Annotated in this window: 48 protein-coding genes (1 of these 48 running past the window's edge); 28 read left to right on the top strand and 20 right to left on the bottom strand. The window is 41.5% G+C overall.

The genetic code is table 11. The features are described from left to right. The 4 genes from AB0756_RS36105 to AB0756_RS36090 form a co-directional block, all read left to right on the top strand. A protein-coding gene (locus tag AB0756_RS36105; protein WP_038089371.1) for a methyl-accepting chemotaxis protein crosses the window boundary here: on the top strand, positions 1 to 2,557 show its 3' portion. Its footprint begins 275 nt before the window's first position; the window shows 2,557 of its 2,832 coding nt (coding positions 276–2,832); its start codon lies off the left edge, out of view; it ends in the stop codon at positions 2,555 to 2,557. A gap of 171 nt (positions 2,558 to 2,728) precedes the next feature. Beyond that, complete coding sequence (locus AB0756_RS36100) at positions 2,729 to 5,797, top strand: hybrid sensor histidine kinase/response regulator (RefSeq protein WP_038089374.1); 3,069 nt, start codon at positions 2,729 to 2,731, stop codon at positions 5,795 to 5,797. 1,225 nt (positions 5,798 to 7,022) lie between these two features. Further along, positions 7,023 to 9,923, top strand: coding sequence for a methyl-accepting chemotaxis protein (locus AB0756_RS36095; RefSeq protein WP_237265924.1), 2,901 nt, complete (start codon positions 7,023 to 7,025; stop codon positions 9,921 to 9,923). A gap of 133 nt (positions 9,924 to 10,056) precedes the next feature. Further along, complete coding sequence (locus AB0756_RS36090; RefSeq protein WP_050045291.1) at positions 10,057 to 11,775, top strand: ATP-binding response regulator; 1,719 nt, start codon at positions 10,057 to 10,059, stop codon at positions 11,773 to 11,775. Positions 11,776 to 11,787: 12 nt separating this feature from the next. Here the strand turns inward: AB0756_RS36090 and AB0756_RS36085 are convergent, their stop codons facing one another. Beyond that, positions 11,788 to 12,579 carry a M15 family metallopeptidase gene (locus tag AB0756_RS36085; protein ID WP_063779458.1) on the bottom strand — a complete coding sequence of 264 codons (792 nt, stop codon included), beginning with the start codon at positions 12,577 to 12,579 and terminating at the stop codon, positions 11,788 to 11,790. Between the two features lie 298 nt (positions 12,580 to 12,877). Beyond that, complete coding sequence (locus AB0756_RS36080) at positions 12,878 to 14,542, bottom strand: protein kinase domain-containing protein (RefSeq protein ID WP_038089381.1); 1,665 nt, start codon at positions 14,540 to 14,542, stop codon at positions 12,878 to 12,880. A gap of 456 nt (positions 14,543 to 14,998) precedes the next feature. Here AB0756_RS36080 and AB0756_RS36075 point away from each other — a divergent pair, with 456 nt between their 5' ends. After that, positions 14,999 to 15,460 carry a globin domain-containing protein gene (locus AB0756_RS36075; RefSeq protein WP_038089386.1) on the top strand — a complete coding sequence of 154 codons (462 nt, stop codon included), beginning with the start codon at positions 14,999 to 15,001 and terminating at the stop codon, positions 15,458 to 15,460. Between the two features lie 301 nt (positions 15,461 to 15,761). On the opposite strand, the gene AB0756_RS36070 is transcribed toward AB0756_RS36075, so the two are convergent. The 5 genes from AB0756_RS36070 to cysS form a co-directional block, all read right to left on the bottom strand. Next, entirely contained in the window at positions 15,762 to 16,187 is a 426-nt protein-coding gene (locus tag AB0756_RS36070) for a universal stress protein (RefSeq protein WP_038089387.1), read from the bottom strand. Between the two features lie 158 nt (positions 16,188 to 16,345). Beyond that, complete coding sequence (hisD, locus tag AB0756_RS36065; RefSeq protein WP_038089399.1) at positions 16,346 to 17,662, bottom strand: histidinol dehydrogenase; 1,317 nt, start codon at positions 17,660 to 17,662, stop codon at positions 16,346 to 16,348. Positions 17,663 to 18,450: 788 nt separating this feature from the next. Further along, positions 18,451 to 19,797 carry a TldD/PmbA family protein gene (locus AB0756_RS36060; protein WP_038089389.1) on the bottom strand — a complete coding sequence of 449 codons (1,347 nt, stop codon included), beginning with the start codon at positions 19,795 to 19,797 and terminating at the stop codon, positions 18,451 to 18,453. Between the two features lie 132 nt (positions 19,798 to 19,929). Further along, entirely contained in the window at positions 19,930 to 21,372 is a 1,443-nt protein-coding gene (locus AB0756_RS36055) for a TldD/PmbA family protein (RefSeq protein ID WP_038089391.1), read from the bottom strand. A 163-nt stretch (positions 21,373 to 21,535) separates the two neighbouring features. Continuing rightward, complete coding sequence (gene cysS / locus AB0756_RS36050; protein WP_050045365.1) at positions 21,536 to 23,029, bottom strand: cysteine--tRNA ligase; 1,494 nt, start codon at positions 23,027 to 23,029, stop codon at positions 21,536 to 21,538. Between the two features lie 127 nt (positions 23,030 to 23,156). On the opposite strand from cysS, the gene AB0756_RS36045 reads away from it, so the two are divergent. Beyond that, on the top strand, positions 23,157 to 24,296 hold the full coding sequence (locus AB0756_RS36045; protein ID WP_038088257.1) for a CobW family GTP-binding protein: 1,140 nt from the start codon (positions 23,157 to 23,159) through the stop codon (positions 24,294 to 24,296). A 133-nt stretch (positions 24,297 to 24,429) separates the two neighbouring features. On the opposite strand, the gene AB0756_RS36040 is transcribed toward AB0756_RS36045, so the two are convergent. Then, positions 24,430 to 25,224, bottom strand: coding sequence for an Rpn family recombination-promoting nuclease/putative transposase (locus tag AB0756_RS36040; RefSeq protein ID WP_038088259.1), 795 nt, complete (start codon positions 25,222 to 25,224; stop codon positions 24,430 to 24,432). A gap of 87 nt (positions 25,225 to 25,311) precedes the next feature. On the opposite strand from AB0756_RS36040, the gene dtd reads away from it, so the two are divergent. The 3 genes from dtd (at position 25,312) to AB0756_RS36025 (ending at position 26,810) form a co-directional block, all read left to right on the top strand. Continuing rightward, positions 25,312 to 25,767 carry a D-aminoacyl-tRNA deacylase gene (dtd, locus tag AB0756_RS36035; RefSeq protein WP_038088261.1) on the top strand — a complete coding sequence of 152 codons (456 nt, stop codon included), beginning with the start codon at positions 25,312 to 25,314 and terminating at the stop codon, positions 25,765 to 25,767. A gap of 105 nt (positions 25,768 to 25,872) precedes the next feature. Further along, positions 25,873 to 26,208 (top strand): photosystem II reaction center protein Psb28, encoded by a 336-nt coding sequence (gene psb28 / locus AB0756_RS36030; RefSeq protein WP_038088264.1) that lies wholly within the window; start codon positions 25,873 to 25,875, stop codon positions 26,206 to 26,208. A gap of 95 nt (positions 26,209 to 26,303) precedes the next feature. Next, on the top strand, positions 26,304 to 26,810 hold the full coding sequence (locus tag AB0756_RS36025; RefSeq protein WP_038088266.1) for a MogA/MoaB family molybdenum cofactor biosynthesis protein: 507 nt from the start codon (positions 26,304 to 26,306) through the stop codon (positions 26,808 to 26,810). A gap of 526 nt (positions 26,811 to 27,336) precedes the next feature. Here AB0756_RS36025 and mraY read toward each other — a convergent pair. After that, positions 27,337 to 28,443, bottom strand: coding sequence for a phospho-N-acetylmuramoyl-pentapeptide-transferase (mraY, locus tag AB0756_RS36020; protein ID WP_038078407.1), 1,107 nt, complete (start codon positions 28,441 to 28,443; stop codon positions 27,337 to 27,339). A gap of 78 nt (positions 28,444 to 28,521) precedes the next feature. Next, on the bottom strand, positions 28,522 to 28,761 hold the full coding sequence (locus AB0756_RS36015) for a DUF3134 domain-containing protein (RefSeq protein ID WP_038078409.1): 240 nt from the start codon (positions 28,759 to 28,761) through the stop codon (positions 28,522 to 28,524). Between the two features lie 216 nt (positions 28,762 to 28,977). Here AB0756_RS36015 and AB0756_RS36010 point away from each other — a divergent pair, with 216 nt between their 5' ends. Continuing rightward, complete coding sequence (locus tag AB0756_RS36010; RefSeq protein ID WP_038078447.1) at positions 28,978 to 29,562, top strand: PAP/fibrillin family protein; 585 nt, start codon at positions 28,978 to 28,980, stop codon at positions 29,560 to 29,562. A gap of 112 nt (positions 29,563 to 29,674) precedes the next feature. Here the strand turns inward: AB0756_RS36010 and AB0756_RS36005 are convergent, their stop codons facing one another. Then, positions 29,675 to 29,827 carry a hypothetical protein gene (locus AB0756_RS36005; RefSeq protein ID WP_162002286.1) on the bottom strand — a complete coding sequence of 51 codons (153 nt, stop codon included), beginning with the start codon at positions 29,825 to 29,827 and terminating at the stop codon, positions 29,675 to 29,677. A 133-nt stretch (positions 29,828 to 29,960) separates the two neighbouring features. Then, positions 29,961 to 30,152: a hypothetical protein gene (locus AB0756_RS36000; protein ID WP_050045290.1), complete on the bottom strand. Its 192-nt coding sequence runs from the start codon at positions 30,150 to 30,152 to the stop codon at positions 29,961 to 29,963. Positions 30,153 to 30,271: 119 nt separating this feature from the next. On the opposite strand from AB0756_RS36000, the gene AB0756_RS35995 reads away from it, so the two are divergent. The 4 genes from AB0756_RS35995 (at position 30,272) to mdh (ending at position 33,201) form a co-directional block, all read left to right on the top strand. Continuing rightward, positions 30,272 to 30,484: a photosystem I reaction center subunit IV gene (locus tag AB0756_RS35995; protein WP_038078410.1), complete on the top strand. Its 213-nt coding sequence runs from the start codon at positions 30,272 to 30,274 to the stop codon at positions 30,482 to 30,484. Between the two features lie 157 nt (positions 30,485 to 30,641). Beyond that, a complete protein-coding gene (locus tag AB0756_RS35990) occupies positions 30,642 to 31,514 on the top strand; it encodes a DNA-formamidopyrimidine glycosylase (RefSeq protein WP_038078412.1) in 873 nt (290 codons plus the stop codon). A 403-nt stretch (positions 31,515 to 31,917) separates the two neighbouring features. After that, complete coding sequence (gene ndhO, locus AB0756_RS35985; protein ID WP_038078414.1) at positions 31,918 to 32,133, top strand: NAD(P)H-quinone oxidoreductase subunit O; 216 nt, start codon at positions 31,918 to 31,920, stop codon at positions 32,131 to 32,133. Between the two features lie 87 nt (positions 32,134 to 32,220). Further along, complete coding sequence (gene mdh / locus AB0756_RS35980; protein ID WP_038078449.1) at positions 32,221 to 33,201, top strand: malate dehydrogenase; 981 nt, start codon at positions 32,221 to 32,223, stop codon at positions 33,199 to 33,201. A gap of 3 nt (positions 33,202 to 33,204) precedes the next feature. Here mdh and AB0756_RS35975 read toward each other — a convergent pair whose 3' ends face one another. Next, the gene (locus AB0756_RS35975) at positions 33,205 to 34,842 is read right to left on the bottom strand and encodes a cyclic peptide export ABC transporter (RefSeq protein ID WP_038078416.1); all 1,638 of its coding nucleotides are present in this window, start codon (positions 34,840 to 34,842) and stop codon (positions 33,205 to 33,207) included. 157 nt (positions 34,843 to 34,999) lie between these two features. On the opposite strand from AB0756_RS35975, the gene AB0756_RS35970 reads away from it, so the two are divergent. Together AB0756_RS35970 and AB0756_RS35965 are read left to right on the top strand one after the other, a co-directional pair. Continuing rightward, complete coding sequence (locus AB0756_RS35970) at positions 35,000 to 36,499, top strand: ABC transporter permease subunit (protein ID WP_038078417.1); 1,500 nt, start codon at positions 35,000 to 35,002, stop codon at positions 36,497 to 36,499. Further along, a complete protein-coding gene (locus AB0756_RS35965; RefSeq protein WP_038078419.1) occupies positions 36,492 to 37,226 on the top strand; it encodes an amino acid ABC transporter ATP-binding protein in 735 nt (244 codons plus the stop codon). Before AB0756_RS35970 ends, AB0756_RS35965 begins: the two co-directional genes overlap by 8 nt. Positions 37,227 to 37,899: 673 nt before the next feature. On the opposite strand, the gene AB0756_RS35960 is transcribed toward AB0756_RS35965, so the two are convergent. Further along, positions 37,900 to 38,808, bottom strand: coding sequence for a LysR substrate-binding domain-containing protein (locus tag AB0756_RS35960; protein ID WP_038078421.1), 909 nt, complete (start codon positions 38,806 to 38,808; stop codon positions 37,900 to 37,902). A gap of 186 nt (positions 38,809 to 38,994) precedes the next feature. Here AB0756_RS35960 and trpB point away from each other — a divergent pair, with 186 nt between their 5' ends. The 9 genes from trpB (at position 38,995) to AB0756_RS35915 (ending at position 46,758) form a co-directional block, all read left to right on the top strand. Then, positions 38,995 to 40,335 carry a tryptophan synthase subunit beta gene (gene trpB, locus AB0756_RS35955; RefSeq protein WP_038078423.1) on the top strand — a complete coding sequence of 447 codons (1,341 nt, stop codon included), beginning with the start codon at positions 38,995 to 38,997 and terminating at the stop codon, positions 40,333 to 40,335. Between the two features lie 37 nt (positions 40,336 to 40,372). Continuing rightward, positions 40,373 to 41,200 (top strand): tryptophan synthase subunit alpha, encoded by an 828-nt coding sequence (gene trpA, locus AB0756_RS35950; protein WP_050045287.1) that lies wholly within the window; start codon positions 40,373 to 40,375, stop codon positions 41,198 to 41,200. 229 nt (positions 41,201 to 41,429) lie between these two features. Continuing rightward, positions 41,430 to 42,596, top strand: a complete 1,167-nt coding sequence (locus AB0756_RS35945; RefSeq protein WP_038078426.1) for a cysteine desulfurase family protein — start codon at positions 41,430 to 41,432, stop codon at positions 42,594 to 42,596. Between the two features lie 117 nt (positions 42,597 to 42,713). Further along, complete coding sequence (locus AB0756_RS35940) at positions 42,714 to 43,070, top strand: nucleotidyltransferase family protein (RefSeq protein ID WP_237265926.1); 357 nt, start codon at positions 42,714 to 42,716, stop codon at positions 43,068 to 43,070. Beyond that, entirely contained in the window at positions 43,057 to 43,329 is a 273-nt protein-coding gene (locus AB0756_RS35935; RefSeq protein WP_050045286.1) for a HepT-like ribonuclease domain-containing protein, read from the top strand. Before AB0756_RS35940 ends, AB0756_RS35935 begins: the two co-directional genes overlap by 14 nt. 126 nt (positions 43,330 to 43,455) lie before the next feature. Beyond that, the gene (locus tag AB0756_RS35930; RefSeq protein ID WP_038080764.1) at positions 43,456 to 44,667 is read left to right on the top strand and encodes an RNA-guided endonuclease InsQ/TnpB family protein; all 1,212 of its coding nucleotides are present in this window, start codon (positions 43,456 to 43,458) and stop codon (positions 44,665 to 44,667) included. A 62-nt stretch (positions 44,668 to 44,729) separates the two neighbouring features. After that, positions 44,730 to 45,554 (top strand): VanW family protein, encoded by an 825-nt coding sequence (locus AB0756_RS35925; RefSeq protein ID WP_038078430.1) that lies wholly within the window; start codon positions 44,730 to 44,732, stop codon positions 45,552 to 45,554. Further along, complete coding sequence (locus AB0756_RS35920; RefSeq protein WP_038078433.1) at positions 45,514 to 46,557, top strand: Ldh family oxidoreductase; 1,044 nt, start codon at positions 45,514 to 45,516, stop codon at positions 46,555 to 46,557. The genes AB0756_RS35925 and AB0756_RS35920 overlap by 41 nt, the downstream gene beginning before the upstream one ends. A 33-nt stretch (positions 46,558 to 46,590) precedes the next feature. Continuing rightward, entirely contained in the window at positions 46,591 to 46,758 is a 168-nt protein-coding gene (locus AB0756_RS35915; RefSeq protein WP_153021556.1) for a hypothetical protein, read from the top strand. Positions 46,759 to 46,810: 52 nt separating this feature from the next. Here the strand turns inward: AB0756_RS35915 and AB0756_RS35910 are convergent, their stop codons facing one another. From AB0756_RS35910 to murJ, 6 genes are all read right to left on the bottom strand, one after another. Then, positions 46,811 to 47,215, bottom strand: coding sequence for a type II toxin-antitoxin system VapC family toxin (locus AB0756_RS35910; protein ID WP_038078437.1), 405 nt, complete (start codon positions 47,213 to 47,215; stop codon positions 46,811 to 46,813). Then, entirely contained in the window at positions 47,212 to 47,466 is a 255-nt protein-coding gene (locus AB0756_RS35905; protein ID WP_038078439.1) for a hypothetical protein, read from the bottom strand. The genes AB0756_RS35910 and AB0756_RS35905 overlap by 4 nt, the downstream gene beginning before the upstream one ends. 224 nt (positions 47,467 to 47,690) lie before the next feature. Further along, complete coding sequence (locus AB0756_RS35900; RefSeq protein WP_202048639.1) at positions 47,691 to 47,894, bottom strand: hypothetical protein; 204 nt, start codon at positions 47,892 to 47,894, stop codon at positions 47,691 to 47,693. A gap of 132 nt (positions 47,895 to 48,026) precedes the next feature. Continuing rightward, positions 48,027 to 48,359 carry a hypothetical protein gene (locus AB0756_RS35895; protein ID WP_038078440.1) on the bottom strand — a complete coding sequence of 111 codons (333 nt, stop codon included), beginning with the start codon at positions 48,357 to 48,359 and terminating at the stop codon, positions 48,027 to 48,029. 136 nt (positions 48,360 to 48,495) lie between these two features. Further along, entirely contained in the window at positions 48,496 to 49,734 is a 1,239-nt protein-coding gene (locus tag AB0756_RS35890; RefSeq protein WP_202048640.1) for a S41 family peptidase, read from the bottom strand. Between the two features lie 146 nt (positions 49,735 to 49,880). Next, positions 49,881 to 51,452, bottom strand: a complete 1,572-nt coding sequence (murJ, locus tag AB0756_RS35885; protein WP_038078442.1) for a murein biosynthesis integral membrane protein MurJ — start codon at positions 51,450 to 51,452, stop codon at positions 49,881 to 49,883. A gap of 567 nt (positions 51,453 to 52,019) precedes the next feature. Between murJ and AB0756_RS35880 the strand changes: the two genes are divergently transcribed. The 3 genes from AB0756_RS35880 (at position 52,020) to AB0756_RS35870 (ending at position 57,624) form a co-directional block, all read left to right on the top strand. Beyond that, entirely contained in the window at positions 52,020 to 53,288 is a 1,269-nt protein-coding gene (locus tag AB0756_RS35880) for a hybrid sensor histidine kinase/response regulator (protein WP_167844733.1), read from the top strand. Positions 53,289 to 53,490: 202 nt separating this feature from the next. Then, a complete protein-coding gene (locus AB0756_RS35875; RefSeq protein ID WP_038078444.1) occupies positions 53,491 to 54,006 on the top strand; it encodes a chemotaxis protein CheW in 516 nt (171 codons plus the stop codon). 69 nt (positions 54,007 to 54,075) lie between these two features. After that, positions 54,076 to 57,624, top strand: coding sequence for a GAF domain-containing protein (locus AB0756_RS35870; RefSeq protein WP_050045284.1), 3,549 nt, complete (start codon positions 54,076 to 54,078; stop codon positions 57,622 to 57,624). The last annotated feature ends 47 nt before the right edge of the window (positions 57,625 to 57,671 follow it).

Raw genomic sequence — 57,671 nt, 5'->3', positions numbered from 1 at the left:
CAGTAAAAGTTCCCAAATTCAACAAGCAGAAGTGAATGGTATAGCAGATAAAGTAAACCGCTTTATGTTAGAGCGCTATACCGATATGCAAGTCTTATCAACTTTGCCAGTTTTAACAAATACTAAATTTAGGGATTCTCTAACTCCTAAAGAAAAACAAGTTTTATTAGACAAATATATAGAGAGTTATAAAGTCTATGACAGCATTGCAATCCTTAACCTAAGTGGGGATGCGATCGCACAATCTCGAGGAGCTTCTATAACCCATCAAGGGAAAAATAAATATTTTGAGGCAGCAAAGCAAAAAGGAAGCACTTACATCAGCCAGCCACAAGTTTCGCAAGAGACGGGAAATGGCAACATTATTATTGCTGCTCCAATTAAAGATTCAGTTACAGGACAAGTTTCATCTATCGTCAGAGCCAGTATGCCTCTAAAATCTCTAGATGAGATCTTGAAAAACTATACAGAAACAGGGCATAAATACTATTTAGCTGACGATTTAGGAAAATTATTTTTGCCTGTTGACAAAACTTATATAGGAAGAGAAATTCAAGCAGATTTTCCCGGTTTAGCTCAACGTCAAGGACAAAGAAAAGAAGATACTTTTACGACAGTTAATCAACTTGAAGGAAAAGAACAACTTGTCAGCTATACATCTAGAATTCAAGAAGGATTGCCAGATCTAAAATGGCAAGCCATTCTGACAACAGATGCAGGAATTGCATTTGCACCTCAAAGACAATTGGGACTGACAATTATTTTAGGAACGGGATTGGCAGCAATCGTTGTAGCTGCGATCGCAGTCTTATTGGCGAAGAAAATTACAGAACCAATTGTGAAAGCGACAGATGCAGTGGCAAAACTCGGACAAGGGGATTTAGGAACCCGTTTGGAAGTAGAGTCAGAAGACGAATTGGGTATTTTAAACGCCAATATTAACCAGATGGCAGCCCAGTTACAGACATTGGTTAAACAACAAGAACTGGATACAGAAAGAGCAAAATTACTAGCAGAAATTACTCTCCGAACCCGCAGAAGCCTCAACATGGAGGATATTTACAAAACAGCGGTCAGAGAAGTTCGTCAGGCAATCAAAACGGATAGAGTTTTGATTTATCATTTCAATCAAGAAACCTTTGATGGAGATGTTGTTGCTGAATCTGTAACTGCTGGCTTGCCAAGAATGCTAGGCGTACCAATTGACGATCCCTGTTTTAGAGAACGCCATGTAGAAACATACAAAGATGGTAGGGTTCGGGCAATATCTAACATATATCAAGACCCAAATCTAAGCAACGCTCAATGCTACATCAAGATGTTAGAAAAATTTGCTGTCAAAGCAAATTTAGTCGCACCAATTATTAGTGACGGACAACTTATTGCCTTAATGATTGCCCATCATTGTGATAGTCCCCGTATTTGGCTGCAATCAGAAATAGAGTTGTTTAAACAAATTGCCACCCAAGTAGGGTACGCCCTAGAACAAGCACTGCTTCTACAAGAAGTCGAAAAAGCAAGATCCATTGCCGAAAGATCGTCAGAAGATGAGCGTCGGCAAAAAGAAGCATTGCAAATGCAACTCCTAGAACTCTTAAGTGAAGTGGAAGGAGCAGCAAGTGGGGATTTAACAGTACGTGCGGAAGTCACAGCTGGAGAAATTGGCACAGTTGCCGACTTCTTTAACTCCATTGTGGAAAGCTTGCGGGACATTGTTACCCAAGTTAAACAAGCAGCCATCCAAGTTAACCAAGCGATCGGTCAAAACGAAGGCTCGATTCGCCGCCTTGCAGAGGAAGCACTCGCCCAAGCTTCAGAAATCAATCGCTCCCTTGATGCTGTTGATAACATGACCCACTCAATTCAAGCAGTCGCAGCAAGCGCCCAGCAAGCAGCCTTTGTTGCCAATACAGCTGCCAACACGGCTAAAAAGAGTGGGATAGCAATGGATATGACAGTGCAGAATATTTTGCACCTACGCGAAACAGTAGGCGAAACTGCCAAGAAAGTAAAGAGATTGGGAGAATCAACCCAACAGATATCCCGTGTGGTAGCTTTGATCAATCAGATTTCCATGCAAACCAACTTACTTGCCATCAACGCCGGTATTGAAGCGGCGCGGGCGGGAGAAGAAGGACAGGGTTTTGCGGTTGTAGCTGAGGAGGTAGGAGAATTAGCAGCCCGAAGTGCGGCGGCGACAAAAGAAATAGAACAAATTGTTGAAAACATTCAACGCGAAACAACGGAAGTGGTGCAGGCGATGGAACTGGGAACAACCCAGGTTGTAGAAGGTACGCGCATTGTCGAAGACGCCAAGCAAAGTCTAACTCAAATCTTAGATATTTCGCGGCAAATCGATTTGTTGGTGCAGTCAATTTCTCAAGCAACAGCCTCTCAAGTGGAAACATCACAAACAGTCAGTCAGTTGATGAGAGAAATTGCCTCCTCCTCGCAACGCACCAGTGATTCTTCACGTCAAGTTTCGGAGTCTCTGCAACAAACTGTAGAGATTTCGCAACAGTTGCAAGCAACTGTTGGTACCTTCAAAGTAGATTAATGTTAATAGCTAATAGCTAATAGCTAATTGCCAGACAATTAATTAAACATTAGTTATCAGCCATTAGCCATCAGCCATTAGCCATTAGCCCTCCCTTGTTCGCCAGTCGCCAGGGCGTGGGAAACCCTCCTACAGGACTGGACTCACCATTAGCCACTAGCTATTAGCCCTATGTCACAAGACAAAGAATTAGAAATCCAGATGCAATTTCTGGAGGAAGCGAATGATTATCTTAATACCTTGGAAGGGGTATTGCTGGAAATTAACCCCAGCAATCGCATTTCTCCAGAAAAAATTAATGCCGCACTAAGAGCCGCCCATTCTATAAAAGGTGGTGCTGGCATGATGGGATTTCGGTCTCTGAGCGATCTGGCTCACCGTTTAGAAGATTCATTTAAAGTTTTAAAAACTAGGAAAAATTCTTTAGAAATAGATACTGAGTTACAGAGTTTACTGCTTGCTGCGGTGGATTGGTTGCGTCAGATAGTGGAATTGCTATCGGAAGGTGGGGAGGTAGAGGAGCAGTGGTTGAGTACTTTTTGTTACCCAGTTTTTGATGAACTGCATCAACGTTTGGGCGATCCTACTCCTGAAGATGCAGCAACTATGCTGTCTCCAGAAGACGGACAAGATATCGTACCTTTGCTGTTTGAAACAGAGGTGGAAGGATGTTTGCAGCGTCTTGAAGCAGTACTGGCTGATGGCGAACAGCCTTGTCTGAAAGAAGAAGTGGCTATTATGGCAGCTGAGTTGGGTGGATTGGGTGAAATGCTCCAACTGTCAGCTTTTTCTCAGTTATGTATGTCAATTGCAGCTTATATAGAAGCTGCGGAACCTTCTCAGGTGGAAACAGTTGCTCGGTCGGCGTTGGAAGCATGGCGGCGATCGCAAGCTTTAGTACTGACAAATCAACTGGAAAGCTTGCCAATAGAGTTACAAATTGACGATGTAGCGGCTGCAATAATAGAGAGCACCCCAACAGAACTACTAGAAGTAGAACCAGCCCCAGTTCCTGAAGTAGAACCAGAATTTATAGAAGCAGGAGTTCTGCAACCAGAAGAGACGGAAGAATCCTGGCTGGATCGAGAAATCATTGCAGCCGACTTTGAAGCTTTGGAAGCAGCTTTTGCTGAAGAAAGCAACGCTCAAGTTGAAGAACCAGAACCAGAGCCAGCTACAGTATCTTCTAGAGAAATTCCTACATCAAGTTACAATCGCAAAGCCGAGCAAACTGTAGGTGGTCATAAGAGCGAAACTCCAGAAAATACAGTCCGAGTTCCAAGCAGACAACTTGAGCAAATTAACGATCTCTTTGGAGAACTGATAATTCAACGCAATGGGATGAATTTGCAACTTGAAAGGTTACGCAAACTCATTCGTAATTTGAACCAACGAGTCCAAGTTTTGGAACGAGAAAACCAACAACTGAGGACAGCTTATGATAAAATAGCCACTCAAAGTGTAGTGCCATCTGGAGAAGCATTAAGAGCACTAGCACCAGCCGAGCAACCAGAAGAACTTCCAGCGCCAGTTTCAGAGAAGAATGATGGAGCAAATGGAGTGGAAGGTGAGTTTGATTCCTTGGAAATGGATAGCTACAACGAACTCAACTTGCTTTCTCAGGAAGTTATGGAAACGATCGTTCAAGTGCAAGAAGTCACAACTGACATTCAACTTAGCATTGACGATACAGACCAATTTGCCCGCAAGCTTACCAAAACATCCAAGCAACTGCAAAGAAAGCTCACACAAATCAGAATGCGCCCGCTATCTGATGTTGTGGATCGCTTTCCTAGAGCCTTGCGCGACTTGTGCGTAGAATACGGCAAAAACGTACAGTTAAAAATTGAAGGGGCTAACACTTTAATCGAAAGAAGCATCCTAGAGTCTTTGAATGAGCCTTTGATGCACTTAGTCCGAAATGCTTTTGACCACGGAATTGAAGATCCGGTCACACGTCGTGCTTCTGGTAAGAACGAACAAGGGTTGATAGAAATTAAAGCAACCCATCAGGGAAATCGTACCATTATTTCGCTCCGAGATGATGGACGCGGGATTTCGCTAGAGAAAATCCGGACTCGCGCAATCGAGATGGGATTGGAACCTGCTTTATTGGCACAAGCAACAGAAGAAGAACTCCTGTCGTTAATTTTTGAGCCCGGTTTTAGCACTTCTGAACAGGTGACAACTCTATCTGGTCGTGGTGTTGGTATGGATGTCGTGCGTAACAACCTCAAGCAAATCCGGGGCGATGTCAAAGTTGATACAAAAGTAGGGAATGGAACTACATTCACCCTCTCCGTACCATTTACACTCTCAGTTGCACGAGTGCTGCTTGTCGAAAGCAATCGCATGCTCCTGGCATTCCCCACAGATGTTGTCTCCGAGATATTCCTACTTAACGAAGAGCACGTCTTACCAATGGCGACAGGCGAAGTCCTCAACTGGCAGGGTACCATGCTTCCGTTAGTTCGTTTGAGTCGTCACTTAGACTTTAATTGTCCCCGCTATGACAATCCAACCCTAGAGACGCCCCCAGCAATTAATGCTTCCAGCGTTATTATTGTTAGCCAAGGAAATCAGCCAGTTGCAGTGCAAGTGGATCGTTGTTGGGGCGAACAAGAAGTTGCTATCCGTCGGGTAGAAGGCAATATTGCTTTACCAAGTGGTTTTAGTAACTGTACGATTTTGGGTGATGGTCGCGTTGTACCGTTGGTTAATGCCAATGAGATGCTTTATTGGATTGCGACTAATGAGCGCGTACCCAGAACCAGTCAGCTTCCATCTTCTAAATTAAAGACAGTTTTCTTAACACCATCTGATGACAAACAAGCAGCGCTTTCAGGAAATCGTAAAGGCACTATTTTAATAGTAGATGACTCGATTAACGTGCGGCGCTTTTTAGCTTTAACTCTAGAGAAAGGAGGATATCAAGTCGAACAAGCTAAAGATGGTCAAGACGCTTTGGAAAAACTCCAGAGTGGTTTGAAAGTTCAGGCTGTGATTTGCGATATTGAAATGCCTCGCATTGATGGTTATGGATTTTTAGGCCGCGTGAAATCAAATACTGATTTTAAGGATATACCGATTGCGATGCTGACTTCTCGGAGTAGTGATAAACATCGCCAGTTAGCTATGCAGTTGGGTGCGCGGGCTTATTTTTCCAAACCTTACAATGAACAAGAGTTGTTGAGGACTTTGGATGATATTATTTTTCCTTTCGCAGGGGCTGCTAAATGAGAATTACAAATTTATTTATAAACCGCTAATAAACCTGACGGAAGCTGATAATGAATTATTGTAGAGATTTTTTATTCGTAGATAAAGAAGTTAGCAATAAGGTCAAATATTTTTGATTTTGATACCAAGTTTTAGTTTAATAACTCCCTTTTGTAGAGCCTGCATACGCAGGCTTTTTTCTTAAATAACGCGAGTTCGACGAAGCTACTCCCTTTCTGGTGTAAGATTACCGACGTAATTTCTTCACAAGGTGCTCCCTTTCTCCCCAGAGCAAAACCAACTTTATCTACTGATATAGAATATCGATCTGGAGGTAATTGAGCGATGGCTACCGTCGATGAATACCGTCAATACATCCAACACCTATTAACTGAACACGCAAAACCGATCTGGGATAATCGCATTCAAGCTCAAACTATTTTTGACACTGGGATTCGATCCTCCAAAGATGCGCCATTATACGGAGTTTGCTGAAGCCTAAAATTTGCTCCCATTTCTTAAGATTTAAAAGTGTGCTTGCTACTTCCCAAAGCAAGTTATAGATAGAATCAACAAAACTACAGGAGTGCGATCGCAAATGTCAAAACAGGAGCAGGGTAATTGTTCTGGTATTGTCGGCGATGGCGTCCTTATAGCGCTGACAGAACTTGTTTTTTCAGGAATGAAAGTAATTTGTGGAAAGCAATGAATAAATTGAGATTATAGTGACAGGCTCTAAAGAACAGTTACAAACTCAATATAGAATTCTTATTTAATTTTTGAACTAAACCTATATAGGGACATTGGTAGGTAATATCCCAATAGAGTTCAGTTAACAATATATAATCCTTGAAGATCCCTCCAACTCTCCAATCGGTTGGGGGGCTAGGAGGAGCGCGTCTTATCTGAACCGTATTGGGTAATATCCACCTTACAGTACTAAAAATTTTTTACAAAATATTAATAATTACTTGATAATTATTAATATTGAATAATTGCTCCGTAAAAACCCGGATCTAAGCAAAAATCCTTCTGTGAATTTTTCCGTAATTTTAACGTGGCGAATATCGCGTTATTTAAATTTAATACTGTAAAGATATTGTAAATTGATGGCAACAATAAACACTGTTTTATCTTCACAAAGTCTTCACGATTTATTGCCATAATTCGTATTTGGTTAGGTAAGGTTTATCCTGTGAAGGAAACACATTTTTTCTTGCATTTACCAAATCTGGGTGTGTTGTTTATGCTTAATAATAAAGTTAATATTTCCAGCTTGCAAGGTTCTCAATCTAGATTGCGTACCCAACAATCTCAAATCGGTAAAGTAGACCGACCTAACAACAAAACATTTTTACTACAACGTTTTAATAACCTCCCTATTAGTAGCAAACAATTTATTGGTTTAATTACTTGTGAATTGGTATCTGTTATAGGTATAGCTGGTGGCATCATATTAATTATTAACCAAGGATTGCAAAGTCAATTATTAGAACAGGCTAAGTTGGAATTGGCTGTCACGAATGAAAATTATAATTCACAGGTCAATCAAATCAACTCAATATTGAGACAAAAAGCAATCAATCCTACAATAATTCATGCCGCGATCGCTCATAATAGTAATTCTTTAAGTCCAAGTTTACAAGAAAACACTAAAAAAATTTTAGAAGAGGAAGCTCGCAATAGCAAAATAGAGTATGCAACTCTAGTAGGTAGAGATTTTAAGATTATTGCCAATCTTAACCCTGACCGTCAAGGAGAAATTTTTAATCCTAACAATCAAGTTAGTGAGGCAATAGAAAATTCTCAAACAATAACATCCAATAGCGTTATTACATGGTCGGAATTGAGCCAAGAGTTACCTGCTTTCCCAGAAGGTTTTAAACAGCAAGACACTCTCATCCGTTATACGATCGTACCCGTTAAAGATGAAAAAACACAAACAGTTGTTGGCGCTTTAGTTGCCGGAAAAATTTTAAGTGGGAAAGATACAATCGCCAAAAAGACTGTGGAAACTATTGGAGGTGGCTACAGTGCTGTTTATTTCCGCAACATAAATGGAGAATTGGCACTAGCAACATCTTTATATCAAGATAACTTAGAAGACACTAAACAAAATTTTCCCTTACCAAAAAAAGCTTTATCTTTACTTAATATAGCTACTAAGAATTCTCCAGGAAAAACAGTCACTCAACACCTGGTTTTAGATAAGAAAACTTATGTGATAGCAGCTAAAGCCATTCCTAATAAAATGACTGAAGGAGTGGAGGGCAATCAAACAATTTCTGGTGACGCTCCTGTGGCTATTTTGGTTCGAGGCACTCCAGAAACGGCTTTGAGTGATTTATTAAGGCATGGTTGGCAAGGACAAGCTCTGACTATTTTTATTATATTGCTGTTGATTTCTCTTTGGACATTGCTTGTGGAACGGGCAATTATCAGACCAATCAAAAACTTGCAACAAACAGCACAGAAATTTACAGTTGGTCAAGCATCCACGCGATCGCAAATTTTTACCACTGATGAAATCGGGCAATTAGCTATGAGTTTTAACTCAATGGCAGACAGCCTTGCAGAACAAAACCAACGTCGAGAAAATCAAGCAAAACTAGAATTTTACCTCAACAGTATCACGACCCGCATTAGAGAAACCTTAAATCCTGCAACAGTTTTGAAGACATTAGTATCAACGACGAAAGAAGCGATACAAGCAGATAGAGTGGTTTTTTATCGTTTAGACGAGAACTTACAAGGAAAAATAGTTGCCGAGTCTTCGAGCAATATTTTAACATCAGTAATAGGAACAACTGTTATTAAACCTTACCAAATTCAAGAAGAATTTAAAGAATATGAAATAGGTCGTGTCAAAGCAGTTGATAACATTCAAGAAGTTTCTCTCAGCCCGTCTTGCTTAGAGCAAATAGCAGCGCTAGCTGTCAAAGCATATCTCATCTCGCCTATCTATGCGAACAAGCAACTATACGGCTTGTTAGTTGCTCATCAATGTTCTAATCCCCGGAACTGGCAAGTTGTAGAAATTGACTTATTTAGACAAGTTGCAGTTCAAGCAGGTTATGCTTTGGAGCAAGCACAACTTCTCCAACAAGTAGAACGTGGTGTTGCCATAACTTCCCCTGAAGAACAGCAAAACAAAGACACTCTACAAGCTCAACTCTCAGATCTTATAGATAATATAGAGAGTGCAGCGCGTGGAGACTTAACAGTACGTGCTGAAGTGACAGTTGGAGAAATTGGCACTGTTGCTGACTTTTTCAACTCCATTGTTGAAAGCCTGCGAGATATTGTGACGAAAGTCAAAGAATCAGCATTGCAAGTGAATCAGGCGATCGGATCGAACGAAGGAGCAGTCCGCCACCTAGCTGAAGAAGCCCTTGCTCAAGCAACAGAAATTCACAGCACTCTTGATGCAGTTGATAACATGACTCAATCAATTCAAGCAGTAGCAGCAAGCGCCGAACAAGCAGCTACAGTAGCCCATGATGCTGCTCACACAGCCACAAAAAGCGGGTGGGCGATGGATATGACAGTGCAACACTTCCTGCGTTTGCGAGAGACAGTCAGCGACACTGCGAAAAAAGTCAGGAGATTGGGAGAGTCAACACAACATATTTCCCGTGTCGTCGCCTTGATCAACCAGATTTCTACCCAAACAAACTTGATTGCCATCAATGCTGGTATAGAAGCATCGCGTGCGGGTGAAGAAGGTCAGGGTTTTGCGATCGTCGCTGAGGAAGTAGGAGAATTAGCAGCCCAAACTGTAGTCGCCACGCGAGAAATTGAACAGATAGTTGAGAGTATTCAACTAGAAACAACAGAAGTTGTTCAAGCAATGGAGTTAGGAACAACTCAAGTGATGGACGGTACGCGCATTGTGGACGATGCCAAGCAAAATCTCAATCAAATTCTAGAAATTTCTCGGCAAATCGATTTGTTAGTGCGATCGATTTCTGAAGCCACAGCCTCCCAGGTGGAAACATCACAAGTCGTAAGTCAATTGATGAAAGCAATTGCAGCAACTTCTCAACGCACGAGTGATTCTTCACGTCAGGTTTCCAATTCTTTTGCCCAAACTCTACAGATTGCTGAAGAGTTACAGCAGGTTGTTGGGACATTTCAGGTGAAGTGATACGATTTTAGATGCGTGGATTAACAAATCAACTATATGTTAACGCAATCTAAAATCTCTCCTAGTATAAATGCAAGTGCTGGACATCGCCGTTCACAATGGAATTTGATGCGAGTGCTTCGGAAGAGAACAAGTGAACGAAGATGAGTTTGTCAAGCAGATTCAATACGTGCAGAAACGCATGACTGAACTGCAAAAGAATGCCAGCAAATTACCTTTACACCAACAAAGTCGATTGACAAAAGCTCTTGAGAACTTGAGCTATGCCATGAGGGACTTGCAAGTCGCAGAAGAGACCATACGGCTTTTACTGTCTGCAGTACAACAATCTAAAGATTCTATTATTATTACCACAGCAAAACTTGACCCCCCAGGGCCTGAAATTGTCTTTGTCAATCCAGCTTTTAGTCAAATGACTGGTTACGAGATTGAAGAAGTATTGGGTAAAACTCCACGTTTGTTGCAAGGTCCTAAAACCGATCGCTCTGTCCTGGATGACTTGCGGAAACATCTGTCTGAGGCGATACCTTTTCATGGTGAGGCAATTAACTACCACAAAGATGGTACGGAATATTATGTGGAATGGAATATTAGCCCGATTTGTAATGTCAATCAAACCATAACACACTTCATTGCCATTCAACGTGACATTACTGCCCGCAAACGCATGGAGGAAGAACGCGAGTCTCTGCTCTCCCGAGAGCAGGCAAACCGCGCAGAAGCAGAAGCAGCAAACCGAATTAAAGATGAGTTTTTGGCTATGCTCTCCCACGAACTCAGAACTCCTCTGACGCCAATTCTGGGTTGGTCAAGGCTGTTGCAAACCAATAAGTTACCGGAAGCAAAACTACAACAGGCAATGGCGTCAATTGAGGAGCACGCGAAACGTCAGGCAAAATTAATTGACGATCTGCTTGACCTTTCACGAATTGTGCGGGGCAAATTAACACTTAATTTAACTTCAGTGACATTGATCGTGCCGCTTGCTGCTGCTCTTGAAACAGTTCGTCTGGCTGCTGAAGCAAAATCAATTCGTATCAAAACAGTACTTGAATCGACTGTAGAACCAGTTATGGGTGATGCAGATAGATTGCAACAAGTTTTTTGGAACTTGCTTTCAAATGCCATCAAATTTACTTCAGAAGGCGGCTCTATTATTGTAGAACTACAACGAGTGAACCGCTACGCTCATATTACAGTCAGTGACACGGGACAAGGTATCCATCCCGACTTCTTACCCTTTGTGTTTGACCGTTTCCGCCAAGAAGATAGTTCTATCACTCGTCAATTTGGAGGTTTAGGTTTGGGGCTGGCTATTTCCCGGCAATTAGTAGAAGCTCATGGCGGAACAATTGTGGTGGAAAGTCTTGGTGTTGGAAAGGGTACAACCTTTACAATCAAGCTACCACTGATAAAAGCTCCCCAACAGACACACTCAAACCCCAAAAAACCTCCGCTATTTTTGGATTTGAGCAATATAAAAGTTTTAGTGGTAGAGGATGATGCTGGTACGCGAGAATTTATCACCTTCGCGCTTGAACAGTATGGAGCTAATGTCAACGCCGTGGGATCTGCCACTGAGGCGCTAGAAGTATTGGCACAATCAAAGCCAAATATATTGATAATCGATATTGGGATGTCAAAAGTAGATGGTTACACTCTGCTGCGTCAGATTAGATCGATGTCGCAAGAGCAAGGAGGGCAAATTCCGGCGATCGCTCTTACGGCGTATGTAGGAGAAAACAATCGGCAACAAGCCCTTGCAGCTGGTTTTCAAATGCATGTTCCCAAGCCAGTTGAGCCTGCTGAAATAGCTGTAGTTATTGACCAATTATTGGGCAAAAAGCAATGATCTGAGTTAACTTCACTTTCTAGCATGAGCGAATGCTGCTATTGCATTTGGTGAACCAACATATCGCCAATGCCAAGGCTCAAAACTCACACCTTGGGAATTATTGCGCTTAAAAGACAATTCAAATCCAAACTCTCGAGCATGACGAGTCAACCAACGATAGGCATTTGTCTTTTCAAATTCCAAGGTGACATCTTGCTTTGGGGCTCTACCATCTGCTAAATCCACAGCAAAACCAGTATGATGTTCGCTAAATCCTGCAGGTGCGCTGATTTTTGCTGCTGCTTCTACGGAACCGCGACGCTTCACTTGGTCTTGAAACAATTTTTGTTGCTGTTCTATGGTACGAAAACCGGAAACAGGTACTATCCAAACACCTTCTTCTCTTGCAGAATACATCATTCGCATTAGTGCTTGTCCTGCTTCAATATTTAACAACTCAAAGCGTTGGTCATCACCCGTTGCGTAACTACTGACAATCATCAATTCGCTAGGATTGGCTTGTGCATAAGAAAAATGTCCATATGCTATTTGATTTTCTACCGGTTGTTTCTGGAATGAAGCGGGATTGGCTGCAATTTCTACTGGTTGGGAAGAGACAATAACAGAAGACGCTTCTGTTGGATGGGAGGTTGGGACGACGGAAACAATCTTTGGTGGAGAGGAGGGTCTTCCTCCAACATTCGTTGGGTTTGGTGCAGAAAATTTTAGCGCCAATGCTGCACTCAAAATAATACCAAATGAAACTGTCATTGCAATAATTAAAATTCGTGCAATATGGGGTATTTTTTTTAAAAAATTCATATATTTTTGAATTTTGGATAGACGAAGGTTTTATTGGATTTAATTTTACTTAACTCTTTATATGACTCCCTCGAGCACTATAAGCCCACTCATCTTCTTGTTTTTATTCTTCGTGTCCTTTGTACCTTTGCAGTTTATTTAGATACTTAATCTTCAGACAAAAGGCATTTATTCAATCAATGTAATTGCTGGCATTGTATGCGGTAGCGCTACTACGGACTTTTTTATCTAAAGATTGGGTTTAAAGAAATAGTATAAATCCCCCTATTTGAAAATAGAGAGATTTATCGGTCAACCGTCACCGATCGCTATTAATAATTTCAGTTGAAGCTATCTTCCAACGGTCATCGGCAAATTCTAGATTATAACGAACTGTTCTTGTTTTATAATCAGTTTCTTTTGGCAAAATGTTACCATTTCTATCTAAAAGTGTACGGTCTTCCGTCACTTTAACCTGGATAATAGCGCGATCGCCATTCACAGAAAACTCATCTACACTATCTATAGTTTGTACTCTGTACCTGTAGGAATGACCGTCTTTCTTCAAGGAGTTTATAGAACCTTCCTCTCCTGCGGTACTCTCATACTGGCTACCTGTTGTTAGCTCAGCCGCAGGTTGGGGATCGTAAGGAGGTGCAAACATCACTCGTTTGGCTAGCAACCACTTATTAATCAAATCTCTTGCTTCACTTTCTGCAAAAGCAGGTGGAGAAGTTGCATTACCCTGTTGCGATTGCTGAGAATCAGAGTCTGGTGGTGTCGAAGAATTATTTGATTGTGTCGTGCTAGGTTCTTGTCCCCTATTAGAGTTTGAACTAGATTTTGAAGTAGAACCCGACCGGACGACAGTTGTTCCCTCTAAGGGGGCGGGTGTTTGTCCTTTCAAAAACCAAAAACCACCTACAACACACGCCCCAACTAAGACACCGATAGCAATACCCTGTTGCCAAGGTGCTATACCGTTATGACTTGTCACAGATGCAGTTGTTGCTGGTGATTGGTAAGAGACAACAGGAGGTTGTCCAACTGGGATAGTTGGTTGTGGTGCTGGTATTGATGGAGGGGATGGAGTGACTGGAGGAGAGTTTAGGGGCACTGTAGGAGCGACATAAACTGGTACTGTAGGTGCAACGGGAATAGCAGGAGTTTGCAATGCCACAAGCATTTGTTGGACACTCGAATAACGCTCGCTAGGTGTTCTTCTAATTGCTCTATCCAACACATCTGCAAAACCAGGGCTAATATAAGGAGCAAAATCCCGCCAGAGAGTTTCACCTGTGATGTTATCGCATGCAAGCTGTTGTGGCATTCTACCTGTAAGCAAATAAATTGCCGTTAAGCCCAAACTATAAATATCACTAGCAAAAACCGGTCTTCCTATAGATTGTTCCGTGGGCATAAATCCCGGAGTTCCAATAACAATTGATGGGTTGGCGTTTCCTGAAGCCATTTCTGTTTGCATTGTCAGTTTCACCGCACCAAAATCAATTAAGACTGGTTTGCCGTCTGAAAAGCGCAAAATAATATTATCTGGCTTGATATCTCGATGCACGATGCGCTTGCTGTGAACAAAATCTAGAATCGGCAAAATATTGATTAATATATCCTTGACTTCACTTTCATTCAGCACACCTTGCTGATACACCTTTTGGGTCAAGGTTTGACCTTCAATATACTCTTGAACTAAATAAAATTGCCCGTTTTCAGAGAAATATGCATACAATCGGGGAATGCGATCGCTTCGATCTCCGAGTTCTTCTAAAATCGCTGCTTCTTGCTGAAATCGTTGCTGTACGAGTTGATAAACTTGGAGGTTATCAGCAACAGGCTTAAGTTGCTTAATCACACAGCGACGACTTGAGGGCATTTGGGTGTCCTCTGCTAAAAACGTTTCCCCAAATCCTCCACTTCCTAATACTCTCAGTACCTTATAACGATTATTTAATAGTGCTGGTGTTATCATTCCTCACCCTTTCAGCTTGATACATACAGGAAATAAAGTAAAAAATATACTCAGCATGATTAATGAGCCTACCCAAAATGAGTGGTATCTAAATTTACTCTTTTTTTGGACAAAGTGGTAGATGTTTGCTAATTCTTAACAGCTTTAGATACTGAAATTTTATAAATGCTATAGATTCCCAACCTCCTTAAAGAAGCTAGTACAACATGGCGTAAATAAGGTAACCCTTAGTAACAGACAAAAAGCTTAAAATAAAAGCTTTTGTGCCTTCTGCCCTCTGACGAGCGTACTTCTGCCTTTATGTACTAGGGATTTTTACGCAATACCAATGCTTTCTATTATGAGCTAGCTCATAGAAGTCAGAAAAAATGCTTTCTATGATGGTAATAACAAAAAATAATTCAGTCAAAACAACACAAGAAATGACTGAAACACTTTAAAATTTAGGAGTTATTTATGGTCAGCCAAAAAACAATAGAAATTGTTAAATTGACAGCCCCTATACTTAAAAAGCAAGGTTTGCAAATCACAACTAGGATGTATCAAATCATGTTTCAAAAGCATCCAGAAGTGAGAGAAAAGTTTAATATGTCGGCGCAAGAAGATGGCTCTCAACCAGTAAAATTAGCACAAGCAGTTTATGGTTATGCTCTTCAAATTGACAATCTAGCTGCTTTAGGATCGATGGTTGAGAGGATTGCCCATCGTCATGTAGAAGCTCAGGTATTAGCAGAAGAATACCCTATTGTAGGAAAGTGTTTGTTGCAAGCAATAAAGGATGTGTTGGGAGAAGAAGGAGCTACGGAAGAAGTCATCGCAGCATGGACAGAAGCATATGAGGCCTTATCAAAAGTCTTTATTAACAGAGAGCACGAGATTTATGAAGAGGACGCCATTCAGCCAAAATTAGCAGTTTAGCCTCAGAAAGAAAAAGGTTCAACAACAAGTTTCTCAACCAAAATTGACAATGACTCTCTTCCCATCAGAAAGGATGTCTGATAATGATTGGTGAAAAATTTTCAGCACTGTAAGATGGGTATTCCAAATGTGTAAATTGCCCTCACTCTTCTAGAGTGAGGCTATACAACCAAAGCCCGCCTCTACAAACTACAATAAGTCCGTATAGCCGAATTTCGTTTGTATAGTCGTGAATTCTACTTGCCAGAAATTTTGACAAAATTAGCTAATATCCTACGTATAGATCGCTATAATTTTTTATTTATGTACCTTTTACTACCATTACAGAACAAGGGGCATCTTCTACAACTTGACCGCTGACGGAACCCTGAACAATTCGATTCACGCCTGTTAATCCACGACTGCCAGTGACAATTAAGTCAGCTTTGTAAATGTTAGCAAGACGAATAATCTCTTGGGCTGGGTCGCCTGCAACGAGTTCTATATCACTTTCAACCGCTAGTTGAGTTTGATACCCTTTGAGTTGTTTTTCAATTTGTGCGTAAGAAAAGGTTGAAGACTCTGGATGCGGGCGGTCAGCAGGAAGTTCCATCTTTGATTCTGAAGTAGCAAACACGTGACACAGAATGACTTTGCTATCTTTCGGCAGCATAAATTGCTGTACCGTTTGAATAATTTGGTCGGTAACTTCTGAATCGTCTAGAGCTACTAAAATCGTTTTTATCACCGCTGTTGTCTCCAAAACAGTAGACCTCACACACAGATAATAAGTAATTATAGTTAACGCTATACTTACCATGCCCAAACTTTGGACAGAGTTTGCATAGCCTTAAACTTTAAGTTTGGCAATTGCAAACTCTTTTTTGCAAAAAGTCTAGGCAAAAATTAATAATTCATATCATCTTTTTCCTTATCAATTCGGCGTTGTACCGAGTTAACGTGCGAAGGCAAGTCTTCCGAGGATGCTAGGACGTCAATTGCATGAGCCACTTTCTCTAGTGCAGTTTGCGAGTATTGAATAATACTAGAGTGTTTCATAAAGGTTTCTACTCCTAATGGAGAAGCATACCGGGCAGCGCCAGAAGTGGGTAAGGTATGGTTGGGACCTCCTAAATAATTTCCCACAGCTTCTGGTGTAAAATGCCCTAAGAAAATTGCACCGGCATTGTGAATAAGTGATAAGATTTCCCAGGGTTCTTGCACTTCCACTGCTAAGTGTTCGGGTGCAAATTCATTTGAGAGTTCTGCGGCTGCTCGGAGTGATTCCACAATCACAATCAAGCCGTAGTGAGCAATAGCTTTCTCTGTTAGCGTTCGTCTGGGATGATCTATCAGCTGTCTTTCCACTGCTACTTGTACGTTTTTTGCCAAACCCGGATCTGTGGTCAACAAAACTGCTGCTGCCATTGGATCTTGTTCTGCCTTGGCTAACATATCAGCCGCAACGCGAACGGGATTTGCAGTTTCATCAGCAATAATTAAGACTTCCCCTGGTCCTGCAAGGAAATCTATGCCAACTGTACCGTATACTAGTTTTTTCGCTAACGTGACATATATATTACCTATACCTGTAATGATATTGACTTTGGGAATAGTTTCTGTACCGTAAGTTAAAGCAGCGATCGCTTGTGCGCCTCCAACACGGTATATTTCTTGCACTCCAGCTTCTTGAGCAGCGACCAACACGGATGGGTGAATCGCTTTTAAAGGACCGGGTGGTGTCACCATAACTATGTGAGGTACGCCAGCCACTTTTGCCGGAATAGCATTCATTAATACCGTACTTGGATAGGGGGTGCGACCACCGGGCACGTATAACCCTGCCCTATCTACAGGTGTGTAGCGCTTGCCAAGCACTACATCATCATCCTCAAAGTGAACCCAACTTTTTGGTATTCGCTGGCGGTGAAACGCTTCAATTTTGCGACACGCCAACTGAATTGCCTCAAGTAACTCTTGCGATACCTGTTGGTACGCTGCATCCAGTTCTGAGCCTGTCACGCGCAGTTCTTCTGGCTTCAGGGTTTGCTCGTCAAATTCGGCTGTGTATTGCAGTACAGCTTTATCGCCTTGGCGCTTCACTGCTTGCAACACTTCCCGCACTGTTGCTTCTTTATGAAGTACCTGTTCATCTTGGATGCGATCGCAGATCCGTTGTAGTTCTGCTCTAACATCTGCCTGCTGAGTAATGATTCGCAGCATGGAGTAAGGACATTGCCAACTTGAGAAAATTCTTGCCATTGAGTTTGAGTTTTGCTCCTTACCCAAATGAGAGGTGCAAAGCTAACCCCAACTCTCTTCTCTAGCTTAACCTGGATTTTTTTGATACTTCCATTGCTTCCCACATATCGTTTGCTAAACGCCGATAACCAACCACGGGTTGCTTGAAACAGATAGAACCTTAAAAGGTCAGTAGGGTTGGTAGTTCTTAACAACTTCGCGTTTTATCTCCCGAAGTATATGGCAAGTTATTAGTGTGTTGTTTCAATCAGTTCCCCTTTTCAAGCATAAGTAGCAACTGAGTATAATTTTTATGTATCCTTTACTTCATAAGCCAACATTTTTACAGAGGGGATGGATTTAATATCTCTATGTAACCTCTCAACTTAACATTTGACTGGCGAGCTCCCTACGCACGACATCTCAAACGAAGAGAGAATGCAGGCGATGTTCGCCATCACATGCGTGACAAGCAGTCATGCTAAGCTACATTGAGTGAGTATCTTATTCTATCGTATTTTTAGACTTGACAGCAAACCCTCTATCCCCTTTATCCCCGTTAAAAAAACGGAGCGGTCGTTTCAAACTTTTAGAGGCGTAATACCTTGTGTCCTACAAGATACGATAATATTTCTCATTTCTTCACAAATCAAATGTTATATCCCTAATAATACCCGTTTCATATTTGATACTTGCTGTCAACAGGTAAGCCCCAAATTTGAGAATTTTTCTCTAGTACCATCTGCTAATATGCAAATTAAATGTTGTCGTCACAACGTATAAGTAAAATCCTCAACCAACATACCTGGAACCATATTGCCTCCGAGTTGGCGAGCCTCGTAAGTTCCCACTTCAGCAATAAATTCTTGAAAATTAGTCAGATCGATTAGATTATCTCCCCAAAAACGATAGAGACTGTCATCAAATCGCAAATTTTCAATAGGCGCAACAATTTCGCCTTTTTCAACCCAGAAACAAGCATATCTGGTCATTCCTGTGATTCTTCCTGTTGGGCGATCGCTCCAATTTAAGTAATGCAAATTTGAGACATATAACCCTGTATCCAAACTAGGAATAATCTCTTCAAATTTTAAATTCCCTGGCATGACTTCTGGGGCTCGTAAAGCTTCATAAGTATTGGCACCATTAGCAAGTTTTCCATATTCCTTAGCAGTACGAGAATTGACTAAAGTATTAACTAAAACTCCCTTTTCAATAATCTTCACTTCCAGCGCGGACATTTCTCCCCATTCATTGAAACGCGGTACTAAACCTCGTTGAAAATTTTCTTTTAGATGAAATTCTGGAGATAACTGCTTTTCGTTTCGCCAAAGAAAAGCTAACGCACTTCCTCCCTGTTGTAAATCGGCTTCACTCACACCTCCCCAAGAAAGCATGTGCAATAAATCGGAGACTGCTGCTGGTGCAAAATATGTCTTATATCGTCCTCTAGGTAATTCTTTTGCCGGACGAGAAAGTAACTCTAACTGTGTTTTTGCATCGCTAATTTTTGCAGTATAAGCTTCGGGATTCCAATCACTCCCGGCAAAAGTTCCTTTCACGGCTTGTCCGCGATCGGTAAATATAGAATAGTCTAATGTGAAAGTATCAGTACTGAACCAGTGTTTTTGACTATTGGAATCAGCATAAGCCCTAATCACCGAGCCCCCAGCATATATCCCAGCAAAATCAAATTCTGCAACGGGTTCCAATACCGTTGGGACGACTAATTCATCAGCTAATAAATTGCCAATATGAACCTCTCGGCTGGTATTAGTACCTGATGGTAATACTAAATAGGGGTCTACGGGTAATTGGGGAAGTTCTTCGCGTAATTCTTGTAAAGCTCTATACGCCACTTGCCAATCGACTTCCCAATTCCCAGTAAAGGGAAACTGACGAAAACTACTGCGCCCATCTTGCATCAAAGTTAGTTCTATCCAACCATCAGCAACACAACCTGTTTGCCGTACTTTGGCACGATTAAAACGTGTAAATTGGCTGCTTTCGCTACTGAGTTTTATCGTGAATTGTTCGCTTTCTGCCTTTTTTACAAGGAGAGTGTCTATTAATTGGTTAAAGCTAACTTCTAAGCCAGACAATTTTTCGTGTTTCATGAATTAGGAATTAGGAATCAGGGATCGGGAGAGAGTGGGGAGAGAGGAGAATGGGGGCTGTGAAAAAGTAGGGGAGTCAATCGAGAGCTACGTTCTACCTTGTCCCCTTGTCCGCGATTTCTCGCCTTCTCCTCAAGCTCCTCCACCAAACACTTCAACGTTGGCAAATACGCAAACGGGTGAACCATGACCTACCCAAATAGCCTGGTTTGGTTCTCCCTTACCACAAAAAGGAGTGCCGTACATCTGCCAAGTGGAGTAATTACCTATTTTAACTAAACTTTGCCAAAATTCTGGAGTTGTGGCTCGGTAGTTTGGATTGCGAAGAGTTTTTGTCAGTTTGCCATTTTCAATCAGCTTTGCGTACTCGCAACCAAATTGAAATTTATATCGCCGATCGTCTATTGACCAAGAGCGATTTGATTCCATGTAAACACCATGTTCTACTGAGGCGATCGTATCCTCAAAAGACGCTTCTCCAGGTTCAAGATTCAAATTTGCCATGCGATCGATTGCTGGTCGATTCCAAGAACAAGCACGGGCGCAGGCTACTCCGGGTACTTCTGCTCTTGCTTGGCTTTCCAAACTGCCCAAACCCCGAAGAAGAACGCCTTCTTTAATTAAGTACTCCCGTGTTGCTACGGTACCAGTGTCATCAAATCCGTAGCTAGCAAATTCATTGGGTACAGTGGGGTCAAAGGTAATATTCATCAAGGGAGAGCCATACACCAAATTCCCGAAATCTTTTTTGTCAACGAAGCTACCACCCGCGTAGTTCCTTTCATCACCTAAAATTCGGTCAATTTCTAAGGGATGCCCAACGCTCTCGTGAATTTGTAGCATCATTTGATCTGGCGCTAATACCAGATTTGTACGTGATGTCGGACATTCTTCTGCTGTAAGAAGTTCTACTGCTTGTTCGCCAATTTGTTGAACTTGATGCCACAAATGTGTTTCTTGAAAATGTTCCAATCCACCTTGGTAGCAGTTTGCTTGCCAACCATTTTGAGAACGTTGCTGAACGATCGCTCCATCCTGGGCTGTTGCTCCGTAATGAGTGCTAAAAAACATAAATTTTTGATACACTTCGGAGCCATTGCTACTTACAAACCAAGTTTCTTTTTCGCTGGTTGAGGCAATAGCGGTGGTTTGCACTATGCGATCGCAAACCTTAAGTGTTTGGCAGATGCGGATGAGTAAGTCGTTGATTTCGCCTGCACTTAAAGCATCAAGAGGTTTGAGAAATGGCGAAGTGTACTGACCTACTACTTTAGGGCGCTCGCTTGCTGCTTTAAATGGATATACCCACCACTCACTTGCAGCAAGTGCTTGATGATATGCTTTCTTAGCAGCTGCTTGTAAATCAAGCACTTGTAAGGAATTAATCGCTGCATAACCGATACAACCATTGACCATCACTTCTAGCATCGACCCTTTAGTAAAGGATTTACCGTTACTTTGAGGTATGCCATCACGGATATGGTGAGTATAGGTTGTATCTTTTACAACTCTAATTCCCAACCAATCAGCAGGAATATCTATTTGAGAAATTGCTTTTTTTAATTCTGACAACATAACTTAATACTATTGGAGATTAGGGATTGGAGATTGGGATTGCTTATACTGAATCTCACCCAACTATCTGTGGTCTTCTTTTTTAAAACTGGTATCAGAAGAAAAGATGAATTATGAAGCATTAATTTTCTATCCTTCATAATTCATCATTCATAATTCATAATTAACTGCGGTGCCATCGAGTTCCATCACGACTATCAATGAGGGTAATACCTTGTGCTTGTAGTTCATCACGAATGCGATCGCTCAGTGCAAAATTTTTCGCTTGACGCGCTTGTTGTCTTTCCTGAATCAACTCCTCAATTTTTGCATCGCTTAAACTCTCATTGACAGAAGTTTCCTCCTCTACCTTGGCATCAAAACCCAGAACATCAGCCAACGTCACAAGAGTTTGCCATTGGGCGCGTAATACATCGGCTGTTGTTACCGTTTTTCCCTCATGAGTCAGAATGTTTCCTTCTCGCTGTAGTTCTTTGGCTAATTCAAAAAGGACTGGCAATCCTCCAGAGAAATTAAAGTCATCATCGATCGCTTCAAAGAAGCGATTGATATAGGGATTGGCGATTGATAATTGGGAGCTTGAGATGGAGTTCTTCCCTGTTCCAGGTTCCAAGTCCTTAGCCCCTATTTCCCAACCCAATTGTTTACCGTATTTATGACCAAAAAGCAAACCTTCTTTTAGTGTTTCGTAGCCCTTTGTTGCAGAAGCGATCGCTTCATCCGTAAAATCAATTGGTTTGCGGTAGTGGGCTTGCAAGACAAACAAGCGAACCGCCATTGGGTGTACTCCTTTATCTAACAACTCCCGAATTGTGATAAAGTTACCCAAAGATTTTGACATTTTTTCTCCATCTACCTTGACCATGCCATTGTGCAACCAGTATTTCGCCAGTGGTTTTTTTGTCACAACTTCTGACTGAGCAATTTCATTTTCATGATGGGGAAAAATCAGATCGGCACCTCCAGTGTGGATGTCAATGGTATCACCCAAGCGATCGCGGACCATAGCCGAACATTCAATATGCCAACCCGGACGACCTTTACCCCAGGGTGAGTCCCAAGCTGGTTCGCCTTGTTTTGCTGCTTTCCATAAAGCAAAATCAAAGGGGTCTTTCTTCTTCTGATACTCTGGATCTTCCAGATTCACTCTTTCGCTAGCTCCCGCTTGCATATCTTCCAGGTTGCGACCGGAGAGTTTGCCATATTCAGAGAACTGACGGACTGCATAGTAAACATCACCATGAGAGGGGTAAGCATAACCCTTATTTTCCAATTCGTGAATCAGTCGCTGAATGCCATTCATCGTGTGAGTTGCACGGGGATATTCATCAGCATCCTTGATACCAAGACGCCTCATATCCTCAAAATATGCTTCGATAAAGCGTTCCGCCACAGCTTCCATCGATGACTGTTCTTGTCGCGCTCGATTCAAAATTTTGTCATCAATATCTGTAAAATTTTGTACATAGCGGACATCGTACCCGATAAATTGTAGGTAGCGACGCACTACATCCCACACAATACAAGCTCTGGCATGACCCAAGTGGCAGTAGTCGTACACCGTCACGCCGCAGTAATACATCTTAACTTTTCCAGCTTCTACTGTTTCAAACGGTTCTTGACGACGGGTGAGGGTATTGTAAACAGATAGGGTCATATCCAACTTATAGAAATACGTAATAATGGAAGTAGGCAACACCGGATGAATACCAGCATCCTTATGCTAGTCTCTTCCTGAGATTTTGCGCTACAATTAGCTATTTTGACTTCCTGAAAGCAGCGCCATGCAAGCAGTTACTTCCGAGTCACAATCAATGGATGCACCCAAACAAGGGTTACCAGTAACGATTATTACTGGATTCCTTGGTAGTGGTAAGACAACTTTACTCAATCATATCCTGACCAATCAACAAGGATTAAAAACCGCCGTACTAGTCAATGAGTTTGGCGAAATTGGCATTGATAACGAGTTAATTATCTCCACTGATGATAATAACAATATGGTGGAGTTAAGTAACGGTTGTATCTGCTGCACCATTAATAACGATCTCGTGGAAGCCGTTTACAAAGTTATGGAACGGCAAGACAAGATAGATTATCTGGTGGTAGAAACAACAGGGCTCGCCGATCCTCTGCCAGTCGCTCTTACATTTCTTGGCACTGACTTGCGCGACTTAACGCGTCTTGATTCAATTGTCACGGTTGTAGACGCGGCAAATTATAGCTTGGATTTATTTAATTCTCAAGCTGCTTACAGTCAAATTGCTTACGGTGACGTTATTCTCATCAATAAGACAGATTTAGTGTCTGAAGAAGAAGTAAAAGCACTAGAGGCAAAAATCAACCAAGTTAAAGAAGGTGCAAGAATTATTCGCACCAAGCAAGCGCAAGTTCCGCTTCCTCTGATTCTAAGTGTTGGTCTGTTTGAAACAGACAAATATTTTAATGAGGCGAAACAACACGGTCATGACCATCACGACCACGATCACCACCATCATGCTCACGCACATGACCACGAACATGACCACTCAGAATGTTCTGAATGCGGTCACGACCATCATGACCACGACCACCATCACCACCATCATTCCGACCATTTAGAAAATGATGGTTTCACCTCTATATCATTCCAAAGCGATAAACCTTTTTCGATTAGGAAATTCCAATATTTCTTAGATAATCAACTTCCCACAAACGTTTTCCGCGCAAAAGGGATTATGTGGTTTGATGAAAGCCCCAAACGTCACATTTTTCACTTGTGTGGCAAACGCTTCACTCTAGATGATGATGAGTGGACCAAGCGGGAGAAGAAAACCCAGTTGGTGTTAATCGGTCAAAATCTCGATCGCGAGACTTTGCTAAAACAACTAGAAAACTGCTTGTGTTTGCCTTCTACCTCTCGTGGTAAGGGTTTTGGGGCTTAGCTCAGCAATTGGCGGAATTAGAAGTGAGGCGTGAAGAATAAAAATTTTTAATCTTCATTTCCCACTTCTAGTACCTCCCAAAATTGAAACTGAAACAGCACCCCGCGATCTAATTATGTGAGTTCTCGGTTTTTTAAAGTTCTAACTGTTGCACTTGTTCTACTGATAATCCAGTGATTCTGGCTACGACTTCAATTGACAATCCTTCTTTTCGCATATTGATAGCCATTAGCTGTATCCCCTCTTGAATACCTTCAGCGCGACCTTCAACGCGACCTTCAGCGCGACCTTCAGCACGACTTTCAGCTTGGATTGATTGATAAATGACTGATTCTTTCATTAAGTCCCTCCGCAGTAATTGCTGAATCACCTTTTCTTCTAATACTAACCCAGCTAAAATTGCCGTTGAAGCAGTTACATTATTCTGTGTTTGTGAGTCTCTTATAGTATTTATTTCCATGGCAACTTGCCTAAGTGTTTCAATGCGATCTTCACTCTGACAGAGTACTGCAAATGGTAATAACCCAGGAGATTGCAAAAACACGCTTGATGGTTGCTCCCAAAGACGAATTACCTGAAAGCGATGAAAAGTTTCTTCCAGTGTAAATGTTGTTTGATACACTCGTCTTGAATTAGTTCTTTTTAAGTAAATTACGACTTGTTTCATCTGCTTTTTAGGAAAGCGGCGATGAGCTCGCAGTCGGTAATCAGCCATCCGGAATGGAACTCGTAGTTTTGGTCGAGTTTGAAATTCCAAATGCAGAATACATTCATCGGATTGGAGTAGTATCAGAGCGTCAGCACGAATTGGTTCAACAGACAGCTCTTGTGGACTTAATTCCGTAAGAGCGATTGGTTCTCCTAATAACCAAGTAGCAAAGTCAGTAGAAAAACTCTCAACGAGAAACTTGCAAATATTGTCATACATTATGAAATATCATCAGTAAAATGGATAATTCTTTATCTGGCTTGTCGTATTGTACTTTTACTGTTAATTCCTTAATCAGAGTTATTTATGCGCGTCATTGTTCAACGAGTCAAATCTTCTCAGGTTACCATCAACGGTGAAATAATTGGCAAAATTGGGCGTGGGCTAAACCTGCTTGTAGGGATTGCTGATACCGACACCGAGCGCGAACTAGATTGGATGGTGCGAAAGTGTTTGGAATTGAGATTGTTTCCCAATGAGGGCGAAGCAGGAGAGCGGTGGCAAAAATCAGTGCAAGAAATTAATGGCGAGTTGCTAGTGGTGAGTCAGTTTACGCTTTATGGAGACTGTCGCAAAGGTCGTCGCCCTTCCTTCGATCGTTCAGCAACCCCTCAAGTTGCAGAAGAATTGTATAACCGTTTTATCGCTAAGTTGCGCTTAAGCGGGTTGCGAGTGGAAACAGGTAAATTTGGGACAATGATGCAAGTCTCAATTGAAAACGACGGTCCTGTAACTTTGTTACTAGAACAAGAGGCTAAGTAAGTAATTGTATGTAAAAGAGAAATCAAAGGAAATGCTTGGACAGTAAGGTACTAAATGATGAGAAAATATTAAACTAACCATAACAAAACTTTAAATACACTCATCATGGCTCAAATCCAGTTTTCTCGAGGGATTAACGAAGATGTCATTCCAGAAATACGCTTGACAAGATCGCGCACTGGGGGTAGTGGGACGGCAACGTTTGTTTTTACAAATCCCAAAGCTTTAGAAAGTGGTAACACTGAAGAAATCACTGGTATGTACCTAATTGACGAAGAAGGAGAACTTGTGACGCGTGAAGTCAAGGGTAAATTTGTCAACGGTAAACCAGAAGCATTAGAAGCAGTGTATCTGATGAAATCTTCAGAACAATGGGATCGCTTTATGCGATTTATGGAGCGGTATGCTAAAGAGCACGGTCTGGAATTTAGCCAATCATAAAGGGTTAGGGGTTAGTGGTTAGTAGTTAGTGGTTAGTAGCTCTAATAAACACTAACCACCAACCACCAACCATTAGCCATTAATCAACTTTATTTATGACTCACCTTCCGCATCCAGATACCTCAAATATGAGGGTCACTTGTGCAGCTATTACTGTCAGCGATACCCGTACCCCAGAAACGGATAAAAGCGGTCAACTTATTCAGGAATTACTTCGCAACGCCAACCATAATATAGATGCTTACATAATTATCAAAGATGAACCAGCACAAATCCAAGAGCAAATAAAATTGTTGGGTCAACGCCATAATTTAGATGTTCTCCTGATTAATGGTGGAACGGGAATCGCCCCAAGAGACACCACGTATGACGCTATCGAAAAGCTACTTGAAAAAACTTTGCCCGGATTTGGAGAAATATTTCGTTTTTTAAGTTATCAAGAAATTGGTTCGCGTGCGATCGCATCTCGGGCTGTTGCAGGTACATACCAACAAAAACTGATTTTCTCTTTACCCGGTTCCAGTAACGCTGTGCGATTGGCTATGGAAAAGTTGATATTACCAGAACTTGTTCATTTAGTAAAGCAAATTGCTAATAGCTAATAGCTAATAGCTAATAGCTAATAGCTAATAGCTAATTGCTAATAGTTCTACAACTCCCTTGCCTCTAGAAGATGACCCATAGGTGTAGGGTGGGTAATGCCCTAATTTTTCTAAGCTGGACTCACCAGTCGCCAGGGCGCGGGAAACCCCTCCCTTGTTCGCCCTATCTCAGGAGCGAAGACGCTATATGCAAGGCACACGCTAAGCGCAAAGCGCACGCTCCGCGATGCCGCAGGCTATGCCCGTAAGGGCTATACGGGTTCGCCAGTCCTCAGAGCGCGGGAAACCCCTCCCTTGTTCGCCAGTTGCCAGGGCGTGGGAAACCCGCCTACAGCACTGGACTCACCGCCTGCAGCGCTGGACTCACCATTAGCCATTAGCCATTAGCCCTTCGGGTTCGCCAGTCCCCTACGGCGGGAAACCCGCCTACAGGGCTGGTCTCACCATTAGCCATTAGCCAATAAATAAATAACCCCCCCAGGTCGAGGAGGTTATTTAACTGGTATCTAAGTTGTTGTTCAGCACATCAAAATTGACCTATCGTTAGAGCGATAACCGCCAGAATTGCACTGATGATGTAAAACACAGCAACAACTTGTAATTCCGACCAACCAGAAAGTTCTAGGTGATGGTGTAGTGGAGCCATTTTTAAAAGACGCTTGCCTTTACCATCTGGACCTTTCGTAGCTTTGTAGTAGCTAACTTGCGCCATTACAGAAAGGGTTTCTACGAAGAAGATGCCACTGAGAATAAACAGTCCTACTAGGCTGTTTGCCAACAAAGCGACGGCTGCTAAAGCACCTCCTAAAGCCAAGGAACCGGTGTCTCCCATAAAAACTCGGGCTGGGTTGCGGTTGTGGACTAAAAAACCCAAACAACCACCACTTAGAGAAGCACAGAAAACCATCAATCCGGGCGAAGTTGGTGCAACTAAAGCACCTAATGCTAATAATGCGATCGCTACCGTTCCTCCTGCCAAGCCATCAATGCCATCAGTGAGGTTGGTAGCATTGCTTTCCGCTACGAGTACAAAACCTGCTAAAGGCCAGAAGAGAAGTCCCAGAGGTATGTAAAACCCAAAAGGTAAAGCTATATTCGTAACATTATGAGCGGGATGAGAAATCAGAAGCCACACACAGAAAGCAACTGCAAATGTCACTTGTAAAATCAGTTTCATGCGGGGAGAGATGCCTTTGTTTGACTTGCGGCGGAGAATTTGCCAATCGTCAATCCAGCCAATCAACCCATAGCTGAGTGTCAAAGCAGCAACAGCTAGTACTTCTGTAGCAAAGTTAGACCAGATACAAGCAGAAATCACTGACACGGGAACAAAGAATATGCCCCCCATGGTGGGAGTCCCTGCTTTTTTCAAATGAGCTTGAGGACCGTCCTCGCGGATGATTTGCCCGGTTTTCAGCGCTTGTAGCAATGGAACTGCCCAGAAACCAACTGCGGCTGAAGCGACAGCACAGAAGAGTAGAGGTAAAGTCAGTGACATACCTTGCCAAGGCATTCTATTTGCTATGCCGTCAAGAATTAGCGCTGATACACCCAGTCCTACACCGAGTAGGGAGACTAAACCTATGCCATTAATGATACTTAACCCTTGGTTAGGAGATAACTTAGCGTCCACGGATATTTCCCTTCACTCCACACTTGTAAAATTAAACAAAGGATTTGGCTGTGCCAATATGTCTCAAGCTTGAATTAGCTATTCTTCATCTGGGACGACATCGTCATCGTCATCATAGTCAAAATCGCTAATTCCGTCGTCAGTACTCAAAAACTCTGATATCTCTTCTTCTTCGTCCGAATAGTCGGGTTCGTGAACATCTCGCGCTATGAGACGACCGTTTGTTTGCAACCAGTCTAACAAGGAGGACTCTTGCTTTAATGGAATTACAGGAGCTCGTCTGTTGCGGGGTTCCTCACGTAGTGGTGAATTTAGCATATTTACGAAAACACTATATGGAGATGATAACTAGACACTTAGAGTCTATCACTTGATAATGCACGATTTACTTGTTAATTCAACCCCTTTTTTAGAAATCCGACAAAATTATTTCTTGAAAGGGTTAAGAGTCACAGTAAATTTGTTTTTAGTGTGATGCTATACATTGTTCATCAATATGTTCTCAATACTGATGTTTTTGAGGTGGAATTAATTATGCTAGGAAAAGCAGATCTCTTGGAAGCAATTGCTGGTAAAAATCGCGGTCTTATTGCAAACGAGCAAGATAAACAAGCCATTTTAATTGCAATTACAAAATTAGAAGAGCTCAATCCCACACCCCGTCCAGTTGAAGCTCCCGATTTGCTGGATGGCAACTGGCGACTTGTATACACCACGAGTAGAGCTTTACTAAATATTGATAATTTACCCTTATACAAGCTCGGTCAAATTTATCAGTGTATACGCATACAAACTAACAGTGTTTACAACATAGCTGAAGTTTATGGCTTGCCATTACTTGAAAGCATTGTCAGTGTTGCTGCAAAATTTGAGCCTGTTTCAGGTAGGCGCATCAATGTCAAATTTCAGCGATCGATTGTTGGATTACAACGTTTATTAGGTTACACTTCCCCAGAAACTTTCATCCAACAGATAGAGGCTGGCAAAAAATTTACCGCTATCGATGTTGTGCTCAATAGCAATGAACAACAAGGGTGGTTGGATATTACCTATCTCGATAACAATTTGCGTATCGGCAGGGGCAACGAGGGTAGTGTATTTGTTTTAGTGAAAGCATAGGAACTTCCAAAAATAAAGTGTTTGCGACCATCGAAAATACGCGATCCCGAAGACGTTGTCAAGGAGGGTCTCACCCATTTCATCCTGGGGACGCAGAGATTAGTCGGTACAATTACGGTGATAGGACAAATGGTAGAGCGCGATCGGCAATGCGTTGTGAAGTTAGCGTTGTGTAGAGAAAACTTAGAGTGGCGGATTCCGCCGTTAGCATAAGCTCCTCGCCCAAACTGAGTTCCCAACTTCCGAAAGTTCCTCTGAATTCCATAACTGGTGTTGCGATTTTACCTATATCCCGCTACCACCGTTAAGTATCAGGAGAAATCATTTCGTGACGTTCCTTGGGTGTGATTGCCCCTAGTGTTTTTGTCCAAATGCTTTAAACGATAGATGGCTTTAAGCTAACCCTGTAGACGAAAACCAATCAAAAAAGTTTCTTGGGCGTTGCGACTTCCTATCAAGCAGTCCACAACTACGTTATAGAAATCCACACACAACGTCTGCCAATCTGGATAAAAATTTTTTTTGTTAGCCAGATGGGGAGATGGGGGAGATGGGGGAGTGGGGAGAAGAACGGATCGCGAATAGCTCATCCTCAATCCTCAATAGACAAATAACTTAACAAAACGCCTGCAAACGACCTTAAACCTGTAGAGTGAAATCAATTAGCCTAATTTAGATTGGCGATTGATAACTAAAAGGGAAGAAACTCATGGTTCAACGTGGTTCTAAAGTTCGTATTCTCCGCCGCGAATCCTTCTGGTATCAAGATACAGGAACCGTGGCATCTGTTGACCAAAGCGGTATCAAGTACCCGGTCATCGTCCGTTTTAACAACGTAAATTACGCTGGCATCAACACTAACAACTTTGCTGAAGAAGAATTACTTGAGGTCGAAGCTCCTAAGGCTAAGGCGAAAAAGTAACAGCTACTTGCCAGCTATGATGGGGTAAAGGGGGACAAGGGGACAAGGTGGACAAGGAAGACAAGGAGAAAATTTCTACTTTGTCTACCCCCTCTCCCTTGTCTCTCTTTTCTCCCTCTACCCCTTCCCCCTGCTCTCCTTAAGGCTTACCAAACAGATGCCCGAATTGCCTGAAGTTGAAACAGTCCGACGGGGCTTAAATCAATTGACTCTAAACCAAAAAATAACGGGTGGAGATGTGCTCCTTCATAAGACAATTGCTTACCCGTTCTCAGCAGAAGAATTTTTAACGGCAATTCAAGACAGTACGATCGCAACTTGGCATCGTCGCGGGAAATACTTACTAGCGGAACTCACCTGCTCCAGAAGGGACAAAGAAGAAAATTCTACTACCTCTTCTCCTGGCTGGCTGGGAGTCCATTTACGAATGACCGGTCAGCTATTGTGGCTGCATCGAGATGAACCATTGCACAAGCACGCAAGAGTCAGATTGTTTTTTCAGGGCGATCGCGAACTGCGTTTTGTAGACCAGCGTACCTTTGGTCAAATGTGGTGGGTACCTCCAGGTCAAGCACCAGAAAGCATCATCACTGGTTTAGCAAAACTAGCAATAGACCCCTTTTCTCCTGACTTTACTGTAGATTATCTAGCAGGCAAACTCAAAAATCGTCACCGCCCCATCAAAACAGCACTCCTCGATCAATCAGTCGTCGCAGGGCTAGGTAACATCTACGCAGATGAAGCTTTATTTTCCAGTCGAATACTTCCAGACACCTTATGTACGGATTTGCAGCGAGAGCAAATCGAACAGTTGCGCTTGTGCATCATTCAAGTCTTAGAAACCAGTATTGAAGCAGGTGGTACAACTTTTAGTAACTTCCTAAATGTCAAAGGCATTAACGGTAACTACGGTGGTGTTGCGTGGGTATACAACCGCACTGGAGAGCCTTGTCGGGTTTGCGGTACTGCAATTCTACGGACAAGATTAGCTGGTCGTTCAAGTCATTATTGTTCCTACTGTCAAAAATAATTCCAACTTGAAACAAGAATGCGACAGGTCGTTGGGTGAAATTGAGCCACAGCAAGGTTTTCTCAATGCAAAATCTCAAATCAAAACTCCAACACAGCTTTCTCAATCCAAGATCCGAAATCTAAAATCCAAAACCCTATAAGTTATTCAAAATTCAAAATTTCAGATATTGCAATCCAATTGCCAGCAACTTAATGTATAAAAATTAAAAGTACACTCAACCAATACCATGTAACCAAAAATCTCAAAATCTCGATAAATGACGAAGATTGCAGATAATTCTTGAAATTTATCTGCGTACATCTGCGACAGTTTGCAGTTTAAATTTTATCTTTACAGAATAAAAACTAGGCACGAGTTAAAATCCTTAATAAAACAGTGTACAAACTCAAGAGGATTCCTCATGGCTGTCAAAAAAGGAGACATGGTTCGTGCTGTCCGCGAAAAATTGGAAAACAGTTTAGAAGCACAAGCCAGTGACACGCGCTTTCCTTCCTACTTATTTGAAACCAAGGGAGAAGTCGTCGATCTCAAAGGTGACTATGCCTTGGTGAAATTTGGGAAAGTGCCAACACCCAACATTTGGTTGCGTCTGGATCAACTTGAGGACTTTAAGTAAAGCTATCAGCATCAGCTAGCAGTACATCACTGCTAGCTCGTTGCTGGTGGCTGTGCATCAACCACTAGCAAAAATACCTTAACTATGATGAGCAATTCCCCTTCCTTCTCAAAGATATGTTGTTCGCCTCGCGTCACCGTTATCGGTGCAGGTAAAGTTGGGAGTACCCTAGCCCAACGTATTGCAGAAAAAAATCTGGCAGATGTTGTCTTGCTAGATATCGTCTCAGGAATGCCTCAAGGATTAGCACTAGATTTGATGGAGGCAAGGGGAATTGAACTCCACAACCGACAGATTATTGGCACAAATGACTATGCCGATACTGCTGAGTCTGATGTTGTTGTTATCACGGCAGGTTTTCCCCGCAAACCGGGTATGACTCGAGATGACTTGTTGCTAACAAATGCGAAGATTGTCGTGGAAGCAGCTCAAAAAGCACTTGTGTACTCTCCCCACGCAATATACATAGTTGTGACAAATCCCTTAGATGTGATGGCTTATTTGGCATGGCAAGCAACTGGATTGCCCCGCGATCGCATTTTGGGTATGGCTGGTATCTTAGATTCATCTCGCTTTCAAGCCTTCATTGCTATGGAGTTAGGTGTTTGTCAGCAAGATGTCAAAGCAATGGTTTTGGGGAGTCATGGGGACTTGATGGTTCCTTTTCCCCGTTACTCTACCGTCAACGGCATTCCTATTACAGAATTGTTAGATACAGATACAATTAGACGGTTGGTAGAACGAACCCGTAACGGTGGTGCGGAAATTGTCCAACTCATGCAAACAGGTGGAGCTTTTTTTGCGCCAGCTTCTTCTACCAGCATCATGATCGAATCAATACTGCTCAATCAATCGCGCTTGTTACCAGCTGCGGCATATCTTGAGGGCGAATATAGTTTAAAAGATATTTTTATTGGCGTTCCCTGTCGCTTGGGGCGTAATGGGCTTGAAAGCATCGTAGAGCTGCACTTGACTGATGAAGAAATCAGCGCTTTACACGCTTCCGCACAAGCTGTACGCAAACAAATTGATAGAGCACAAGAGATCTTTGCTGGCGTGAGGAGATAAGGGCTAATTATTGTTACGGAGTTTCCGATCGTACTCAACTTTACCGTAATCTAATTTAACAATCCGATCGGCTAGGTTAAAATAGCGGTCGTCATGAGTGATAACTACTACAGCTTTTCCTTGGTTTTTTAATTCTGGCAAAAGTTGGGTGTAAAAAATCTTTTTGAACAAGGGGTCTTGATCGGAAGCCCATTCATCAAAAACGTAAATTGCCCGATTTTCAAGATAAGCTGTCAACAGAGCAAGACGTTTCCGCTGTCCTTGAGATAGTGCAGTCGTCGAAAAGGCACCATTGTTGACTTTCACTTTATGGTCAAGTTGAAGTTTTTCCAAATATTCTTGGGTTTGCCGATCGCGACTGCCATTATCTAGACCTAAAAGGCGATCGAATAAGTAAAAATCAGAGAAAATTACTGAAAATTGCTGGCGATACCAATCTCGGTTAGCATCAGTGATGGGTTTACCATCAAAATCAATGCTACCTGTTTCAGGTGCGTATAATCCTGTCAGTAATTTTACTAACGTAGATTTACCACTCCCATTGCCTCCCACAACAAACACTAGTTCTCCTGGGTGTAAAGTCAAGTCAATAGGTCCTAGGGTAAAGTGACTGTCTTCTCGTTCTCCTCGATAGCCATGGGAGACGCCAATGAGTTGTAGCGAATTCCATTTAGGTTCGTGAACTGATGAAATTGCTATTTCAGATTCTGTTGTTTGAGCAACCAACGACAGCCCCAAAGAATTAATATTTTCCAGAGCAATATTAGCTCGGAGTAAATCGGGCAAAATATTGAGTAAGGCGCGTACTGGTGTCAGCATGAAAACAATTGTCAGAGCATAACCCGAACGAACAGAAGTTGGAATCGCAAACACAAGAGGCACAATAAAGAGAAGCAACCCAATCAAAATGAAGAGAGCTACCAACCCCCAAGTTCCTCCAATAGCAAATAAATTCATCGCTCTGATTCTATAGCGCCGAAACTGTTCTGCTGTTGTTTGTAAATCCTCATTCAGAAACGCCTGTCGTCTTTGCTGGTGCAACTTGAGTTCTTTGATTCCCTCCGTTACAGTTCGGAAATGCTGAAAGAGATTATCCTGCTCTTTGCGAGCGTATTTGAGGAAATGCCTGCCTTGATAAATGAGATACTGATTGGAAATAATGCCTATTGGCATAAGAATCAGAGTCAGGCAAAACAATGGTAATGACAACCAACTCAAGTAAGCAAAACAACCTAGTAGCAAAGCGGATTGAACGCAGAGTAGAGAGATAGGAACAGAAGCCTCTGCGATCGCCTGAAGATCCTGCGTTAGTGCTGCTAGTAACCGAGGTATACCAATCTCCTCTACTTGACGCAATGAACAAGCCAAAATACGACGAGTCAAAAGTAATCGCAGCTCGTAGATAACCTGTTCTACTAATTGACTGATAAAAATTTGAGACACTGTTGTTGCAATCAGAAGCAAGCCGCAAAGCCCTAGGAAGCTAATAGCAAGAGCAATCTTTGAGAGATTTGTTCCTTGAAGAGTCAAGTTGATGAGTGCAATCAACCCTGTAGTACTCAAACCACTGAGTAACCCGGCAAACACTGAAAAAACAATATTTTGCCACGAGGTCTTTAGTAAAAGACGAATTAGGTTCATGATGAAGATAAATGCTCTTTAGCACGGAAATATCGAAACTAGTTTTAGTTAAATTTTTACTTGTTATATCAGAGCAATATTGAGTTCCGATTCACCTGAATGGATGATAATGACAACCATTAGAACGATGTACCAATCCTAAATAAACGTGAGTTCAATGAAGAAACGTAAAATATTTCTATTGACGCTGTTAGTTGCAGTCGCGATCGCAGTTACCACCACAATCGGTCAAAGCAAGTTTCTGCATGCAGCCCCGTCAGTTGGCAAAGAAACATTAACAATGATTACTTCCCCTGACTACCCACCTTATGAGTATTACGATACCAAGGGTGGTGAAAGGAAAATTGTTGGCTTTGATATTGATGTTGCTAACACAATTGCCAAAGAACTTGGGTTTAAGCTGCGGGTAATGGAGTCGGACTTTAATGGTTTAATTCCCGCCGTTCAAGCAAAACGGGCTGACTTTGTTATGGCTGGAATGACACCTACCCCAGAACGCCGAAAAAATGTTGATTTTTCTATTATCTATTACGAAGCAAAAGATACCATTGTTGCTCCTAAAGGGAGCAATTTAACTAAACCAGAAGACTTATCTAATAAAACAGTAGGCGTTCAACTTGGAACCATCCAAGAGCAAAATGCTAAGAAAATTTCTCAAAAAGTTCTCAATATAAAATTAAAGCAACTCAACAAAGTTCCTGAAGCCATTCAAGAAATTAAATCAAAACGAATTGATGCAGCAATTGTTGAAGATACTGTTGCCAAAGGATTTGCTCAATCTAATCCAGATTTAGAGTTTCATGTCATTCCTTCAGCCGCCGAGGAAACAGGTTCTGCTATTGCCTTCCCAAAAGGTTCTCCCCTCGTAGAACCTTTTAACAAAGTTCTTCAAAAAATGAAGGACAGTGGTGAATTGAAAAAATTGGCAACAAAGTGGTTTTCCTTAAATACAACTACAGAAGTTGCTTCCTCATCAACACCCACAACTTCACAGGGTTTAAATCTAGACTTTGGTAGAATCGCTCCAGATATTCCCTTTATTTTACAAGGGATACCCATTACTTTATTGTTTACTGTATTATCTGTATTCTTGGGTTTGATTTGGGGAACAGTACTCTCTTTGTTTAAGATTTCTGGGATAGAACCACTAGGCTGGTTTGCTAACGCTTATACCTCTATATTTAGAGGCACTCCACTGCTGTTACAGTTAGCATTGGTTTATTATGCAACACCCCAGCTGACTGGTTATGATATACCGGCATTGCAAGCAGGAGTGCTAACTTTTACCCTCAACTCTGGGGCTTATATGTCAGAAACTATTCGCGGTGGAATTCAAGCGGTTGATAAGGGACAGCGTGAAGCAGCAATGTCTATGGGTGTTCCTTATTGGCTGATGATGTGGGATGTTATTTTGCCTCAGGCTTTAAAAAACATTCTCCCTGCGTTGGTGAACGAAACAATAGGATTGTTGAAAGATTCTGCTTTGGTGTCAACTATTGGTGTGGTGGAAATCTTACGCAGTGCTCAAATTATCGGGGCTAATAAGTATATCTATTTTGAACCCCTGCTTTTTGCTGGCTTAATTTACTATGTTTTGGTTATGGGTTTAACTTTTGGCGCATCGGCACTTGAAAGGAGGTTAAGACGAAGTGAGTAACGCTGTTATTCGTACTGAATTTTTGTGTAAATCCTTTGGTAAACTCGACGTACTCAAAGATATTTCCACAGAAATTTATCAAGGTGAAGTAGTTGCTATCTTAGGTCCTTCTGGCTCGGGTAAGTCAACTTTTTTACGCTGCTTGAATTTGCTAGAACGCCCTACTAGAGGCAGAGTTTACTTCAATGAGTATGACATTACCATGCCAAAGGCAAATATCTCTAAAATTCGCCAACGCTTGGTGATGGTGTTTCAACACTTTAATCTTTTTCCTCACATGACAGTCCTGCAAAATGTTACCTACGCCCCAATTAAGGTTAAGGGGATTGACAAACAGGAGGCAAAAACTAAGGGGTTAGAATTACTGACTAAAGTAGGTTTGGCTGAAAAGGCAGATGTTTACCCTGCAAAACTTTCAGGGGGACAGAAACAACGCGTTGCGATCGCCCGCGCCCTAGCGATGGAACCGGAGATGATTCTGTTTGACGAACCCACTTCTGCTTTAGACCCGGAAATGGTGAAAGACGTACTCGACGTGATGAAAGGTTTGGCACAAACGGGTATAACTATGGCAATTGTGACTCATGAAATGGGTTTTGCTAGAGAAGTTGCTAACCGAATTTTGTTCCTTGACCGGGGATACTTGGCTGAAGATGCGACTCCTAGTGAATTTTTCCAGAATCCTCACTGCGATCGGGCTAAGCAATTTTTGGAAAAGATGCTTTAAGTACCACTTACTCGTGACTGGTGACTGGAGGATAGTCTATCTCTGTCACAAGTTATAATTTCCTAATTTTTCTCCTCTTCTTTACTATTCACTGTTTTCTGAATCATCCATGACTTTTTGCATATTTTTTAGATAACTATCACCATAACTTCATAGTCAATTGCTAAACTAATAACAGCAAACATTCAGTTTGCTCCTCACACCACACCGTGGCTCTCTTGTTTGTCAATGGCAAGAGGGCTTTTTTCTATGAGTATTGGGTCAACAAGCACAATGTTGTTAAGCATTTATACTTGCGGGGTGGCAGTCCTTGTCTGTCTTCTATCTACCCTTGCGAGACTTTTGACTCCTAAGAAAAGAAAAGAAAATTTACTTTACTTTATATTCAGAAAATGTAACTATGCCAGTGGTGGACTGTCGTGCCAAAATATAAGAAATATAATATTTTAAAATTTGACATCTATCTAAAGTAAGATAAATTAGTAGTAGACTTTATGACTTAAGATAAGAAACTTCCCAATCATCAAAAGGATATGATGACAGGGAAGTAAATGTATGTTGTTGTCCAACACTAGTGTTGTCATATACCGATAAAATCCTCGACTGCCTGTAGGTAGATCTTGTATAAAATAATTTTTTGAGCCTTGTGAGATCAACTCTACCAATGGCTGTTTTAAGCAGGCAATGGAACAGTGCAAGAATTTTGTATGAGGGAGGCTAGGTGCAGGAATTCGTGCAGTACTGGAGAGAGATCGTCTTTTCGCCACGCCACAACCATTTCTATTTCAAATGTCTCATCCTCTAACACTTTATAAACGACTCCTTTGCGCTGGAGGTTCTGCATGGAAGCAGGAACGATCGCAACACCTACCCCACCGGCGACTAAGCCCAAGACTGTTTGCAACCACACAGCTTCTTGGACGATATTGGGCGTAAAACCAGCAAGCTGACACAAGTTTATGACCTGGTTGTAAAAACCTTGTCTGGTGTGATGTACTGGCAAAATAAAAGATTCTCCTGCTAGTTTATTTAACGGAATTACACGATCTTTTGCCAATGGATGGGTGACGGGTAAAGCTACAATAACTGGCTCTTTTAACACGGATGTATAGTTTAGACGGTCGCAATCGAAATTTTGTGAGTGTAGAAAACCACAGTCGATTTGGTTATCAAGAAGACTTTGAATTTGATTGTAAGAGTCCATTTCGCGTAAAAGAAGTTCTACATTGGGGAAGCGATCGCGAAATTGGGTGAGGATTTCGGGTAAAACACACTGTGTGGCAGAACTATTGAATCCCACTATTAAACGTCCCACTTCACCCCGACTGACTCGTTGTGCGAGTCGGGTTGCTTGTTCGACATGAGAAAGAATCAAGCGTGCTTCTTTTAAGAATTCTTGTCCTGCACTTGTTAATCGCAAGGGACGCTTGCTACGCTCAAATAGTTTAACCCCCAATTCTGCTTCTAAGTCGCCAATCTGTTGACTTAGGGGTGGTTGGGCAATGTGAAGGCGATCGGCGGCGCGAGTAAAATTCAGTTCTTCTGCCACAGTAATGAAATATCTTAAGTGTCGAAGTTCCATAACCGAAACCACTAAACGGTGATTGGTGAACGGATCTCGCCGATCCCCATAGAGAGCAAAGCATCTCCTAATTATATTTATAAGATATAATCTGCCAACTAATTAAATATTGGACATATACTTTTTTTTCTCTTATGGTAAGTAACAAAGAGGTTTAACTTCTCTACTGTTTATAAGTAGAACTTTATGTATAGAGATATCGTAGGTAACAGAGGGGTTCCACCTTCTCTGCTATTTATAAATAAAAATCCTTGTGTAGAGATGATGTATTTTCACTCGGAATTCTCATCCCCCGATTTATTAAGCCATAATGGTTACTATGGGGAATTTGGAGGCAAGTTCATTCCCGAAATTTTGCATGAAACCTTTGAAGATCTAATTGAAGTATATAAAGCTGCACGTGCAGACCCTAAATTCTGGCAAGAATTTACATTTTTGTTATCTAATTACTCTTGCCGTCCTACACCCCTAACTTACGCAGAAAATTTAACAACCTACTTTGCCGGAGCAAAAATTTTTATTAAACGAGAAGATTTAAATCATACAGGAGCACATAAATTAAACAATGTTTTAGGACAAGCCTTGCTTGCCAAAAGAATGGGAAAAACAAGAGTTATTGCCGAAACAAGTGCAGGTCAACACGGGGTAGCAACGGCAACTGTGGCGGCAAAATTTGGATTGGAATGCACAATATACATGGGGGCTATAGATGTTAAACGTCAATATCCTAACGTTTTCTGGATGCAAAGACTTGGGGCTGAAGTTGTCCCAGTGTCTACGGGAAGTCAAACTTACAAAGATGCCATTAATGAGGCGCTAAGGGATTGGTCTGCTTTTATGGATTCGACCTACTACATATTTGGTACGGCTTGCGGTCCTCATCCCTATCCGGAAATGGTGTCTTGGTTTCAGTCCGTTATAGGGGTGGAAACACGACAACAGATTGTACAACAAACTGGAAAATTGCCTTCTGCGGTCTATGCTTGTGTTGGTGGGGGTTCTAACGCTATTGGGATTTTCAGTGGGTTTCTTGATGACAAGAGCGTTCAGTTAATTGGTGTAGAAGCAGGTGGTAGCGGTTTGAATTCGCACAAGCACGCAGCACGTCTGGCTTCAAAAGATGCAACAGTTGGCATATCACAGGGGTATAAAACTTATTTCCTACAAAACAATGACGGACAAATGCAAGAAACCCATTCCATTGCTGCGGGTTTAGACTACGTTGGTGTATCGCCCGTTCTAGCACATCTGTTAGAACTCGGTCGGATTCAAGTTAGTACTGCAACAGATCAAGAGGTTTTAGATACTCTGAAACTTTGCCTCACTAAAGAAGGTCTTATCCCATCTTTGGAGTCTACTCATGCTTTCGTCCAAGCATTTAAGGACGCACCACGGCTTTCTCCGGAAGATTGTATTGTTATTAACCTATCTGGGCGTGGGGATAAAGATATTTTCACCTTGGCAAATGCTTTTGGCGATCGCTCTTGGAAAGAATTCTTAAGCAACAAAATCGATCAATTAAGTTAATCGCTGGAAATTAATAGATTGAAAGAGGAAATAACTCATGAAAACACTATCACTTACCACTAATGTCACCACAACTTTAGAGAAACGTATTGTGGAGACTCGTCAGCAAAAAGATATATTATTAATGTCTCATGTTGTTCTTGGGTATCCTTCTTTTGATAGTAATAGAGTTGCCATTAATTCACTAGTGAATGCAGGTGTTGAACTGATTGAACTGCAATTTCCTTTTTCCGAACCCATAGCAGATGGACCTATTTTGATTAAGGCAAATCAAGAAGCTGTGGCAAATGGAGCAACAGTCCACGAATGTTTTCAGTTTGCCAGAGAAATTACAAAAAAACATCCCCGGACTCTGTTCTTAATCACTACCTACTACAATATCCTGTTTAAGTATGGAGTCAAGAAGTTTATTAAGTCAGCATCTAAAATTGGTATTGCTGGAGCGATCGTACCAGATTTGCCTCCAGAAGAAGCCACTGAATATGTAGAAATTTGTAAAAACAATGATGTAGCTGCTATTTTTCTATTAACACCTAAAACCCGTTATTCAAGAATTCAACAAATTGCAGGAATGGCAAGCGGAATGGTTTATTGTGTTGCGCGTGCGGGAGTGACAGGCGATCGGACTAACTTCTCTGAAGATTTTGACAGTTACATACAAAGAGTTCGAGAAGCAACCAGTTTACCAATAGGGGTTGGTTTTGGAATTCAAACCAAGGAAGACATTGAATATTTAAAAGGGCGAGTTGATATTGCAGTTATTGGTACGCAAGCTGTGAAATTGTTAGTTGAGAAGGGAGCGCAATCACTCGGCGAGTATATGAGAGGCTTGCGAAGCGAGACCGTAAGTTTTATGAAGTTGTAAGTCGCACCGATTATTTCCTTCTGTATCAGACTCTTTTGTCCTTTGTCTTACCTCGATCCTGTGGCTTTGCCTGGGAATGCCTTTCTTGCGAGGCTCCGCCTCCGTGCTGTTAGCTAAAATCGACTGGTCAGATTAGAGCTTTTTCAAGCCCCCGCATTTATGCGTGGGGTTTCTGACTTTGTGTTACGGTATCGTTGTAAAATTTCGATCTTATATATATTTAACAGATATGTCTACCCGTCCTATATACTTAGATTGCCACGCTACCACACCGATTGATGAACGGGTGCTAGCAGCAATGATACCTTACTTTACAGAACACTTTGGCAACCCTTCTAGCATCGGTCATGTTTATGGATGGGAAGCAGAGGCGGCTGTTAAACAAGCACGGGAAATTTTGGCGACAACCATCAACGCCACACCAGAAGAAATTATCTTTACTAGCGGTGCAACAGAAGCAAATAACTTAGCTATCAAAGGTGTTGCAGAAGCTTATTTTCAAAAAGGACAGCATATCATCACTTTAGCAACAGAGCATAGCGCTGTCCTAGATCCTTGCAAGTATTTGAAAACCTTAGGTTTTGAAATCACAATTCTTCCCGTACAAAAGGATGGACTGATTGATTTAACGGAGTTAGAACAAGCTTTTCGTACTGATACAATTCTTGTATCAGTGATGGCTGCTAATAACGAAATTGGCGTGTTGCAGCCGCTAGCAGAAATTGGTGCAATGTGTCGCGATCGCGGTATCCTTTTCCATTCTGATGCAGCACAAGCAATCGGTAAAGTTCCTTTGGATGTGCAAGCAATGAAAATCGATCTGATGTCACTGACAGCACATAAAGTATACGGTCCAAAGGGTATTGGTGCCTTATACGTTCGCCGAAAAAATCCCAGAGTACAACTTGCAGCGCAACAACATGGTGGTGGTCACGAACGGGGAATGCGTTCTGGTACTTTATACACGCCGCAAATTGCAGGTTTTGGTAGAGCCGTAGAAATAGCTTTACAAGAACAAGCGACAGAAACGGAACGTTTGACCCAGCTCAGACAAAGATTGTGGGAACAGCTTTCTCAGATAGAAGGAATTCATTTGAACGGACATCCTACACGGCGATTGGCAGGAAACTTGAACATCAGTGTTGAAGGTGTGGATGGTGCTGCGTTGCAATTGGGATTGCAATCTGTCATGGCGGTGTCTTCTGGTTCGGCTTGTTCTTCAGCAAAGACTGCGCCTTCCCACGTTCTCACAGCACTGGGGAATTCAGAACAGTTAGCTTATGCTTCAGTGCGATTTGGGATAGGAAGATTCAACACGACTGAAGAAATTGATAAAGTGGCACAACATGCGATTTCGACTATTCAAAGTTTGCGGAAACAGAAATTGTTGGTGTAACTGTAACTTTTATGATTTGGGCATGGCACAAGAGCTAAAAATAATTACAATAGGCATCATTCCAATTATTTGTTGCACCTATTGTCACTTGAAAAATCTGCTGTTCTCACCTTTAGAATGAGTTTAACCCCCAATAACCCCTCACAAGCCACAATCAACATGGCAGGAATAACTACCCAATTACCTATTGAAATTCCTAATGACCAAATTGCGGAAATCTGCCAGCGTTACCACATCCGCAAAGTTTCCCTATTCGGTTCCATCCTGCGGGATGATTTCCGCCCTGATAGTGACATTGACATCTTAGTTGAGTTTGAACCCGGATACACCCCAGGTTTTGCCTTCATCGATATTCAGGATGAACTCTCTATGCTGTTAGGGAGAAAAGTTGATCTTAACACTCCCCAAGATATCAGCCGTTACTTCCGAGATCGAGTACTAGCAGAAGCCAAAGTGCAGTATGTCAAAAACTGATAAGGTACGTTTGCGGCATATACTGGATGCAGCAAATCAGGCAATTGCATTCACACAAGGACGTAATCGCGCTGACTTGGATACCGATACTATGCTGGCACTGGCGGTTGTCCGGCTGATTGAGATTTTGGGTGAAGCAGCCAAAAACGTTTCTCAAGGAACTAAAGACAGCATACCTGATATTCCTTGGCGACAAATTGCTGGAACTCGAGATCGGCTGAGCCATGCCTACTTTGATGTTAATCTTGACATCATTTAGGATATTGTGACTCGCGATTTGCCGCCGCTAGTTGCTAAGTTACCAAGAGAATGGGTCTAAAGCCTCGCCCTTCTAGGGCGACTTTATTTGTGTTATAATATTTTGCGTAGAAGTTTTCCACGGAAAATGATTGTTTTAGAATTCAAAGCCAAAGGGAAAACGACTCAATATACTGCCATTGATGAGGCGATTAGGACGGCTCAATTTGTTCGCAATAAGAGTATCCGTTTTTGGATGGATAATCGAGGCGTGGGACAAAAACAAATGTATCGCCTTAGTAAGTCATTGAGAAGCGAATTCCCGTTTGTAAAAGCTTTGAATTCTAGTGCTTGCCAAGCTTCTATTGAACGGGCTTATAGTTCTATTGCTCGTTTTTACGACAACTGCAAAAAGTCTGTTCCGGGTAAAAAGGGATATCCAAAGTTCAAGAAAAATTCTCGCTCAGTGGAGTATAAAACCTCTGGGTGGTCACTTTCCGAGACTAGGAAACAAATAACCTTCACCGACAAAAAAGGTATTGGTACGCTCAAGCTGAAAGGAACATGGGATTTAAACTTCTACCAATTAGAACAGGTAAAACGAGTTAGATTAGTTCGTCGTGCTGATGGGTATTATGTTCAATTTCTGATTAGTGTAGACAACAAATTAGAAACACAACCCACAGGGAAAACCATTGGTTTGGATGTAGGACTTAAAGAATTCTATACCGACAGCAATGGACATAGTGAACCTAACCCAAGGTTTTATCGCACAGGAGAGAAACGTCTAAAATTTAGACAAAAGCGCGTTTCTCGTAAAAAGAAAGGCTCTGCCAACCGTAAGAAAGCTATTAATAAATTAGGGCGAGTACACCTCAAAATAAGTAGGCAACGTGAAGAACACGCCAAGAGACTGGCGCGTTGCGTAATCCAATCTCACGATCTGGTATCCTATGAAGATTTGAGGATTAAAAATTTAGTGAAAAATCACTGTCTCGCTAAATCTATTAATGATGCTGGTTGGTATAAATTCAGAAAATGGTTGGAGTATTTTGGGGTGAAGTTTGGCAGGATAACTGTTGCGGTTAACCCCGCCTACACTTCTCAAGAATGCTTCAGTTGTGGCGCAATAGTCAAAAAATCTCTATCTACAAGAACCCATGTTTGCGAATGCGGCTTTGTCATAGATAGAGACTCGAATGCCGCTATCAATATTCTGAAATTAGCCTTGAGTACCGTAGGGCATACGGGAACTTGGATCTACTATCCGAACGCTTCAGGAGATTCGACCTCTACTCATACTGGAGAAATCCTGTATCAGCAAGTTGGGTCTGTGATTGAAGAATCTTCGCCCTTATAGGGCGGAGAGTGTCAAAGGAAATTCTGTCATCAATGAATGTTGATGATTTCTGAGCTTTTAATATGTTACAGCTTCTAACCCCAAGTTTGAAAGCGTTGATTCGTCAAAAAATTAAAGATGCTCAATCGTTATGGCGGGGTTATGTGTTTTACTACCCTCGCAAACAAGACTCAGAGCCATCTTCTGATTATTGCTATCAATGGAGTGAGATTAGTACTGCAATTAAACAACGTTCTGGTTCTCCCCAAGTCAATGAAAACCGTTTTTGGAATATGCAACTGGCGGCAAAGGGTATTGATGGATTGACTCTGAATCCAGAGCAAATTTTTGACTTTTGGAACCGCGTACCGCGTCCAACTCTTGCCAATGGTTTCCGTGAAGGTCCAACTTTAGTGGGTAATCGATTGATGACTGATGTTGGAGGTGGGTTGTGTCAAATTTCTACGACTTTATTTCAGGCTTTACTATGGGCAAACTGTGAAATTCTAGAACGTCACAATCACTCAATTGATGCTCATGGAGACACTCGTTTTTTTACTTTGGGTCAAGATGCAACTGTAGCTTATGGTTATAAAAACTTAATTGTCAGGAACAACAACCAAGTTTCTTTACGTTTGCAATTGCAGGTGTTAAGTGAAAAGGCTTTGGTTGTAGCAAGTGTTTGGGGAACTGAGCCAAAGCCAGTAGAAGTAAAGGTTTCTTCTCAAGTTTTGGAAACGCTCCCCGCACCTCAGACGAATGGAATGCCTGGTTGGCGGGTAGAAACGCTCCGTTACGCGTGCCAATTGGAAGAGCCAACTACAGGATGGCAAGTTAATTACCGCACATTAGATGTGTATCAGCCTCATGTCAAGCTACAACAAGATTTCAGTCAAATCCCTGCATAATTTTTTTGATGCAGTTCTCTCTCCCTACGAATTGTTACCGGAAGTTGCAGAAGCATTGAAAACGCATTTGGTGGAGGCAAATCTTTGTGGAATGGATTCCCACGGTTTGCAGCAAATTTTTGGTTATGTGAAAAGTTTGCAAAGCGGGCGAATTAACCCAAAACCAAATTTGTCTGTCAATTCAGTACGTCCAACAACGATCCGGATTGATGGCGATCGCGCTCCCGGACAGTACGCAGGTAAAGTCGCAATGGAAAAAGCGATTGAAGTTGCGCGTCAGTATGGGATAGCGGTGGTGGGAGTCAGTAATAGCAATCACTTTGGGATGGCAGGTTATTATACTCGCATGGCAGCAGAAGCAGGTACAATTGGCTTTGCAACTAGCGATACGAGTGCTGTAGACTTAGCTCCCTATGGAGGAACAAAGGCAAAACTGGGTAACAATCCCATTTCTTGGGGAATCCCTACAGGTACATCGCAACCCGTTATTTTAGATATGGCAGCAGGGACAGTAAGCGGTGGTAAAGTTAAGCACTTTGCTTACCAAGGTTTACCGATACCTTTTGGTTGGGGGCTTACGGAAGCAGGAGAACCAACGGATAATCCCAAGCAGGTAGCAGTCAATTTACCAGCATCATACAAAGGTTCTGGTTTGGCATTTGTGGCGGATTTACTCTGCGGTCCTTTGTTAGGTACGGTAGCAGCAATGTTTAAAAATAAAGCAATCCACGATGGTGCGAACGGTACCGGACATTTATTCTGGGTGCTTGATGTGGAAGCGTGGACCGATCGCAATGAGTTTGAGCAACGGGTGCAAAATGCGATCGCTTCTCTCAAAGAAACACCCCGTCTTGACCCCAACCAACCCATCTACTATCCTGGAGAACTAGAAGCCATGACACGCCAAGAGCGATTGTTAACTGGTATTCCAATACCCCAAGCCTTAATTGAGGAATTGACTGCGTTTTTTGGAGAAGAGAGTGTTTCTCCACTCATCCATTAACTCATAACACGGTAAGGCTAAAAGCATACCGAAATGAACGAGATTGAAGACACTTTATTTTTTGTCCTGGAATTTCCTCTCCAAAGTTATACCATTTTGGAGTTTAGATGGGTGGATGCGTGGATTGAGAAAGCTTTACCAGGGCTAAATTTTGCCCAACTACCGTCGCATTCTTTATTTCAAATTGGTATGAGAGAATAACAACAGTTGAGTTTCGCTAATAGTGGACACTTAACTGCACTAGCCCAGTCAACTACTCAGCCCAGTTTTCTACCGTCAAATCTGAAATATTCTCAAAATGCTTGGTGTTAGCTGTAACAAGAAGATAGCCGCATTCGATAGATGAAGCAGCAATCAAAATATCTATAGGAGGAATAAGTAGTCCTTTTGTTCTCAACTCTACATAAATCTTACTAGCAATATTCATGGTCTTTACTGTCAAGGGAAGAATTTCGCTTTCATTAGCAAGCTCTTCAAATTTAGACAGAAGATTTTTTGCGTCCTTATACAATAAGCCACTTTTAATTTCGTAGTAACTTAGAATTGAAAACGTAAGATATTCATAGAATTGACTGTATTCATTAAGTTTAGTGACAACCTCAATCTTCCCTCTAAGGAAATACGAAAGAATATTGGTGTCTAACAATGCTTTTTTCACTGTTCTGAGAGCCTCTGCAAATCGAGTTGTCTATTTGCAGTAACATCCTTCTCCAAGTCTTCTAGAGTACCAGCCATGTCAGCCGCAATTCCTGCAAATCTCATAAAATTTTTCCTTGTACGGGAAGTTTGAGTAGCTTCTTGGGTGACTAGAGAAATCGTAATCTCTACCTCTTTGCCTTTGAATTCAGATAACCCGCTAAGTTCTAGCAAGTCACTCATAATCGTTTTTTTAATCTTCAAAACGTCCATATAGTTTTACCTGTTCGACTGTTGCACATTAGGTATTTTACGCAGTTAACCCTCAGCATATTCTCATGAAAAGGGAACTTGTATGAAACAGGATTTTGAAAGTTAACGCGAACAATCAAGTTATCTCCAAATTCAAATGGGGTTTCTATTATATCACTAGCTGCGTTGTTTAACTGTTGCTAGCAAAATCTCTATAGCCAAAAAGCTTGTAAAATAAGGTTTAGTCAAAAATTGCTCGTGTTTGTTTCATGCAAGTTCAACAATCCATCCGTTCGCCTCTCAACGTGTGCGTTAACAAAAAACGTTACGCTTTCGCCCGTGCAACAAGCATGAAAATCGGATTCAGTAGGGCTAACCCACCCATGACTACCGCCACCTAAATTTTGTCCTAAAATTAAATCACCCTCTCCCATAAGTGTTGGAATCAAGGTGGTTTTTGAGCAAAAACACTCTTGAATTGATTTGTTGTTAGTAATGCGAATCCCAATCTGTGTAGATAGACTGACATCAGGTAGATTAAAGCATGAGATATTCAGATGTATCTTTATACAAAAATGGTATCACATAAAATAACTAACTTTGACTATAAAAAGACTCCAGGCAAGGACAATAGCATGAAAAAAATAAGCCCAGACTAGTCTTTTTATCGAAAGCCTAATACTCCGCTTGATAAGTAAAATGCTTGCCAAGAAAAGCAAAATAGAAATAATACTTATTCCAATAAAAACTAGAATTCTAAAATTATAGTATCCACCTCCTTCAATAATAATAAGCTTCATAAAACTAGCAAAATAAGCTATCAAATGAATACTAAATTGTAAATATGAAATAATTGCAAATACTTGCCTTGCTGTCTTTTGAGAGTTAACTCGATCTTGCTGCTCTTGGTTCATAACTTCGTCTTAAACAAGGAATAAATCCGCTTAAGACCAATTCTATATGAGAGGAAATAGAATTGTATAATAGGGAACAACTAAAGAAAAAAGACCGGAAGCAAACAATGGTAGGGGAAGTCTGAGTTGTTGTTAATTAGCTGCGTTGCTTCATTGTTGACAGCAAAACCTCTATAGCCCTCTCTTTTTGAGGATCTTTACCCTCTGCATACTCTAATGAGAAGGGAACGCTAATATCTGGTGTGACTCCTTTACCTTCTAACCTTTGGTTTTCATCAAGAAATACGTTGGAAACCGCTAAATAAAGGAAACTACCATCATCCATGAGAAAAAGACGACCAGCAACAACTGCGCCTGTTGTTTTAGAACCAACAACAGATCCTATTTTATGTTGCTGAAAAGCATATGCCAGAATTTCCTTACTACTTCTGCTTCCTTCATTAATTATCATGACAACAGGTTTTTTCCATTGAGGAATAAATGTATATTTTCTACCGTCACGAGCAATATTGGTAACACTTGGTCCTGCTTTTGCTGTAAATATGTTGAGATAGCTAATGTCTCCTCCACCCCAGCCATCTCGTAAATCTAAAACTAAACCATCTGCTTCTCGGAGACGACCGTAGATAAGGTCTTCCCGTAGCTGTTCTTGATCTGGATCTGCTGCATTTGACCAGATGTGAACGTAACCAATTTTTTTGCTATCTCGCTCGAACGTTTGGGTACTTGCTTGCTGTGCTGACTTAAACATGGTGGTTGCGTCTAGCAGCTTGGGAATGACGGTAATTTTTTGGCGGCTGTTCGCATTACTGGTTCTTTGAATTAACAACGTGACGTTTTGATCCGCTTTACCAGCAAAAGACTCAATGGGTTTGTAAGGGCGATCGCCTACACTCAGCAATTGGTCGCCCACTTTTAACCCAGCTTTAGCAGCAGGACTACTATCGAGTATAGTGCTGATAAAAGTTTTGCCGTTGATATCTTTGGTAGTTATACCAATGCCACTGTATTCAATCTTACCTTTTGGAAAAAACTTTCTTAACTGCTTTTGAAACTCAGGATTCCCTGCTTGAAAAATACCCAAAAGCTGATAGTAAGCAGGTTCATCTTTTATGTAGAAACGAGTGTGAGATGTTTGCAACTCAGACAGCATTTGATTGATAACTACAGCCAGTTCTTGGCTGGACTTGGTATTTGCTGCGGATGGTTCATACTTTTTCCGCATTGCCTTCCAGTCCACTCCATTAAAATTGGGGTCGTAAAAGTTTTCGTTTACAGTTTGCCAAACTTTTTCAAAAATCTTTACTTGTGGTTGGGCAAGCATTTTGGGTAAGGGAGAAGCAAACCACAAGAGGAGTACAGCTGCAACACTCATTAACATTGCTACAGCTACACTTTTTAACTGAGTCAGCCTCAATCTTATAATTGTGTTGGTTCTGAAGTCGATCATCTCAATGAGTAGACGCGTAGCGACTTATCGTGAGACCATCTTGATGGCTCATTAGTTCCAATCTATTCAAGTTATTTCTTTCTCAAACGATTCACCAATAACTCAACTTCTGGCAGTTTCATAACACTTACTAAAGCTGCAAACACTCCTAATCCGATACTGCTAGCAAGGCTTAATTGCAATAATTGTCTCGCTATTCCTTCGCTACTCCAAAAAACTTCAAAAGCCCAACTTACAAGCCAACAAGTAAGCCCTGCGATTCCGCTCATACCAATTAAACCAAGTATGGGTAAACTCCATTCTCGCAAAGCTAAACCGTTGAGTTGGCGACGCAAGCACCACAATAACATTATTGTTGCTGTTAAATTCACTGCCATGGATGCAAGAACTAAACCGGGTGCTCCAAATGCTTTGACTAGCAAGTAATCGAGTCCTATATTCAGTAAAATATTTATTAAAGTTATGCGAAAAGGTGTTTGCCCATCTTCCAAAGCATAAAAGACTCGCACGAGTACGCTGACAACTACACTGGTGAAAGCTCCCAAACCATAAGCCATGAAAAGAGTTGCAACCAGTTTGGATGCATTGGAGTCAAATGCTTGGCGCTCGTACACAACTCTGACAATTGGTACGGCTAAACTTATCATCAAAGCTCCTAAAGGTAACATGGTGAGGGCTGCGATTGTAATGCTTTGCCGAAGCCGCAGCTTTAACGCCGATCGATCTTCTGGTTTTGTTAATTGGGAAAATACGGTCATAAATGGTATCAATAAGGCACTAGTCAGGATACCTTTGGGAGTTTGGGCAAGTAGCCCAGCATAATTGAGCGCCGCAGCTGCATGAGGAATGTAAGAAGCAAAGAATAAATCTACATAAATGTTAATTTGGGTCATGCTGGAAGATAAGATGGCAGGGGTCATAACTGCGATCGCCTCTTTCACCCCAGGAGAATAAAAGTCAAAGCGCAGGCGTAAAGTCCCCATACCCTCCCGCCACTGTACGATCGATTGAACGAGCCATTGCAAAACAGCACCTGCAAGGGTTCCTCCTGCTAATACCAAGCCTCCTAGCAGGAAAGAGTCAGGTGTATTAGCAAGGGTTCTTTGTTTTAGGGCTAAAAAACCCAACCCAATAATGACAGTCACACTCGATAGCATTGGGCTAATGGAAGGAAGCCAGTAATGTTGGGCTGCATTCAGAGTCCCAAAGCCAATGCCAATAAACCCCGATAAAAGAGCAATGGGAGCCATGATCTGCAATTGACGTGCAGCGAGGTTTCTAACTTGTGGTTCCAAACCAGGGGCTATTAAATTAGTGAAAAAATCTGCAAAAACAATCAAACCAACTGTTACTAAAAGTAAGATGCAGCTTGTGAGGGTGGTGATGGTTTCTACCAAAGGAGCAGCAGTTGATTTTTCTCGCTTAGCTAAAATACTCACTAGAGTACTGTGCAAAGGACCATTGATACCACCAAGCAAGACTAACAAAAATCCGGGGATAATATAGGCATAATTGTATGCATCAGCAACCGGACCAACTCCAAAAACTGCTGCAACACAAGTGGATCGCAGTAACCCAAAGAGTTTGCTAATGAGAGTGGCGATCGCAACAATTCCCGCAATTCCAGCTATTGAGCGCTTCATTTGTTTTGCTTAAACTTTTTTCAACGACTTTTTATTGCTTTTTGCTCTGACAATAGGCTTAGAAATTAAGTATAATCTTATTACTATTATTGAAGTCTATAAGTTATGTCATAAGTTTAAGTTTTTTAAGATTATTAGCTGATATTTCTGCTTTTGATAGTGAAGTATAAATAACTAACTAAAAATATGGAATAATTAACTAAAATCTAGGCCGATCTTTTTTTTGGCTATGACTTCAATTCACATTTTCATCACGTCTATTGGTAATACCCAACTCCCGTCTGAGAAGACTTTATGCAATAAGTATTTTTCCTATTTTGTGTAATTTCACTGATGCTTACTATTTTAAATGTAGCTAATCTAGAATTTAGAATTCCTTCTAATAATAAACCAAACAGTATTCTATTTCTGACATATCTATAAATTTCTATCTAGGTAAGAAAGAAATTATAAGTGTGATAGTAGTAGAGGTACCTACTTTTGTCATTGCCATCACCATTTTACTAGTCATAAATTGGTATTTTTAACAATTCCTTAAAACAATATGCTTTTGCTAATAAGCAAGCCATGATCTTATCTCAGAACAATATAATTTTAGTTGTTGACGATAGCCCAACAAATACAGCATTTTTGTTGGGCATATTGCAACAGTTTTGTTTCAAAGTTGTGATTGCTAATAGTGGTGAAAGTGCTTTAGAACAATTGGTCAATATCTCTCCGAGCCTAATACTATTAGATGTTGTCCTACCAAAAATGAATGGTTTTGAACTGTGCTGTCGTTTGAAAGCATCGGAAGCAACACGTGATATACCGATTATTTTTATGACTTCCCTGTCGAAGGTAGAAGATAAAGTAAGGGGATTAAATTTAGGAGCAGTAGATTATATTACTAAACCTTTACAAAAGGAAGAGGTCTTAGCGCGAGTTAACGTTCACATCAAACTCAAACATTTGCACAAGCAACTAGAAGAAAAAACCAAACAATTAACACTGACTTTACAACAGTTACAAGAATCTCAACTTCAATTAATACAAAAAGAAAAAATGACAACGCTGGGACAATTGATTGCAGGTGTTGCTCATGAAATTAATAATCCTATTGGTTCTATTAGTGCTAATACTATTTATGCATCAACTTATGTTAGAGAACTGGTTCAACATATCCGGCTTTACCAACAAAAAGTTACCGATACTGAAATTCAAAAACATGCTCAAGAGATTGATTTGGAATATATAGTTGAAGATTTACCTAATATTTTAACTTCGATTCAAGGTTGTACGAGCCGAATTAAAGATATCAGTGAATCCTTGAGAAATTTTTCTCGAAATGATACTGAAGTCATGGTTCCTTTTAACATTCATGATGGCTTGGAAAGTACGCTTTTAATCCTCAAACATCGGCTCCAAGCTTATAGTAAGTATCCCAAAATTGATGTTATAAAGAACTATGGAGATTTACCGACAATCGATTGCTTACCAGGGCAATTAAATCAGGTCTTTATGAATTTGTTAGCAAATGCAATTGATGCTTTGAGAGAACCAACTCAGGAACATGACTTACCCGATCTAGAAAATCCACGAATTTGGATTCAAACAAGCTTAAGTGACGATCGCCTAAAGGTTGTTGTTCGTATTAGGGATAACGGAGTCGGTATTTCACCAGAGATTCAGCAGAAGCTTTTTGAATATGCTTTCACAACAAAGCCTGTTGGTAAAGGAACGGGATTGGGATTAGCAATCGCTCATCAAATTGTCGTCGAAAGACATGGCGGTTCTATTGAAGTTAATTCTACTATCGGTCAGGGTTCTGAGTTCGTTATTAAACTACCAGTATAAAAATTTATTACAGCGGGTAATACCCACCATATTGTAAGACTTACAAACATTTTCTGAGCGAGCCCAAAATTTTTACAAACTTTTCTGTAATTCTGTTATTAAGACCAAATTTCTGGGAATTCTAAAATTATGCAGATAAGGTAGATAGTTTTTTGTTTAGACAGGAACTGTTTATCTAGTATTTTATATCCTAATTAGCCTAATGCTACCTTCACTAGATTCTGTTTTAACAACAGCTAATTTAAGCAAATCCATTTTTCATGTAAATGCTGACGATAATCGACAGCGTTTTTTAAGTTTTCCTATTGGCACATATAGGACAAGTTTAATTCCTCTTGAACAAATTACAGAAATTTTACGGATCAATTTAGATGAAGTTTTAAGCGTACCAGAGACGCCTGATAGCATTCTGGGAGTTTACAACTGGCGTGGCGAAATGTTGTGGTTGGTTGACTTGGAGCAGTTGATTGGTGGTACATCTTTATTTGAGCAAGTTCCACTGTCAAAACAGCCAATCGCTATTGTTCTTCAGGCTGATAGTTATTACTTTGGATTGGTTGTGAAATCGGTGAACGAAATTGAACTACACGATATCAACCAATTGTTAGCTGCAAAACCAGGCTCACTTCCCCCGCAATTACTTCCCTTTGTTATTGGATATCTACCTAATGGTTCAACAGTTTTGAACCAAACAGCAATCGCTCAATTTTTTCTGTAAGGATACAACAATTATATTTATCCTTTTCTAGTTTCTGAATTTATCAACTTTGAATATTGAACAGTAATTATGACATCCGAACTAAATTCAATTAAAAATGGCAATGGTAGAACAAATCACAGAACGCGGAAAGCTTCTATGCCTTCCACTACTATTGAAAACAAAGAACAACCGTCTTTTCCTACAGGCAAAGCCGATTTCAATAACTCCATATATACAGAAATGAGTGAGCCGATTTCAGAAAACACGCTGAGCCATTTAAGACAGGAAGTTATGGCGATCGCTCAACAAATGGAGCAAGCATCTAATATAGATGACTTGTGCAAAACTACAGTCACGTCCATACGTTCCATACTAGCAGCCGATCGGGTAGTGATTTACCAATTTGATAGCGCAGAAGAAGGCTTTGTCGTAAAAGAGTCTGTCGGACGAGGCTTTACACCAGGAATGCGGGACTCAATGCCATTAGTCATCTTTGGATTCGATCGCACCAGCGACTACGAACAACAATCAGTTATTAGCTTTGAGAACATTGAAACCGCACAGTTGACCCCAGATCAGCGGAAGCTTTGGGGACAATTCCAGATCAAAGCCAGCTTAAATTTACCACTACAACTTAATGGTACAGTCTGGGGAGTCTTAGCCGTACAGCAATGCTCCGAACCGCGAATTTGGAAAGAAACAGAAATTATCACGTTACAACAACTCGCACACAAGTTTTTGATTTGTTTTCAACCCGCTCAATTTCAGAAATTACTGGAACAAGCAAAAGAACAAGAACAACTTGTTGCTCGCATTACCCAGAAAATTAATCAGTCACTGAATCTTGATAATCTCTTACGCCTCGGTACAGCAGAAATTCGTAGCTTTTTGAAGTGCGATCGCGTAGGTGTTTATCGCTTCAATGAGGATTGGACTGGAGAGTTTATTGCCGAGTCCGTCGGTGCAGGTTGGATATCAATAGTAGATGAGCAAAGCCGCGATAATCGCTTAAAAGGAAAATTGACAGAGTACTCACATTGCAACGTGAAAAGTCTTTCACCTGTCACACCATCCAATCCAGATACTTATTTAAGAGATACCAAAGGGGGTAAATATACTCGTGGAGAACGATTTACGCAAGTCAATGACATTTACGCAATGGGCTATTCCCCTTGTTATCTTGAGGTGCTGGAGAAATACCAATGCCGTGCGTATATAGTTGTACCGCTCTTTGTCGATGGTAGACTGTGGGGATTGCTATCGGCATATCAGAACTCAAATATTCGTATTTGGCAAGAGTGGGAAATTAATTTTATGCTGCAGCTGAGTTTACCTCTGAGTATGGCCGTACAGCAGATGGAAGCTCAATTGAAAATTGAGGAATCCTCCCGACAAATTGCAAAATCTGCAGCTCGCGAACAAGCGTTAGCTCGTATCACTACCCGTCTGTCTCGTACAATGGATTTAGAAGCAATTTTCCGGCTTTCGGGACAGGGGAGGGAAAATCTGGCGGGGGAGCGCATTGAAACAATTTTTAAGATTGCGACTCAAGAAACCAGACAAATGCTTAATTGTAGCCGAGTCGCACTGTACCAGTTTCATCCAAATTGGAGCGGGCGGTTTGTCGCGGAATCAACTGCAAGTGGTTGGAATCGGTTGTTAGAAATTATCCCTATCATAGAAGATACTTTTTTGCAAGAAACTCAAGGTGGTCGGTATAAAGATAATGATACCCTTGTCGTCAATGATATTTATACGACAGGACACGCTTCTTGCCATGTTGAACTCTTGGAACAGATGGAAGCTAGAGCATACATGATTGTGCCAGTCTTTGCAGGAGATTTACTCTGGGGCTTACTTGGTGCATATCAAAACGACAAACCAAGGGTGTGGGAAAAAGGGGAATTGAGTTCTTTGATTCAAGTTGGTATCCAAGTCGGGATTGCCTTAAAGCAGGTAAAATACTTGGAAGAGGTGCGGCAACAGTCCGAGCGTCTTGCTAAACTCGCAGAGCGGGAAACTAATTTCGTTCAATTTATCTTTAAAATCGGGCAAAGGATTGTTGAACGCTTGCAGCAAAAAAATTTCAACCCTGACTCGCTTTTCCGTTCCATTACTCAGGAATTGCGTCAACTCCTGAATGTCGATCGCGTCGCCATTTACCACTTTAACCCTGACTGGAGTGGAGAATTTATTGTTGAAGATGTCGGTAGTGGGTACCTCAAGTTAGCTGGAACGGATATGGCGGTCATTGTTGACCCCGTTCTGCAAGAAAGTTCTGGTGGTCGCTATCGGAAGAATGAGCCAAGCGCGATCGACGATATCAATCTATCCGCCGACCTGACTTTTGGAAGGGAAACGTTAGAGCAATGGGGGGCAAAAGCTTACATTGCAGCGCCACTGTTTAAAGGCGAACAACAGCTTTGGGGTTTGCTGTTAACTTATCAAAATAATGCACCTCGCCATTGGGAAGAAGGTGAGGTAAATTTACTGATCCAGGTAGCAACACAGTTGGGTATTGTGCTACAGCAGTCAGAATACTTAGAGCAACTAGAAATTCAGTCTCAACAACTGAGTGAAGCCGCCCAAAGAGAGAAGCAAGCCAATGAAGCATTGCAACAGGAAGTAGCACAATTGCTGTCTGCGGTACAACCAGCCCTTCAAGGCGATTTAACTGTTCGCGCTCCGGTTGCAGGTGATGAAGTGGGCAAAATTGCTGATACTTACAACAACACTTTAGAAAACCTGCGAAAGTTAGTGATGCAAGTACAGCAAGCGTCTCAAGCAGTGGCAAGTACTTCACAAAATAGCGAATCATCTATTGTTGAGCTTGCCAATCAAGCACAACAACAGTTTCAAGCGCTTTCGCAAGCAGCTACACAAATTCAAGAAATGGTGGCTTCCACGGAAGCAGTTGCAACTAGCGCCAGACAAGTTGAAGAGGCAGTTCAAAAGACAAATCAAACTGTGAAAGAGGGTGAAACTGCCATGAATAAGACCGTAGACGGTATCACCGCAATTCGAGAAACAGTGGCAGAAACAAGCAAACGTATCAGGCGTTTAAGTGAATCCGGTCAAAAAGTTTCTCGCGTTGTCAGTTTAATCAGTAGTTTTACTACCCAAACACAAATACTGGCACTGAATGCTGCGATTGAAGCGACCAAAGCAGGGGAACACGGGCGGGGGTTTGCAGTAGTCGCTGATGAAGTTCGTTCGCTAGCCGGACAATCCGCAGAAGCAACGGCTGAAATTGAGGAACTGGTACAAGAAATTCAAGCAGGTACTGCTGAAGTGGCTGCCGCAATGGATACAGGTATTCAGCAGGTTGTTGAAGGAACAAAGTTAGTCACAGAAGTCAGACAGCAATTAAACGCGATTGTTGGCGCAACAACTCAGATCAGTGAACTGGTAGAACGCATTACTCAAACAACTCAGGTACAGAACCAACAGTCGCAATCAATTACCCAAGCCATGACTGATGTAGCTGCGATCGCTAACAAGACTTCTGCTGATTCTATTAAACTCTCTGCTTGTTTTAAGGAACTGCTAGCAATGGCACAAGACTTACAACGCAGTGCGAGTCAGTTTAAAGTAGCCCGCACTTCTTTAAACGAACAGGTTGTGGCTAATGGCTAATGGCTAATGGCTAATGGCTGATGGCTAATGGCTAATGGCTAATGGCT

It is taken from the genome of Tolypothrix campylonemoides VB511288_2 (assembly GCF_045999855.1).
GTDB lineage: Bacteria > Cyanobacteriota > Cyanobacteriia > Cyanobacteriales > Nostocaceae > Scytonema > Scytonema bouteillei_A.
This window is presented reverse-complemented; position numbering and strand designations above follow the sequence as displayed.

Coding starts and splice junctions, on each gene's coding strand:
- AB0756_RS36100 (WP_038089374.1), top strand. CDS start 2,729: ATGTCACAAGACAAAGAATTAGAAATCCAGATGCAATTTCTGGAGGAA.
- AB0756_RS36095 (WP_237265924.1), top strand. CDS start 7,023: ATGCTTAATAATAAAGTTAATATTTCCAGCTTGCAAGGTTCTCAATCT.
- AB0756_RS36085 (WP_063779458.1), bottom strand. CDS start 12,579: ATGAATTTTTTAAAAAAAATACCCCATATTGCACGAATTTTAATTATT.
- AB0756_RS36080 (WP_038089381.1), bottom strand. CDS start 14,542: ATGATAACACCAGCACTATTAAATAATCGTTATAAGGTACTGAGAGTA.
- AB0756_RS36075 (WP_038089386.1), top strand. CDS start 14,999: ATGGTCAGCCAAAAAACAATAGAAATTGTTAAATTGACAGCCCCTATA.
- hisD (WP_038089399.1), bottom strand. CDS start 17,662: ATGCTGCGAATCATTACTCAGCAGGCAGATGTTAGAGCAGAACTACAA.
- AB0756_RS36060 (WP_038089389.1), bottom strand. CDS start 19,797: ATGAAACACGAAAAATTGTCTGGCTTAGAAGTTAGCTTTAACCAATTA.
- AB0756_RS36055 (WP_038089391.1), bottom strand. CDS start 21,372: ATGTTGTCAGAATTAAAAAAAGCAATTTCTCAAATAGATATTCCTGCT.
- cysS (WP_050045365.1), bottom strand. CDS start 23,029: ATGACCCTATCTGTTTACAATACCCTCACCCGTCGTCAAGAACCGTTT.
- AB0756_RS36045 (WP_038088257.1), top strand. CDS start 23,157: ATGCAAGCAGTTACTTCCGAGTCACAATCAATGGATGCACCCAAACAA.
- AB0756_RS36040 (WP_038088259.1), bottom strand. CDS start 25,224: ATGTATGACAATATTTGCAAGTTTCTCGTTGAGAGTTTTTCTACTGAC.
- dtd (WP_038088261.1), top strand. CDS start 25,312: ATGCGCGTCATTGTTCAACGAGTCAAATCTTCTCAGGTTACCATCAAC.
- psb28 (WP_038088264.1), top strand. CDS start 25,873: ATGGCTCAAATCCAGTTTTCTCGAGGGATTAACGAAGATGTCATTCCA.
- AB0756_RS36025 (WP_038088266.1), top strand. CDS start 26,304: ATGACTCACCTTCCGCATCCAGATACCTCAAATATGAGGGTCACTTGT.
- AB0756_RS36015 (WP_038078409.1), bottom strand. CDS start 28,761: ATGCTAAATTCACCACTACGTGAGGAACCCCGCAACAGACGAGCTCCT.
- AB0756_RS36010 (WP_038078447.1), top strand. CDS start 28,978: ATGCTAGGAAAAGCAGATCTCTTGGAAGCAATTGCTGGTAAAAATCGC.
- AB0756_RS36005 (WP_162002286.1), bottom strand. CDS start 29,827: ATGGAATTCAGAGGAACTTTCGGAAGTTGGGAACTCAGTTTGGGCGAG.
- AB0756_RS36000 (WP_050045290.1), bottom strand. CDS start 30,152: ATGAGCTATTCGCGATCCGTTCTTCTCCCCACTCCCCCATCTCCCCCA.
- AB0756_RS35995 (WP_038078410.1), top strand. CDS start 30,272: ATGGTTCAACGTGGTTCTAAAGTTCGTATTCTCCGCCGCGAATCCTTC.
- AB0756_RS35990 (WP_038078412.1), top strand. CDS start 30,642: ATGCCCGAATTGCCTGAAGTTGAAACAGTCCGACGGGGCTTAAATCAA.
- ndhO (WP_038078414.1), top strand. CDS start 31,918: ATGGCTGTCAAAAAAGGAGACATGGTTCGTGCTGTCCGCGAAAAATTG.
- mdh (WP_038078449.1), top strand. CDS start 32,221: ATGAGCAATTCCCCTTCCTTCTCAAAGATATGTTGTTCGCCTCGCGTC.
- AB0756_RS35975 (WP_038078416.1), bottom strand. CDS start 34,842: ATGAACCTAATTCGTCTTTTACTAAAGACCTCGTGGCAAAATATTGTT.
- AB0756_RS35970 (WP_038078417.1), top strand. CDS start 35,000: ATGAAGAAACGTAAAATATTTCTATTGACGCTGTTAGTTGCAGTCGCG.
- AB0756_RS35960 (WP_038078421.1), bottom strand. CDS start 38,808: ATGGAACTTCGACACTTAAGATATTTCATTACTGTGGCAGAAGAACTG.
- trpB (WP_038078423.1), top strand. CDS start 38,995: ATGTATAGAGATATCGTAGGTAACAGAGGGGTTCCACCTTCTCTGCTA.
- trpA (WP_050045287.1), top strand. CDS start 40,373: ATGAAAACACTATCACTTACCACTAATGTCACCACAACTTTAGAGAAA.
- AB0756_RS35945 (WP_038078426.1), top strand. CDS start 41,430: ATGTCTACCCGTCCTATATACTTAGATTGCCACGCTACCACACCGATT.
- AB0756_RS35940 (WP_237265926.1), top strand. CDS start 42,714: ATGAGTTTAACCCCCAATAACCCCTCACAAGCCACAATCAACATGGCA.
- AB0756_RS35935 (WP_050045286.1), top strand. CDS start 43,057: ATGTCAAAAACTGATAAGGTACGTTTGCGGCATATACTGGATGCAGCA.
- AB0756_RS35930 (WP_038080764.1), top strand. CDS start 43,456: ATGATTGTTTTAGAATTCAAAGCCAAAGGGAAAACGACTCAATATACT.
- AB0756_RS35925 (WP_038078430.1), top strand. CDS start 44,730: ATGTTACAGCTTCTAACCCCAAGTTTGAAAGCGTTGATTCGTCAAAAA.
- AB0756_RS35920 (WP_038078433.1), top strand. CDS start 45,514: ATGTCAAGCTACAACAAGATTTCAGTCAAATCCCTGCATAATTTTTTT.
- AB0756_RS35915 (WP_153021556.1), top strand. CDS start 46,591: ATGAACGAGATTGAAGACACTTTATTTTTTGTCCTGGAATTTCCTCTC.
- AB0756_RS35905 (WP_038078439.1), bottom strand. CDS start 47,466: ATGGACGTTTTGAAGATTAAAAAAACGATTATGAGTGACTTGCTAGAA.
- AB0756_RS35895 (WP_038078440.1), bottom strand. CDS start 48,359: ATGAACCAAGAGCAGCAAGATCGAGTTAACTCTCAAAAGACAGCAAGG.
- AB0756_RS35890 (WP_202048640.1), bottom strand. CDS start 49,734: ATGAGTGTTGCAGCTGTACTCCTCTTGTGGTTTGCTTCTCCCTTACCC.
- murJ (WP_038078442.1), bottom strand. CDS start 51,452: ATGAAGCGCTCAATAGCTGGAATTGCGGGAATTGTTGCGATCGCCACT.
- AB0756_RS35880 (WP_167844733.1), top strand. CDS start 52,020: ATGATCTTATCTCAGAACAATATAATTTTAGTTGTTGACGATAGCCCA.
- AB0756_RS35875 (WP_038078444.1), top strand. CDS start 53,491: ATGCTACCTTCACTAGATTCTGTTTTAACAACAGCTAATTTAAGCAAA.
- AB0756_RS35870 (WP_050045284.1), top strand. CDS start 54,076: ATGACATCCGAACTAAATTCAATTAAAAATGGCAATGGTAGAACAAAT.